Origin of the sequence: Desulfosporosinus sp. HMP52, from assembly GCF_000765145.1 — a bacterium.
In the GTDB taxonomy this organism is placed as follows: domain Bacteria; phylum Bacillota; class Desulfitobacteriia; order Desulfitobacteriales; family Desulfitobacteriaceae; genus Desulfosporosinus.
In genome coordinates this window covers 1-57597 of record NZ_JMGA01000007.1, presented here as the reverse complement: position 1 = coordinate 57597, position 57597 = coordinate 1, and the positions used below count along the sequence as shown (strand labels likewise).

Genomic DNA, 57597 nt, shown 5'->3' with positions numbered 1-57597 from the left:
AAAGGCTCTTTTTTTAAGTTGTAGTGAATTTACCTTCGTACCGAATGGAGTCTATCTCTTTAAGAACTAATTCTTTCAAGCGAGGAAATAGTGCCTCAATATCAGCACTTATTTCTAATCCCCACTCCAAACTTTTTGGTTGGATACCAAAAATTAAGGTTTGTGGGGCATTCCCCAAGATTTTAGCCATAGTGAGTACTTCGACAATGCCAATTTGATGAAAGGATACCTCATATTGTTCGGGGATCACTTGAAGATCACCAGGCTGAAAACGGAACAATGCCCCAGGTTCAGCATTAGCATTTATGGCATCTATGATAATGAGAAAATCTACATCCTGAATTAAGTGAACTAGTTCAAGTCCCGCTGTGCCCCCTTCAAGCAGTTCTACATTGTCGGGAAATGTGTCTTTTGCAAATATGTCTAAAAACCGAACTCCTAAACCTTCATCAGATAAGAGGATATTTCCTACTCCCATCACCATGATTTTTGGCGATTGCATAGCTATGCGTTTTTCTCCTTTCGTTTCTTGCCAAAAAACATAAACAGAAATTGCTCATAGGCGGATGTAAAAACTAGATAAAGATGAACAGCGATTACAGCCATGAATAGCCACATGAAGAGGTAATGAATTCCACGCACGGCTGCCAAACCTCCAAAATAGCCTGCTACATTAGCTAATTCCACGGGCTTGTAAAGGATAAACCCTGTAACTGCTTGAACCACAGCCATGATAGGCAAGGCAATATAGGCCATTTTTTGGAGAGGGTTATATTTTCCGGTTTCAGGGTGTTTGCCAATAAATAAATAGTACTTTATTTGTGGCCAAAATGTTTTAATGTCCTGTAAGTTGATGAGAAATGTATCATAGTCTTTATTTTTGCCAAAAAAGGAGTAATAGAAACGGACAATTCCATTAATAATTAATAGATACATAAAGATGAAGTGTAAATTCCGCATGAGGTTCATAGGCATCCCTGGATAAGGGGAATGAATGAACCAACCTGAAATAGTTAGTATAAAGAAATTAATTAAATTGATCCAGTGGCTAACGCGTTGAAACAATGGGTGGTCTAAGTCTAATTGGTGGCTAGACATGTCCTTCCCTCCTTTATTACCAGCCGATCTGGAATTTTTTGATGTTGTTTGTTTCCGGATGGATGAGATGGATCGCACAAGCCAGACAAGGGTCATAGGAGCGGACTACCCGGACAATGTTAACTGGATTCTCAAGGTCAGGAACCGGGACGCCGATTAGTGCTTCCTCCACTGGACCGCGTACCCCTTTATCATCTCTCGGTGAAAAATTCCAAGTAGTCGGAACGACCATTTGGTAGTTCTCAATCTTATGATCCCCTACTTTGATAAAGTGACCCAGAGAACCGCGAGGGACTTCTGTCATACCTGCACCTTGTCCTGTGGCCGGAGCCTCCCAATGATCCGTATCATGAATGCGGAAATCTTTAGAGCCCATTTCCTTCTCTAAAGCGTCTAACCAATTGAACATATCTTTAGCCATCAGGAGAGTCTCATAGGCTCGGGCAGCATGGCGTGCGACAGCACCGGGCTTAATACCGTACTTAGCGATAATATCCATGAGACCTTTTGGCTGCATTACAAGCATACGAGCGAGAGGGCCAACCTCAATAGGTTTACCATCATAGCGGGGAGCTTTAACAAAGGTATAAGCTCCTTTTTTATCAAGATCCGGTATTGTATCTTCGGTGTAGGGAGTTTTGCCCTTAGCGCTTGCCTTATACCAAGAATACTGAACGTCTTCTGTAATTTTAGATTCATCCACAGGAATGATTTTGCTTAAATTACCATCCATAATCACTCCGGCTTTGAAGAACATATCCTTACCGGCATCGTCACGGGCAAATCCGCCATAAGACAGATAGTTTGGACTTCCTCCTCCGACACCTGCCTGCGCTAAGGGCAGAAGTGGGCCGGTACCAAATGTTAATACGTCTTGTAAATAGGTTTTTTCAATAAAATCAAGCTGCTCATAAAGCATGGAGCGGAACTGCTCTACCACTTGAATACTTGGAAGCATTGTTACCCCACCGACGACAATAGAAGATTGATGGGGTTGTTTTCCAGCAAACAGTGCCGACATCTTCTTAGCCTTTGCTTGCATCTCAAGGGCTTTAAGGTAGTGGGCAACAGCCATGGTCACTAACTCTGGATCATTAACGCTAAAATCATCTGGTTTATAGCGTGGAGTGAGGGGGGCAGTATCTCCGGCATTAACTAGTTTGATAATTTTGTCTTTAACTGCCAAAAGACCTGGATCTTTACCCTGGTATTGAGCGACTGCCATGACATCTAAGTAGTCCAGAGCACTTAGATGATAGAAATGCAGAGGATGGTCATGGAGGTACATGGCTCCAATGATTAAATTTCGGATAAGCCGACCTCCGGCGGGGACATTTGCCCCGTAAGCTTTGTCTAGGGCCAGCGAAGATGCCCAACCATGAGAGCCGGCACAAACTCCACACACACGCTCGGTAACAAATGTGGCATCACGGGGGTCACGGCCACGGAGCATTGCCTCAATTCCACGGTACATTGTTCCTATGATATGAGCGTCAACAACTTTTCCATTTTCAACCTCAACTTCAACTCTTAAATGTCCTTCAATACGTGTTAAAGGATCGATTACTACTTTCGCCATTACATGTCCTCCTTATGATCCTTGTTACCCAATCTTCCGCTTGCTGCTGTAGCAATTAAATGTGCTCCCAGTCCTATTGCCGCGGCCCCTCCAACAACGAACCCTACAGTATCAGCGTCAACATGGCCAATTCCCGGCAGCTTAAAGATCTCTTGTTTAGCATATAAAGGACTAAATCCGTTATAAAAGTCTTTTTCTGAACATCCGGAACATGGAGATCCTGCATTAATGCAGAAGTTGGCATTGTCATTCCACCAGACTTGTGCACAGTCAGTGTATGTTTTTGGACCTTTGCAGCCCTTTAAGATCAGGCAATATTCCTTTTGAACCGGATCATTCCAGTCTGTAAGGTAGTTTCCGTTTTCAAAGTGACCACGTCGCGGACAGTTGTCATGCAGTAAAGAGCCATAGTAAGCTATCGGACGATTTTGGGAATCCAGGGCTGGTGCCTTTTGATAGGTTAGGTAATATAGAATAGTGCCAATTAAAGTTGTAGGTTTAACTGGGCAACAGGGAAGATTTATGACCGGCTTGTTAATTCCCTCATTTCTGAGAAGCTCTGCTACCCCTACAGCACCTGTGGCACAGGCTCCTGGGATTCCGGCACCTTCAGAAGCGCAGCTTCCAATAGCTATAATCACTTGAGCTTTTTGAGCAGCTTCAATAAGTATTTTGCGGAATGGTCTTCCACCAACCATACAGAACCGGTCTTCTTTAGCAGGACAGGATCCCTCTACAACTAATACAAAATTTTCTTTTAAGGTTGCCTGGTATGCTTCCTCAGATGTATGACCTGATGCAGCCATAATAGTTTCATGATAGCGTATGGAAAGCATGTCTAGAATGAGTTCAGCGGGTGAAGGATTTAGGGTAGAAATTGCCGATTCCGTACAACCGGTACAATCCATCCCTTCCAACCAGATAACCGGCGGCTTCTTTAGTGCTTGTTCTAACGCACTGGCTGCTTTAGGGACGATAAGTTCGGGTAGGCCTAGGGCTGCTGTGGTTGCTGCAATTAATTTCATGAAATCACGCCGAGAAACCCCTTTGACTTTGAGTAAATCAAAATTACCCATATTTTGCAGAACACCTCCTGATTTTAATTCCTAACGGGATGATTACATAATATTTTTAATATTTTTACTATATATGTAAGGTATATTCGAGGGAAGATCTAAGTTTCCTCTATATATAGAGAATATTTTGAAGATTATTAATATTATTTTATTATTTTCTAATCAGAAATTTTTATGATTAGTAATTGTCAAGAGAGAGCCAGTCGCTGCATTTATTTGTATTATTGTTGGTTATATGCAGTACTCGCCTTAATAGGGGCCTGAAATGACTAAATATTTAACTAATTACTTGAAGTATAGAGAGTCTGGCGTGTACAATAAGACTATTACTATTAAAAATTGTAATTATTACCACGAAAGTTGGTTTAACCAAAAATGAAAATTGAAGCGAAAACTATTTTTATTAATGGTATAGTTCAAGGGGTAGGTTTTCGACCGTTTGTTTATAAACTTGCTGAAGAGATGGGGATCAACGGGTGGGTAAATAACTCAAGTCATGGTGTAACAATCCATGCTGAAGGGAATAAGCTTGACTTGTTTTATAATCGTTTGCTTAAAGAAGTTCCCCCATTAGCCAAGATTGTTACTTCACAAGCCATTGATGTTGAGCCAAAGTATTATAGGTCATTTAAAATTGTTGAGAGTAAAGCTGAGTCTAAGGCGGATGTATTAATTTCCCCGGACGTAGCAACTTGCCGAGATTGTCTTGCGGATATGGCTGATTCTAAGAGTCGGTTTTACCAATTCCCATTTACTAACTGCACAAATTGTGGGCCCCGTTATACAATCATTCATGACGTGCCTTATGATAGGGCCTTAACAACTATGTCAGAATTTCAAATGTGCAAATCTTGTGAAGAAGACTATGTGAATCCAAGAAATCGGCGGTTTCATGCTCAGCCCATTGCCTGCAAAAACTGTGGGCCGAAGTTTCAACTGACGGATGGAAGTGGTCGATCCCTCCCGGGTCTTGGTGTTGATCAATTGTCCCAAGGCGGAATTCTTGCGGTAAAAGGGCTGGGAGGATTTCATCTGGTTTGCGATGCACGAAACGATGAAGCTGTACGCCGCCTGCGAGAGAGAAAGGAACGCGGCTCCAAGCCTTTTGCGGTTATGGCTAGGTCTATAGCAGCTGCTCGCGGGCAGGTAAATATTCTTGTTAAAGAAGAGGAGCTTTTAACCAGCTCATCAGCCCCTATCGTAATCCTAGAACGAAAACTTGCTTCAAGAGAGGGACTATCAGAGGATATTGCACCTGGTATACAGACTCTGGGCATCCTACTCCCTTATGCCCCAATACATCATCTATTATTTGAGGGGCCATACGATTTTTTAATTATGACGAGTGCTAACCTCAGTGGACGGCCATTGATTTATTCCAATGATGAAGCGTTAGCTGAGTTACAGGGAATTGCGGATTATTTTTTAATCCACAATCGGGATATTTATCATCCTTGTGATGATTCAGTTGTTCAATTGATTGGCGATGAAATTGTCTTTCACCGCAGGGCACGGGGCTATGTCCCTTTACCAATTTTGATGAGCAATTATCAAGTAGAGACTCCCCTCCTTGGTGTGGGGGGCGAACTGAAAAATTCATTTTGCCTTGTTGCAGGGCAGCGGGCTTTTGTGAGTCAATACATTGGGGATATGGAAGGATATGAAAATCTCCAGCGTTTTCATCAGGAATTAGAATCCTTTCAACGAGTCGTTAACATTGTACCTAGTGCAATAGCTCATGATAAACACCCAAACTATCAACTTACTAATTTTGCTTTGGAACAGCCTTGGCCAAAGTGTGCTGTACAGCACCATCACGCACATTTGGTCAGTGTCTTGGGAGAATGGGACAGAATTGAACCTACTCTAGGAGTTATCTGTGACGGGACTGGCTACGGGGATGATCATTGTATTTGGGGATTTGAATTTCTCTATGGGAACTCAGCCGATTATGAACGCAAGGCACATCTGGAGTACTTAGGGTTGCCTGGGGGAGATGCCGGTGCGAAATATCCTTTGCGAATTGCCTATGCCTATGTTAAAACTCTTTTGAGGGGTGAAGCCTGGGAAAAGACTAAATCTTTGTGGAGGTCTCTTTCCGGCATGGAACGCCAGATTCTTGATCGCCAAGTTGACACGGGGGTTCAACTCTTTCAAACCTCAAGTGCAGGAAGACTGTTTGATGCGGTCAGTGCCCTAATAGGTGTGTGTATAAAGGTAACTTATGAAGGACAAGCGGCGATTGAACTGGAAGGCGTTGGAACTAGGTTTTTGCAGGATCATCTTGAAGATAATGAATTCAGTCCGGATAACTCTAGATTACTTTATTCTTTTGAAATAAGAGCAGAGGATGGGGTGCTAATACTGGGAGTAAGAGCACTTTTTGAAGATCTTATTCAAGATGTTTTACGCGGTGTGAGTAAAGAAGAAATTTCCTATCGGTTTCATATGACGATTGCCCAAGCTATTGTAGATATTGCTTTGCAGCTGGAGGTAGGGGATGGCCCCATGGTTTTAAGCGGAGGGGTGTTTCAGAATAGGCTTTTAACAGAAGCAGTTCTGGGAAACTGTCAGAGACATGGTATAAAGGTCTTGCGTTCTCGAAGCCTTCCTCCGGGAGACGGGGGATTAGCCTTCGGACAGGTATTAATTGCGAATGAGGTGTTATAAATGTGTTTAGCCATTCCTGCTAAAGTAATTATGATTGAGGGATCAATTGCCAAGGTAGATATGATGGGTAATGAACGAGTTGTCAGTATCGACTTGGTTCCAGAGGTTGGAATTGGCGAATACGTGTTAGTTCATGCCGGGTTTGCCATCAGCGTTATTGATGATGAAAGTGCCAAAGAAACGGAAGAACTGCTGCTGGAGGTGGCTAATGCTTATGAAGAAGGGGAGTAAGGAGTCAGCGGCAAAGGCAGGTATACTTCTTGCGGAGATTGAGTCATTAGCACAAAGTCCATTTACCATCATGGAAGTATGCGGAACACATACTGTTGCCATAGCTAAAAATGCCATACGTGAGTTGTTGCCCAAAAGTATTCGATTGGTTTCGGGGCCGGGATGTCCGGTTTGTGTCACTTCCAACGGAGATATTGATCGCTATTTGTACTTGGCATCTCGAAAAAACGTAATAACGGCAACCTTCGGAGATATGATTCGAGTACCGGGCACAGAGAAGAATCTGCAAGAGTTAAGAGCTGAAGGAGCAGATATTCGAGTTGTTTATTCTACTCAAGATGCCTTAGAGTTAGCTCGTCAAAATCCCGACAGAGAAGTTGTCTTTCTGGGAATTGGCTTTGAAACCACGGTTCCGACAGTAGCGGTGAGTTTAGAAATTGCTAAACGTGAAGCAATAAAAAATTATAGTGTGTTGTCTATGCACAAAGTAGTGCCTCCTGTTTTAAGATTATTAGCAGAAGACGAACAACTATTGGTGGATGCTTTTCTTGATCCGGGGCACGTCTGCTCGATTATCGGAATAGAGCCTATAAGATTTATGGCTGAGGATTATGGTAAGCCCGGTGTTGTTACAGGATTTGAAGCCTTAGATATCTTAGAGGGGATAGCCATGCTCCTGCGGCAACGTGCTGAAGGTCGCTCAGACATTGAAATCCAATATCTGCGCGTGGCTAAGCCGGAGGGTAACCCACAGGCCAAGATGTTTATCGAGCGGGTTTTTGAGAGGATTGATGCATCTTGGCGGGGAATAGGAATTATCCCACAAAGTGGTTTGGGTATACGGGCAGACTATAGTCCATGGGATGCTGCTCGGAAATTTTCCTTACCCGTTTTTCAATCTCGGGAAACACCCGGCTGCCGTTGTGGAGATGTCTTAAGAGGGGTAATCTATCCCACCCAGTGTCCTTTATTTGCTAAGCATTGTACGCCAATGAAGCCTATTGGGCCATGTATGGTGTCTACAGAAGGGTCGTGTGCGGCTTATCACCGCTACGCCCAAAGGAGTGTGGATTAGTTGGAACGCATTATGTTAGCACACGGAAGCGGTGGTCGGCTAAGTCATGAATTAATTCTCAACCTTTTTCAGAGACACCTGGGAAATGCTCACTTGAATCAAATGAATGATGCAGTGCTCTTACCGGGAATGAAGCGGATTGCAGTGTCAACAGACTCTTTTGTAGTATCGCCGTTATTTTTTCGGGGCGGAAATATAGGTAAACTTGCGGTCTGTGGAACTGTCAATGATTTAGCGGTAAGTGGGGCAATTCCGAAGTTTATAACCCTGGCCCTTATTTTAGAAGAGGGCTTACCTATAGAAGAATTAGAACAGATCATTAAAAGTGTTGCGGCGACCGCTGCTGAAGCAGGTGTATTAATTGTTTGTGGGGATACAAAAGTCGTAGAACGCGGAAGTGCGGATAGGATTTTTATCAACACAACTGGGATAGGATACGTTACCGATCGTTTAGTGGAACCTAAGCGAATCCAGCCCGGTGATGAGATTCTTATTACCGGAACAATCGGGGATCATGGGATTGCAATTTTGTCTGAGCGAGAAGGGCTGGAATTTCAAACTCCTGTGCTAAGTGACTGTGCTCCATTGAATAAACTAATTGATACTTTTTATCTGCCCGGAGTTAAGTGCATGCGAGATCCTACCCGTGGTGGTGTAGCGACAACACTTAATGAATTAGCACAACAAGCCGGAGTGAGTATGCTCTTAAAAGAGGAGCGCCTGCCTTTATTGCCAAGTGTTGAAAGTGCCTGTGAGATGTTAGGTCTAGACCCTTTATATTTGGCAAACGAAGGAAAAGCTTTAGTTATTGTAGCTCCTGAAGTTGCGGACGAAGTACTTTTGAAGATGCAATCTCATCCTTTGGGAAAAAATGCAACTCGTATTGGGATAGTTCAAGAAGGAAAGTCGGGGCTCGTGCTTTTGGAAACTTTCCTTGGGGGGAAACGCATCGTCGGTATGCTTGAGGGCGAACACCTTCCCCGGATATGTTGAGAAAGTATGAGGCGGTATTATGCGGATAGCAGTCATCGATGGCCAAGGTGGCGGTATTGGTAAACACATTGTAGAGCAATTACGCAAAAAGATTCCGGATCTGAATATTCTTGCCCTTGGGACAAATGCCTTGGCAACCGGTGCCATGCTACGGGCAGGTGCCACAGAGGGGGCATCTGGGGAGTCAGCGATATGTTATAACGTGGAGCGAGTGGATATAATTGTTGGTTCAGTGGCGATTATGATGGTTTATGGCCTATTGGGAGAGATTACAGCAACTATGGCTACAGCAATTTCTGCCAGCAAAGCAGAGAAATTACTGCTGCCTATTCAACGTGGAAATGTTCAGCTTATAGGTGTCCAGCGCATTCCTCTGCCTCACCAGATTGAAGCTTTGGTAGAGGTAGTAGAGGAACGCCTGAAGGGTTAAACAGGGGACGGTTTACTTGTTAGCTTAAGACGAGTAACCGTCCCCCTGTGGTCTCTGTTCGGGGTGACTTTCCGACATCTTTTTTACTTAAAAGGGTATACTTGACAAAGGTAATATTGATTGCTATTATCAAAGCATAGTAAATTGATATGAAATGGGGTAATTGATATGAGAGTTGTTGACAATATTACAGATTTAATCGGAAAAACCCCTTTGGTTCGTCTGCAGCGGATAGTTAAGCCAGGTATGGCTAATGTCTATGTTAAGGTAGAGTTCTTTAATCCGGGCGGAAGTGTCAAAGATCGGATTGCCTGGGGAATGATTAAGGATGCCGAGGAGCGAGGGATACTTCGCCCCGGCGGCACTATAATTGAGCCGACAAGTGGGAATACAGGGATCGGACTAGCTATGATCGCGGCTGCTCGAGGTTACCGCTTGATTGTGGTTATGCCCGATTCTCTAAGTGTTGAGCGACGGATGCTGATGGCTGCCTATGGAGCGGAGTTTATCTTGACTCCCGGAGCAGAAGGAATGAATGGAGCTATTGCCGAAGCCAAGCGGCTACTCAACGAAAATCCCGATTATTTTATGCCTCAGCAATTTGAGAATCCTGCTAACCCGGAAGCTCATCGAAAGACAACGGCTTTAGAACTTCTTGAGCAATTGCAGGAAATTGATGCCTTTGTTGCCGGAATTGGTACCGGGGGTACAATAACCGGAGTTGGAGAGGTATTAAAAGCTCGTCTGCCGGAAATACAGATCATTGGGGCTGAACCGGCTTCTTCTCCGGTCATCTCGGGTGGGAAACCTGGTCCGCATAAAATTCAAGGCATTGGTGCTGGGTTTATACCGGAAGTATTGAACAAGTCGATCCTGGATCAAGTTATTCAGGTCAGCAATGAGGACGCCATGGAAACAGCACGGCGTATGGCTCGCGAAGAAGGTCTGCTGGTGGGCATTTCCTGTGGAGCGGCAGTCAGTGCAGCCCTTCAGGTAGCTGCTACGTTAGGTGAGGGGAAAAACCTCGTTGTCTTAGCACCGGATACTGGGGAACGTTATTTGAGCACGGAACTATTTAGTCGGTAGAATAGCAAAAGTGTCCCCTCGTCCAATTCGGAACGAGAGGACACTTTAAAATTCCCTCCAGAATCACTTTGGGTCGGTGGCTAGTGGAGCAGTACTTAAAAGTTGTAAGACGGAATCGGGTATGATATCATCACAACATAACATATTTTGGTAAGTGGTGGGGGAGTGGATTATGGGAAATATTTTGGCGTATGGGTCACTTTACACTTATCAAGACTACTTAGGATGGCCACCTGATGAGCGATGGGAAATCATTGACGGTATTGCCTACAATATGACGCCTGCTCCATCGTCGAATCATCAGAGGGTTATTCGAGAACTAGCCACAGCCTTTAATGTATTCCTAAAAGGAAAAAGCTGCGAGATTTTTCCAGCGCCCTTTGATGTACGTCTCTGCGATCAAGAAGAGGATGAACAAAACGTAATGACCGTTGTTCAACCCGATCTATCTCTTATCTGTAATAAGCACTTGATTGATCAACATGGCTGTAAAGGCAGCCCTGACTTAGTCATTGAAGTTACCTCGCCCTCTACAATGCAAGTAGATTTAAAGGTGAAATTTCGTCGTTATGAAATAGCAGGTGTTAAGGAATATTGGATCGTCCATCCGGAAGGGAAAACCATTGTTGTATATGGTCTTGGTTCAGACGGGACATACGGACGACCTAATGTCTATACTGCTGATGACCAGCTTTCTGTAAACGTTCTTCCTGGCTTAATCATAAATCTAGTCGATATTTTTTCGGTTCTAACGGATTAGGTGCATTTATGGTCTGCCATGCATTTAAGCTTCGGCAGGCCTTTGCTGTAATTTAAAGAGTGATCTGTATACTGACAAGATTTAATATACCTTTACAAGAGAAATTACCCTATGCTAAACTATCTGATAGTGACTAGCATAAGGAGGATTAACAGAATGTCAGGACATTCAAAGTGGTCAAACATTAAACATAAAAAAGGTAAGGTTGATGCTCAAAAGGGAAAAATATTCACTAAGTTGGGCCGTGAATTGTTAATTGCTGCCCGGGCTTGCGGAGGAGACGTCAATGACTTCCGTCTCAAGATTGCCATAGAAAATGCTAAAGCACAAAACCTTCCTAATGAAAACATTCAACGAGCTATTCAAAAAGGGGCCGGCGGAACAGAAGGTGCAACTTATGAAGAGCTGCGTTATGAAGGGTACGGTCCCGGTGGAGTAGCGATTATGATCGATATCCTAACAGATAACCGCAATCGAACTGCAGGTGAAGTGCGGCATATATTCTCCAAGAATGGTGGAAATATGGGTGAGACCGGCTGTGTAGGCTGGATGTTTGAAGACAAAGGACAGCTTAGAATCCTGCGTGAGGGGTTAAAGATAACTGAAGATGATTTAATGATGATAGCTTTAGATGCCGGAGCTGAGGATTTTGAATCCGACGAGGAAGGGTTTGTTGTGTTAACTTCACCCCCAGACATGGAGGCGGTTCGACAAACTCTTATTGATCAAAAAATTCCTATTGAAGAGTCAGTGCTTAACCCTATTCCCCAGAACTCTATTGAAATTACAGACCCAGATCAAGCCCGTAAGATTGTTAATTTGATGAATAAGTTGGAAGACCATGATGATATTCAAGGGGTTTATTCTAACTTTGAATTAGCAGAAGGGCTTAACTGGTGAACTGGTAGTTGAACGAGTTCACTTTTTTATGACGTTAATTTATTAAATTAAGCCCTCTTGGTAAGACTATAGTTATTTAAATTATAGTCAGGAGGGTTTTTTTCATTATGTCTAAGTGGAAAATCATCAGTTTAGTTCTTATTATTGGCTTGGCAATTGGCGGCACAGTACCTGCTGCAACTTTTTGGTGGTCCAACAAAGATCAAGCCCATTCAGTGTTGAATACTTTTGATTCGGAACAAAAATTGTCAAATGAACCTTCCGAAAGAGAAAGTTATCATTTTGGCGTGGAGCAGGGGGTTCTTTCTGTGATCGAAGGAAAACCCGGCGAGAATGGGAATGTTGTCATCTCAGGTCTATGTGTGGAATCTTGGCCTGAGGAGATTGTAGAAATGGCCCATAAAGTTGAGTTCTATTCCCTAGATGAAGTTCAGTCATTTATTGACACGGCAACGGAATCATTATGGCTTGAGTAAAACAGAATAGAGAAGAGACAAAGGAATTGGCCGTCTTCTGTCGAAATCTATATGGATGGAAAGGAAGACGTAAATGATTATTTTAGGAATTGACCCAGGAACTGCAATTATGGGGTATGGATTAATTGAGCAAAAGGGTAATGACTTAAGGCCAATCGACTATTCTTGCTGGCGAACTCCTGCTCACACGCCTTTGGCAGAACGGTTGTTAATGTTGTACGAGCAGATTGACCCTTATCTACGTGTACACACACCTGATCATATTGCCGTAGAAGAGTTGTTTTTTAACAGCAATACTACAACCGCCTTATCTGTTGGGCATGCTCGGGGTGTTGTCTTGTTGACAGGAGCACAACACAGCATACCAATTTATGAATATACTCCTCTGCAGGTTAAACAGGCTGTAGTTGGGTATGGAAGAGCCGAAAAAGCTCAAGTTCAACAAATGGTTAGAGGATTATTAAGACTCAAAGACATTCCGAAACCGGATGATACTGCAGATGCCCTAGCGCTGGCAATATGTCATGCGCACAGCTTTTCTTTGAACCAGAAGATTGGAGAATTTAGATGATTGGAATGTTGCGGGGCAAGGTTTGGGAAATCCAAGGTGAGCGTTTAGTGATGGATGTACAGGGCACTGGGTACCTGCTGACGGTTCCCTATGGACTTTTAGCAAAGATACACCCCGGGCAAGAACTTGTCGTCTACACTCACGTGGTCATGCGTGAAGACGATTTATCTCTTTACGGTTTTTCTTCCTTTGAAGAAAAACAGCTCTTTCTCCAAATGTTAAGTGTTTCAGGAATTGGCCCCAAAGCAGCTATATCAATACTTTCAACCTTTGGAGCGATACAGATTGAAAGCGCCATTGCAAGTGAAAATCTTAACTTATTAACCAAGGTTCCTGGTATCGGAAAAAAGACAGCCCAGCGGCTAATCTTAGAACTTAAAGAGAAATTTAAAGGGCATAATTTAGTCTCTAATGAAAGCGGTTCGTTTTCTGAACCCTTGTCTAAGCCTCATTCGGAAGCTTTGGAAACTTTGCTGGCTTTAGGATTTGGTTTAGAGGAAGCACGGCAGGCTCTGAGCCGGGCCTTAAAAGACGGCGGGGAATTGACGACAGAGGAGCAAGTAAAGAAGGCGCTGCGTTTTCTCGCCTCTGGGCACTAATAGGTGCTTCCCTTATTGCGGTTGAAAACCTTATATTTTTAAAACGTACAACTAATAGAGCTGCCCAATGAGGGTAGCTTTATTAGTTGTAGTAAGTCTCAGAAGACCTTAAATCATTTAATTATGCCTGAAAGCAGGAGATTTAGGGAATATGAAAGAATTAATATAGTTTGAGCAGTGGAGGATTTGCAAAGAACTCAGCTCTGTATTATATTAAATTTTGATGGTTGCGAGAGGGGGTTAGAATATGGAAGAACGTCTGGTTGCGCCGCAGGAACAGCCTGCAGATCGCGAAGGAGAGGGATTGCGTCCTCAGCGCCTTAATGACTACATAGGCCAGAGAAAAGTTAAAGAAAATTTAAGCGTTTTTATCCAAGCCGCATCCACTCGCGGGGAAGCACTGGATCACGTTTTATTGTATGGGCCGCCCGGTCTGGGGAAAACAACTCTCGCGAATATTATTGCTGCGGAGATGGGGGTAAGTGTTCGTACCACCTCTGGCCCGGCGATTGAACGTCCTGGTGATTTAGCTGCGATTCTAACCGCTTTAGAACCCCGTGATGTGCTTTTTATTGATGAAATACACCGCTTAAGCAGTGCAACAGAAGAGATTTTGTATTCTGCCATGGAAGATGCATGTCTGGATATTGTCATCGGAAAAGGACCCAGCGCTCGCTCAATCCGCTTGTCCCTTCCACCCTTTACCTTAGTAGGAGCAACGACCCGTGCGGGACAATTAACCTCTCCTTTACGTGACCGTTTTGGGGTTATTAGTCGGTTGGAATTCTATGAAGTTGAAGATTTAAAGGAAATTATTCTCAGGGCAGCAAGTATCCTGCACTTAAGAATTACCACTGACGGGGCTGAGGAAATTGCCCGCCGTTCACGAGGTACACCTAGAGTGGGGAATCGCTTGTTAAAGAGAGTTAGAGATTTTGCTTTGGTTTGGGAAGACGGAACTGTTACCAAGTCTATTGCCAAGGAAGCCCTTAATCGCTTAGATGTTGACCCAGAGGGCTTGGATCAGATTGACCAAAAAGCCCTAAAGACAATTATTAAGACATTTGCTGGTGGACCTGTCGGACTGGATACCCTTTCGGCGACAATTGGAGAAGAGTCGGTTACCTTGGAAGATGTGGTTGAACCATTTTTGTTGCAAATGGGCTTCTTACAGCGTACCCCGCGTGGGCGAGTGGCTACAGCAAGGGCTTATCAGCATCTAGGGTATCCGATGCCTCAGAGTCGTGCCGAAACCGAGCTTTTCCCAGAGTAGTTCAATATGTCATTGACTTGCGAGCATATATGATGAGGAAAAAGGGCAATCTGAGCATAAAAGCAAACTTAAGGGTGTGAAAGCATGTTCCAGATGATGTATCGGTTGCTCTGTTTATGGATAGTATCCTTCTTAATCGTGCTGGCGCAGCCCGCACCTTGCACCGCAAAGATGATTTCAGTTGAACTTGTCTGGAATCTTAGCCAAGCGGGGTGGATCCAGGTAGACATTGATAAAGGGGATTATCTGCTTAAATTAGGAAATGAATCTTATAAGTTTCCCTCTGGCTCGACTCTTCAGGTTGGTTGGGGAGGATGGACTCCCGTCTTGAGGATAAACCATGAAGAGTTTAGAGTAGTTGATGGTTCTTTGTTAGATATTATCGCCCTTAACTCAGGGAGTCTGAGGATTAAAACTCCTGAGGGCAAAGCGGCAAGTTATCGTGGGGGATTACAACTTAACTGGCAAGATGGTCATTGGCGTCTGATTAATCAAGTTGACAGTGAAGACTACTTAAAAGGGGTAGTGCCAATTGAGATGAGCAACGAGTGGGCTAATGGAGGCCTTGAGGCACTTAAGGCTCAGGCTGTAGCTGCCAGAACTTATCTTGTTAGACAGTTAAGTAATGGCAAGCTAATCACAGATTCGCCGGATATCCATCAAGCCTATTCAGGTTTAAGTGTAGAAGGAGAGGCCTCAAAGGCAATCGAAGCAACGCGAGGGGAAATCCTTGTAGATGCCCAGACTAAGCAACCCATCGATGCCCTCTACTCATCACATAGTGGAGGGCATACTGAGGATGCGAAAAATGTTTGGGGAAATGCAGATCTCCATAATATATCCCATCCTGACCCTTATTCGAAAGGAGTCGGAGGTGCGGTGAATCATTGGAGATTTATCGTATCTGCGCCTCTCCTGGGTTCAACATTTGGGCTAGGCCCTGTACGAGAAATAGAACTTGATAAGTTCCCCTCAGGAAGGGTAAAAAGTGTAAAGCTGGAAGATGAATTTGGTCAGACAAGGATTGTCAAAGGCAGAGCTTTTGTCCAAGCTTTCTATCCTTTTGGTCAACCGATCCGAAAAGAAGCTTTTTTAGGAAGTTTATTTGAGGCTAAGACTGTTGCTTCAAACCTTAGATTATCGGGAAAAGCTATGTCTGATGAGCCTTTTGAATCTACTGGATATTCTGGATTTCTGGATTTGACAAAGCAGCCTGAGCAGGGTCAGGGGCCATTACTTTCTAAAATCCTTAGTTCATCTTTAGGAACTAACGCTAGCCCTCAGCCCTATGCAGTCTTTATATTTGAGGGGCAAGGGTGGGGACATGGGGTAGGAATGTCACAATGGGGTGCTTATCATATGGCCCAATTAGGTTTTAAATATCAGGAGATATTGACCTATTATTATAACAATGTTCTTATATCCAAAGTATAGTTGACTGTATCAGTAAGTCATAATGAAGGAGCAAGAAAGATTGAATGTCTCAGATTTTGATTTTGAATTACCAGAGGACTTAATTGCCCAACATCCGGTAGAGCCTCGGGATACTTCCAGGTTAATGGTTGTTAATCGCAGAAGTGGAGAAATAGCACACCACACTTTTAGAGATTTGAGTTCACTATTAATCAAAGGCGATGTCCTTGTATTAAACAATACCCGGGTTATTCCTGCGCGGTTGATTGGGGAAAAAGAAGGAACTGAAGTAAAAATTGAAGTTCTTTTGCTTAAGAGACTTGAACTTGATGTATGGGAGGCTTTGGTTAAACCCGGAAAGCGTCTTAAGATTGGGCAAAAAGTATGCTTTGGAAACGGAATATTAGTCGGAGAACTCCAGGAAATTTTAGAAAATGGGAACAGAAGGATTCGTTTCAGTTATTCAGGAATGTTCGAAACTATACTCGATGAGCTTGGGCAAATGCCCCTTCCACCTTACATAACTGCACAATTAGAAGACCGAGAGCGCTATCAGACGGTATATGCCAAAGAGAGAGGATCTGTTGCAGCCCCCACAGCAGGGCTGCATTTCACCCCGGAGCTCTTAGATGAACTTCGGATGAAGGGCATAGAAATTGTTGAGATTCTCCTTCATGTTGGCTTAGGGACTTTCCGCCCGGTTAAAGTGGAGGATATCAGTGAACATGCCATGCATTCGGAGTACTATCGTGTTGAAGCTGAAGCAGCGGAGCGAATTAACCGAGCCAAGTTAGAGGGACGTCGTGTCATTGCCGTTGGGACAACAGCAGCACGAACCTTAGAATCCGTGGGACAGAAGGGGCAGGTCATACCCGGTGAAGGGTGGACGGATATTTTTATTTATCCCGGTTATTTGTTTCAAATTGTAGATGTCCTTCTAACCAATTTTCATTTTCCAAAGTCTACTTTGGTCATGTTGGTTAGTGCATTGGCAGGGAGAGAACTAATATTAAAAGCCTATGAGAACGCTGTTCAGGAGAGGTACAGATTCTATAGCTTTGGAGATTCTATGCTTATATTATAAAGCTCAATGTGATTGGCCAGAGGTTGGGAATGCTTTTTAAATTTAAGAAGGAAGTGAATAGGTTTGGCTGCCGTATATTTGGAAATACTTAAGGAAGATTCTCGAACGAAGGCTCGTTTAGGTAAACTCCATACACCTCATGGAACTGTAGATACCCCTGTATTCATGCCGGTTGGAACCCAAGGGACCGTGAAAACTATGACCCCGGAAGAGATCAAAGAAATTGGGGCCGGAATGATCTTAAGTAACACTTATCATTTGTTCTTGCGCCCAGGGCATGAATTGGTTCGAGAGGCAGGGGGGCTTCATCGCTTTATGAACTGGGATGGGGCAATTCTTACCGACAGTGGTGGGTTTCAAGTATTTAGCTTAGGAGATATGCGTACTATACGAGAAGAAGGGGTTGAATTCAGATCACACATCGATGGATCTCGTCAATTCCTAAGTCCGGAACTATCAATGCAGGTTCAAATGTCTCTGGGCTCTGATGTAGTTATGGCCTTTGATGAGTGCGCACCTTATCCCTGTACTCATACATATGCTAAAGATTCGTTGGAGAGGACCACGCGCTGGCTTAAGCGTTGTAAAGAAACTCTAACTACTACGGATACCCAATCCTTGTTTGGGATTGTTCAAGGAGGTATGTTCGAAGATCTGCGACGACAAAGTGCGGCAGAGATCACGGAATTAGATTTGCCAGGCTATGCTATTGGGGGCTTAAGCGTAGGAGAACCTAAAGATATTATGTATGAAGTGTTGGACTATACCGTTCCTTTACTCCCGAGAGAAAAACCCCGCTATCTAATGGGTGTAGGATCACCGGATGCACTGATTGAAGGTGTTATGAGGGGAATCGATATGTTTGACTGTGTACTGCCAACTAGGATTGCCCGGAATGGGACAGCACTGACTCGTTTTGGCAAAGTAATTGTTCGTAATGCAGGGTCTGCTCGGGATTTTGGGCCCATTGACCCATCCTGTGATTGTTATACCTGTCGTAATTATTCTCGTGCTTATATTAGACATCTGCTCAAAGCAGAAGAAATATTAGGCCTTCGATTAATGAGCATTCATAATCTGCGCTACCTCCAGATCCTAATGCATGAAATTAGGGAAGCGATTAAGGAAGACCGTCTGCCGGAATACCGGGAAAAGTGTTTTTCCGATTATGGGTACGAATAACCCAGATATCAGAGAAACATAAGCCAGAGGCCGGATTATCAAAGAAGAAGTGTGCAAAAGCGACTTATATTTTTGGTAATTCGGAAGGATTTTTGCTATGGTATGGTGAAGTAGTTTAGGAGATAAATAAAGGAGGAATATAAGTTGAATCAATCTACCTTAACTTTAGTCCTGTATTTTGTGGTCTTTTTTGGAATAATGTACTTTCTCATGATTAGACCTCAACAAAAACAAGCTAAAAAGCGTCAGGAATTAATGAATAATCTTCGCACCAGAGATCAGGTAATTACAACCGGTGGGATCTATGGTAAAATCACAAAAGTCAAAGAAGACTCTGTAATGTTGCTTATTGCTGAAAAAGTAGAGATAGAGCTGGCTAAAAGTGGCATAGTAAGTGTAGAGAACCGTGATATTGAGTTAGAAAAGGATAAGTAGTTCATTCATTAGTAGATTTAAACATAGGTAAAAGCAAGTGGCAAGTCCACTTGCTTTTTAAACTTATACTGTACATAACTGTAAACGAGGTGAACACTGTGCCCTTCTATAAAGATTCCCAAAATAATGAAGAAATGTATGAAGAGCATGTGCGAGCAGATTTAGATCGATGGACTAGGAAATTGTTGCAAAGGCCGGGCTTGGTGGAACGAACCTCAAAAGTCATTCAAACCAAGGTGAATGACAAAATCATACCTCAAAAGGTTCATACTGTAATTACCGCGACTGTTAAAGGATTGATTAAATCCGTGGTCTTTGGACTTGAGTATGTACCTAATAGTCCCACAATTTATGGAATAAGCTTACGAGAACGGGACTTGAGGGCCCAGAGCCTCTTAACCAAATATCGAAAAATTGCTGCAGCAGAAGGAGCCGGAACCGGTGCAGGAGGCTTTACATTGGCGGTAGCGGACTTTCCGGCGCTTATCGTAATCAAAATGAAATTTCTTTTTGAGTTAGCGCATATTTATGGGTTTTCTACCGAAGATTATCGAGAGCGTCTATTCTTGTTATATGTTTTTCAACTGGCATTCTCAAGTCAAGAAAAACGACCCGAACTTTATAATGTCATTCTAAATTGGGATAAGAACATAGGGAATTGGCCGGTGGAGAAAGAAAGTTTGCAGCAAGTTAATTGGGAACAATTTCAACGGGAGTATCGTGATGCCATAGATTTCCGAAAAACACTTCAGCTCATACCTGGTTTGGGTATGATAGTGGGGGCCTGGGCAAATTATGGGCTATTAGACGATTTGGGAATTGTAGGTATCAATTGTTATAGAATGAGAATTTTGGGAGGGGTTAAACTTTGACAAAGGTCACTTTGCAAGAAATTAAAGCGGATCCTTATGTACAAGCTCTTATTGATGCCGGGAACCGCCATCTTGCAGCCATAGGCTATACAGAGCATGGCCTAAGGCATGCCGGCTTGGTCTCTCATATTGCGTCAAATATTCTAGAGAAAATGGAGCATTCCGATAGGGAGTGTGAACTGGCTGCTATTGCCGGCTATCTACACGATATTGGAAATGCCGTGAACCGTGTGGATCATGCTCACTCCGGGGCAATTCTTGCGGCAGGAATATTGGAACGCCATAAGATGAATCCCGAGGAAATCGCAATCATTATTGGGGCAATTGGCAATCATGATGAGCAAGATGGTAACCCTGTTAATGTTATTTCAGCGGCTTTGATTTTAGCTGATAAATCAGATGTTCACAGATCCAGAGTTAGAAATTCCGACTTGGTAAAGTTTGATATACATGATCGAGTGAATTATGCAGTTAAACGGTCTTTCTTGCGCGTCTATCCCAAAGAACGAATTGCTTTAGAACTAACAATTGATATGGAAATTTGTCCAGTTATGGAATACTTCGAGATATTTCTGGCCCGGATGCTTCTTTCCCGCAAAGCTGCTATTTTTTTGGGGACAAAATTTGAATTAAAGATTAACGAGGTAAAGCTACTCTAATAGTGAATTTCCTGAAGTATTCCCTAATTTTCTCAGATTACTAGTTATCCAAGATTGACATTGCAAACTTGAAGGTTCTATAATGGAGTTTGGCATGGGCAAGTCCCATAACAATAAAAGGGAGGAAGGCAGATGAGACGGGGAAACATCATCAAACTCATAGTGCTGGTGCTTCTTGTAGCGGTAGCTACAGGGTTATCGATTAAGCCCCTTGTGGATCCAGTAAAAGGAATTCCGTTGGGACTTGATCTACGCGGCGGGGTGCATTTGGTACTTCAGGCAGAGCAGGATAAAGAAGGCAATCAAATTACTAATGACGATATTGACAAAGCGAAAGCGATTATTGAGAACAGGGTTAACGATATGGGAGTTTCCGAACCGATCGTTCAGGCAGACTATGGTAAGAAAAGGATTGTTGTTGATTTAGCAGGTGTTACAGATCCGGATAAGGCAGTTAATATCCTCAAAACAACCGCTAAATTAACCTTTAGAGATGCTCAAGGAAAGATTCTTTTGCAAGGGGACGATTTAAAAGATGCCAAGGGCGGACAAAGTCAAGGCGGCCAAGGGTATGTCATAAATTTAACGTTTTCCTCTGAAGGGGCGAAAAAGTTTGGTGATATAACAACTTCGTTAGTGGGTCAGAGACTAGGGGTATATCTTGATGAGGAACTCTTGACCAATCCAACCGTTAACACACCGATTCTTAACGGTCAAGCAGAAATTACCGGCTATGCTACTTTAGAGGAGGCAGCTGCAGATGCAGTTCTCATGCGTTCAGGATCGTTGCCGGTAAGCTTAAGTATTGCTGAGAAACGCCAAGTGGGAGCATCTTTAGGTGTAGACTCTTTAAACAAAAGTATTCATGCAGGTATTTACAGTTTGATTTTTATATTTCTCTTTATGTTGATTTACTATCGCTTACCCGGCGTTGTGGCAAATTTTTCGCTAGTTGTTTACGGACTTATTGTCTTATGGGCCTTTTGGGGCTTCAACGTAGTATTAACACTTCCGGGTATTGCGGGTTTTATTCTCTCTATTGGGATGGCTGTAGACTTTAATATCATTATATATGAGCGGGTAAAAGAAGAAATTCGGGCAGGGAAATCAATTCGAGCCGGTGTAGAGTCTGGGTTTAGCCGAGCTTTTATAACGGTCATTGATGCCCACGTGACAACTCTTATCGCAGCATTTACTCTTTATCTCCTCGGGAGCGGTTCTGTTAAAGGATTCGCCTTGACATTAGGTATTGGGATTATTGTAAGTCTATTTACTGCGATTACGTTTACTAGGCAGGTATTGCGCTGGGTAGTAGGAATTAGCCCTAAGATGAAAACATTCTGGTTTGGCGTTAGGGGGGATGTGTAATGACGAAGACTGGACATTCAGCAACCTATGAAGAGGTTCAGAAATTACATCCACTTTATTTTAATATTGTAAGAAGACGGCTTTGGTGGTTTGCAATCTCTCTCTTAATTATAATCCCGGGGATTATTTCCTTGTTCCTCCAAGGGCTGAATTTGGGGATCGATTATACTGGTGGAACGATGCTTGATATAACCTTTAATAAGGCCGTGACGCAAAGCGCGATATCAGATACTATGAAATCAGTTGGACTAGAAGGGCCCGTACAGTTGTCCAATGGTGATACAGCTGCCTTGATCAGAACTGAAGCCCTCGAGGAAGAGAAACGAAGTGAATTGCTAAACGCCTTAGAGACTAAGGTTGGGGCTTTTGACAAAGCGTCCTTAAAAGAGGATAAAGTAGGCCCGGCTATGGGACAAGAATTGACCAGAAATGCTATATATGCTTTGATTGTTGCTATGGGAATGATGATCCTATATATTACTATTAGATTCCAGTTTGTCTATGCTATCTCAGCAATATTAGCTTTGTTACACGACGTTTTTGTAGTTGTCGGGATTTTCTCCTTGTTTCGCTGGGAAATTGATGCAACCTTTGTGGCAGCAATTTTGACAATTGTCGGTTACTCCATTAATGATACTGTGATTATCTTTGACAGGATTCGGGAGAATGAACCCAAGATGAGGCGAGGAGACAGTTATGAGGATATGGTGGACAAATCTGTTTGGCAGACTATGCGTCGGTCAGTTAATACGGTCATAACTGTATTAATTTCTCTGTTTGCGGTATTTATCCTGGGTGGAGAATCGACAAGAATGTTTTCTTTAGCCATGTTGATAGGGGTGTTTTGTGGAGCCTACTCCTCAATTTTCATTGCTAGTCAAATACTTGTTGAGATAAAACGACACATGAAGAAAAAGCCTCGCTCAGGTGGTAAGGTGGCTCAAGCCACTACAAAATAATTGTTCGTATTTTTAAAGAGATCTCAAGCTAAGCTTTGGGATCTCTTTTTGATAGAAATAGTTTTAGAAAAGGATATAAGACTGATGAAATTAAGAATATATGTTAGAATAATGGCGACAAGTAATTTTGTTATAAATATTTCAGGCAAAGGGAGCAAGCGCTGTGAGCAAAATTATGAAAAAGCTACTATTGGTTGTCCTTTTTCTGATTGGACTTGGGATTAGTGGTTGTAGTGATGAGAAAGCTTCAAATGTCACTTCTCAGTCTACACTATCCTTGGATGAATCTAGTTTGGCTAAGAGTGAGTCATCTAATATTACCGACAAAGTACAAGATCTTCAGGAAGTTCGACAAATACCGGTTCTTTATTACCATTCAATTATGTTGGAGGAAGGTAATGAAGTAAGAATGCCTCCCGAACAGTTTGAAGCACAGATGTCCTACATGCGAGATAAAGGCTATGAGAGTGTTAGTCTGAATGAACTATATAATGCCGTTTATAACAATGAAATTCTTCCTCCTAAACCTTTTGTGATTACCTTTGATGATGGATATGAAGATAATTATATAAATGCGTTTCCTATTGTGAAAAAGTATGGGTTTACAGCTACAGTGTTTATGGTGTCAAGTTATATTGATGGAGAGGGTTTTTTATCCTGGACACAGCTTAGAGAATTAGTGGCAAATGAATGGGAAGTTGCCGGACATACTGTAAGTCATCCCTACTTATCTCAATGTGATAGAAAAGTGTTATACAATGAACTTTTAAGTTCCAAGGAGGCCCTCGAAAAAGGTCTTGGCCTGCCGGTAAGATTTTTTGCTTACCCTTACGGAGATGTCACTGGGGATGTGGCGCAGGCGGTTAAGGATACAGGTTATGTGATGGCTTTTACTACAAAACGGGGTTGGTTTGACCCCAGCTTTGATAAATGGCACCAGAAACGTGTTTATTGCTTTGCTAATATGGGGCTAAACGAGTTTTCTCGACGACTTCAGGATTCAAACTACTAAGTGCTTTGCAGTTTAAGTAAACATGGGAACCCTGCTTACAAGAGATGGGAGTTTTAGCTTTGATGAAACCAAGCATAAGTTAGAGATAACGCTCCCATTAATTTGGAGAGGGTTTTTTTTAATTTATTTTGGAAAATATTAACACATTATCCGTTTTTTACATATCTTACTGTGAGCCCAAGAAAATAGAGTATATTGGAATAAGGAGGTAACTAATATGGCATATGGTATTGGAGCAGTTGAAGGTGTTGAAGGTGTTGGATGTGGACCTAATTTCTTACCGGGGATTGCAGTAGTTGTAGTAATTATCCTCTTGTTAATTGCAATGGGTATAGTTTTCTAATAAAGATCTTCTAACTTCTAAAAAATGAACTATAAGGAGGAAATACAATGTACGGATATGGAGCAGGAGCAGGATTTGGTGGAGCAGGATTTGGTGGAGCGGGATATGGTGGAGCAGGATATGGTGGAGCATGCTGCCCAGTCACCCCAGTCGCCCCGGTTGCCCCGGTAGGTAATGGAATCGGAGCAGGAATTATCGCAATCGCTATTCTCATCTTAATTGCTTTAGGCGTTATTTTTTAATAGCTAACCCTTAGGGAGTTGTTGAGCAAAAAACTTTAAGCTTCGGTGGCGAAACCCCCGATGGCAAAAGTCTGAGGATGGGTTTCGCTGAGTGGGAGTTTTAAAACGGATAAGGGAGGTCATAAGTATGTTTGGAGCAGGCGCAGGTGGATTAGGTGCAGGGATTGCTGCAGTTGTAGTTATTATTCTTTTGCTTATCGCAATGGGAATCGTATTTTAGTAATTAAATAAGAGGAGGAGATATTATGTACGGATATGGATATGGTGCTGGAGCTGCAGGTTATGGAGCGGGGGTTTGTTGTCCGCAGTCTGCCCCAGTTGGTAGTGGAATTGGAGCAGGAATTATCGCAATCGCTATTCTAATCCTAATTGCCTTAGGAGTTATATTCTAAACAAAATAGTAATTAAAAGGAGGTCAATAATATGTTTGGAGCAGGTGGAGTTGGCACTGGATTAGGTGCAGGAATCGCAATCGTTGTTGTAATCATTCTTTTGCTTATCGCAATGGGAATCGTATTCTAAGTTTGTATCACATTTAAGTTGACAAATGGAGGTGAAGTTCATGTACGGATATGGTGCTTGTGCCGGTGCCGGTGGGTATGCTGGGGCTGGAATTATAGCTATTGCCGTTTTGATTCTGATCGCTTTGGGAGTTATATTTTAAGTTAGATTAGAGTGTTTAAGGCCCCTTGGCAACGAGGGGCCTTTTTTCGGCTATGGAAGAAGATCCCTTCACACACTTTTACATAGTTATAGACTTGAGGTAGTAGAGGGTAGGGGGCTTAAGTTGTTGAGTAAGTAAGGAAATAGATAATGGCACCGGCATATTGCTGCAGCGCCATTATCTATAAATTTAAAAAGAGTCATAATTATAGAAGGCTAGAATGAGATTAATATATCAATATAAGATTAAAGTTTAAACATCAGGATTATCCTAGAGTTTACGGCCTACCACCACCAGCGGCGAAAGCCCCACCAAGGACCGAAACCAAACCAAGGACCGAAGCCCAACCAAGGGAAACCCCAACCCCAACGACGTCCCCACCACATAGCAAAAACCTCCTTTTCAATATAGAAATAATTCTTGGTAAAGGTTTGAATTACATCTACCTTGATACAGAGTATGTGGAATAATATAACTATGTTAACAAATAAAGGATTGTATGCCAAATTACAAAGTAATTTTTCTGTTGGATTAGACTGGTAATTGGTGGGATATACTAACACGAAGAAACAATGGGGGGAAAGGGTACTTGGGATTTATACAACTAGTTCTATTAGAGGGTATACTTCTTATTTGCGCAGGAATGATTTTCTTTGGAGGAATCTGGGGAACCTTTGCTGCAATAGTGGCTTTAAGCGGAATAAACCTTCTTGCTTATGATGCACCACAGTTTTGGTATTGGGAAATTCCACTAATAGTTGGTGGACTTCTGGGGATTTTACTTCTGTTTACGGTTGGAAAGAGAGCAAATAAAACTCAAATTGTAGGAGGGCTTGTAGGAGGGCTGACAAGCTTAGTTATGTTTGGTGCCTTTGCAACACCTATTATTGCTATACTGCTATGGGCTTTAGTTTTCGGCACTGGGCTTATTCCCAAGAGTAAGAAGAGTCAGGTATTATGGAGCTTTGCTCCGACAATTTTAAGAATAATGTTAGGAATATGTGGGATTATTTACGGAAACATTCTCACTGCCTAAGGGAAACATACACTATTTTAATGAAATAGTGAGCCTAAACAAAACCTTGCTATTATGTATATTTTTTGTTATCTTATACATAACTTATTATGTCAGGCATATAGCTGGGCTTCAGCTTTGGGGCAGCAGAGTAATCTGCGGGACTACCTTATTATAAGGGGTCCTATTTTTATGTAGTTAGATTCTTTTAGCAGCGCTTTACTGAAAGAATTGGTGAGGAGAGTTGTCATGAATGAGAAGACAAAAGTCGCCACATTATCAGTCGTTTCAAATATAATATTGACATTATCTAAGGTTGTAATCGGCTTTCTTAGTGGTTCCGTTAGTATCTTGTCAGAAGGAATTCATTCGGGTATTGATTTAATAGCGGCCATTATTGCTCTTTTTGCCGTAAAGGAATCCGGCAAGCCTGCAGATTCATGCCATGCTTATGGACATGGAAAAATTGAAAATGTTTCGGGTACGATTGAAGCTGCGCTAATATTTGTGGCAGCACTGATGATAATCGTTGAAGCGATTCAGAAAATCAGAGAAATCCTTAGCGGCAGTGGAGGCCATGTTTCGGATTTAGGGCTGGGATTAGGTCTGCTAATTATGGCCGTCTCGGCGGTTATGAATTTCATTGTATCTACACGTCTGATGAAAGTTGCGATAAAGACCGATTCTGTAGCTCTTGAAGCAGATGCCTTACATTTGCGGACAGATATCTATACATCTCTAGGGGTTTTATTCGGATTACTAATTATAAAATTTACCGGGTGGATTATAATTGACCCCGTTATTGCACTTGGGGTTGCCTTTATGATCATACGAGCGGCGATTGACCTTTCCAAAAAGGCCTTTGCACCGCTAGTTGATGTTAGCTTGCCTGATGAAGAGCGAAGGATTATTGCTGAAGTGCTCCAACTATATGAGGAAGAATTTGTTGAATTTCATAAACTACGGACCCGTAAAGCCGGAGCAGAACGGCATGTTGATTTGCATTTAGTTGTTGCCAAATTTACCCCTGTGGTTGACGTTCATGAACTCTGTGATAGGATTGAACAAGAGATTAATGAGAAATTATCTATAACTTATGTCTTGATTCATGCGGAACCATGTAGCACCAGAGAGGAAGAATGCCCTGTGGAGAATGGGGTGACTTCTACCTGTCAGCGCTGTGGTTATAGACCCCGAAGGAGTAATCTGAGGTCAGAAGTTCGAGATAAAGAGAGATAAGTGAGGCATAATTGAGTGAGAGTTGGTTCGGCCATTGATAATGGTTGCTGCAATTTTTGCGCTGTTCTATAATGAAAGTCTGGAGGAGATATTTGTGAAACGCATATGGTCGGTACCGAAATCTTCCGGACGTAGGTCGGAAACACTGGGAAATTTATTAGGGATTTCGCCGATTGTCTCAGAGATACTGGTTCAAAGAGGGTATGAAAAGCCGGAAGAGGCTATTGAATTTTTGCATCCGACCCTCTTAAATCTAAATTCTCCCTTCTGTTTTTGTGATATGAGGAAAACCATAGAAAGATTAACTTTAGCCCTAAAGCGTCAGGAAAAGATACTTATTTACGGAGACTATGATGTTGATGGAGTGACAAGTACCACTTTATTATATAAAGTACTTATAGATCTGGGTTTTCAAGCGGTAGCCTATATCCCTCACCGCCAAGATGAAGGTTATGGTCTCCATGCTGAGGCTGTTGAGCGTGCGGCTAAGGCGGGAGTGCGCGTAATAATTACCGTTGACTGTGGAATTACAGCAGCCGCCGAAGTTATCCAAGCAAAAACCAGTAATATTGATATTATCATTACTGACCACCATGAACCCGGTCAAGTGTTGCCGGAGGCCTTTGCTATTATCAATCCGAAGCTTGAAAATTCAGGTTACCCATTTCGTGATTTAGCCGGAGTTGGGGTAGCGTTTAAATTGGCTCAGGCCTTGTTACAATCTCTGGGAAACCTTGAAGTAGGCATTCAAGCGGAAATGTATCTTTTAGATTTAGTTGCTTTAGGGACTATTGCAGACCTTGTCCCGGTAGTTGGGGAAAACCGGATTCTGGTTCATTATGGTCTTCGCCAAATGGAAGAAACCAATCACCCTGGCCTAGCTGCTCTTCTTGAGGAGTGTGGTTTAAAGGATAAACCACTTAAAGCTGGACAAATCGGCTTTATGGTTGCTCCGAGAATCAACGCTGCCGGGCGGATGGATAGCGCCCGAGCGGGGTTGGAACTTCTCTTATCCGAGGATCCCGAACGAGCTGGTGAACTTGCACGGCAGTTAACCAAAGAAAACCAAATGCGTCAGGAAACAGAAAAGGAGATCCTTGCAGAAGCCGTTTCCTTATTAGAGGGTAAACCGCTGCCCAGAGTTATCGTTCTTTCAGCAGAAAATTGGCATCATGGGGTTGTGGGGATTGTGGCCTCCCGCTTAGTAGAACGGTATTATCGACCGGTTTTTATGATCTCGGAAGATGGGGATGAGGCTAAGGGATCAGCTCGTGGAATTCTGGGGTATCCGGTTTTAGAACAATTAAGCCAACAGGCCCATCTTCTAACAAAGTTTGGTGGACATAGACAGGCTGCTGGCTTTTCTCTCCTTACAAAAGATATTGAAAAACTCAGAGAGGGCCTTAATACGCAAGCATTAGCCTTTGATGAAGCTCTGTTTCAAGAAGTCTTACGAGTTGATTCCTTAGTTACTCTGAATATGGTCTCTCCAGACTTACTTCGTCAACTTGAGCAAATGGCCCCCTTTGGACTTGGAAATCCCGGCCCAATTCTAGCTTGTAAGGGAATTCCTGTGCATTCCTTGGGCGCTGTTGGGAAAGAACAAAGTCATATTAAATTCCGCTTTGGATCTAAAGGAGAACAAGAAGGGATTGCTTTCAGAATAGGAGAACGTTTACAAGCTCTTCAGGATAAACAAACCTTGGATGCCGCTTTTGCTCTAGATTGGAATACTTTTCGGGGGCGGGAGGATGTTCAATTAATGATTAAGGATGTCCAGCCTAAGGCAGATTGGACAGATCCTTTCAGCAAAGACACTCAAGCTGATACATATCAGGAAATAGCTGCTACACTTGAGGAACCGGAAATAGAATGGTTAGATTGGAGATATATGCCGAGGTCTGAATGGGCATTACAAAAAAATGAAGGTTTATGGGTTTGGGACAATACAGGGAGTATGCCGACTCTACGACTTGGGAATGATTTCCCTAATAGCGATAATTCCCCTAGAAGTCTCATGCCGGACAAGCATCTAGATGGCAATGAACAAGCAATAGTTAAGCAAGATTTTGGCATGATACTCGGCCTGCCGCTAACAGGCGAGGATTTCAAGGAGGGTGTCGAAAAATTACGGGGATTAGGTATATTTCGTATTGCACTAGCAGGATTTGAAAGCCCTCTTGAGGAAAGAGTTCGTCACCGTTGTTGTTTTATATCTCGCGATGAGCTCGTTGAATTATATCGGGAACTCCAGACCAAATCGAAAACGGCTAACCCCTTTCTTTGGGGTGTGAATCAAACAGTATCCCAAACCCAAAAAGCTGCCTTGAAGATATTTGAAGAGTTAGGACTTATCCAATGTCTTGGGGGATCGGAGGAGTTCTTTCTAAAATGGATTCCCGCGAAAAGCAAATTAGAGTTGGAGTCCTCTTCGCGCTATCGCTTAACCAAAGAACGGTTTGATCAGGCATTAAAGTTTCACAAAGAACTGTTAAATTCAGTGCTTAAAGTCCATTAAGAATTACTCTCTTAATAAAGGTTGCTGTCACTCAATTTGAAGTATGCTTAAAGAAAGGCGGCTTAAAGACATGGATTTTAGAAATCATATTCGCGTCATATCTGATTTTCCCAAGGAGGGAATTTCCTATAAGGACATTACTACTCTGCTTAAAGAGGGTGAAGTATATCACCAAGCTATCGATGCTTTTGTAGAAAAGATAAAACCTTGGAAGCCTGATGTCATTGTGGGGCCTGAAGCCCGGGGTTTCTTATTTGGTGCCCCGGTGGCCTATGCCTTAGGTGTAGGATTTGTTCCAGTTCGCAAGCCTGGCAAATTGCCTTCAAAAACGATTTCTGAGACTTATGCTTTAGAATATGGATTCGATACATTAGAAGTACATGCAGATGCTATAAAGCCCGGAGAACGAGTAGTTATGGTTGATGATCTGTTAGCAACTGGCGGAACAATGTTGGCAACAGCAAATTTAATCCGAAAGATTGGGGCAGACGTAGTTGGCATGGGCTTTCTAATTGAATTGGCATTCTTAAATGGCCGTGAGAAGCTGATTGATTATCCGGTTTTTTCTCTCGTAGAGTACTAGATCTGCAGCTATCTGAGTGGTAAATCAAGTGTTATTGCAAGGATGAGAGGAGTTCACCTATGTCCTTCCCAGAATTATTAGTAAAAATGAAAAAGAAGTTTCCGCAATCACGGTTAGCAATTGTGGATAAGGCCTATCACTTTGCTGAAATAGCGCATAGGAACCAACTTCGCAATTCAGGGGAAGATTATATCTTACACCCCTTAGAAGTTGCCCAGATCTTGGTTGAACTTGAAATGGATGAGGCTACAATTGCAGCCTCCTTGCTGCATGATGTAGTGGAGGACACTGAATTCACTATTGCTGATATAGAAAAGGAATTTGGATCTGAGATTGCTCTGCTTGTTGACGGTGTTACAAAACTCGGCCGAATCGAGTATAAGAGTAAAGTTGAACAACAAGTGGAAAATTTACGAAAAATGTTTTTAGCAATGGCTAAAGACATTCGAGTCATTCTCATCAAACTAGCTGATCGTCTTCATAACATGCGCACTTTAAAATATCACTCAGAGCAAAAACAAAAGGAAATTGCTCAAGAAACTCTAGAAATATTTGCTCCTTTAGCTAACCGTTTAGGTATTTTTAGAATTAAATGGGAGTTGGAGGATCTTTCCTTTCGATATTTAAAGCCCCAGGAATACTATGACCTTGTTGAAGGAATAGCACTCAAACGGCGAGAGCGTGAAGCCTATATCAATGAAGTTATTGTGCAAATGCGGGAACGTCTGGATGAAGTTGAGATTTATGCCGATATTGCCGGTCGTCCTAAACATTTTTACAGCATCTATCGTAAAATGACCACCCAGAACAAAGACCTGAGTGAAATCTACGACTTAATGGCAATTCGAGTTATTGTGGACTCTGTCAACGATTGCTACGGTGCCTTAGGAATCATTCATACTATGTGGAAGCCCATACCCGGTCGGTTTAAAGATTATATTGCCATGCCTAAGCCAAATATGTATCAATCTCTGCATACAACCCTGATTGGACTGCATGGGGAACCTTTTGAAATCCAAATCCGAACCTGTGAGATGCACCGAACTTCGGAATACGGGATTGCCGCCCACTGGAAGTACAAGGAAGGAAGTAACAAAGAGTGCGCTACCAAGGGGGCTAATGGCAAAGACTGTGGTAACAAAACAACGAGTGTGAATTTCGAGCAAAAACTCTCCTGGCTGCGTCAACTGTTGGAATGGCAGCATGATTCACGGGACGCCGGGGAATTTATGGAGTCCTTAAAAATTGACTTGTTTGCCGATACGGTTTTTGTATTTACGCCTAAGGGAGATGTGGTTGAATTACCTGCAGACTCCTGTCCGATAGACTTTGCTTATCGGGTTCATACGGATGTAGGTCATCGCTGTGTGGGTGCCAAGATCAATGGGCGAATTGTTCCGCTTGAGACAAAATTAAATAACGGAGATATTTTGGAAATCCTTACCTCGAAGCAAGGGAGCGGCCCCAGCCGAGATTGGCTGTCTTTTGTTAAAACATCACAAGCTAAAAATCGAATTCGTCAATGGTTTAAGAAAGAACAGCGTGAAGATAATATCATACGCGGGCGTGAAAACCTGGAGCGTGAGGTGCGTAAGTTAGGCCTTGATCCCGCAGATGTCCTTAAGCCGGAAAGTCTTATGGTTATCGGGAGAAATTACAACTTTGTTGGATTGGATGATCTATACGCTTCTATAGGGGACGGAGTACTTACAACCAATAAAGTTTTAATGCGCTTGCGTGAGGATCTTACCAAAGAAGAACGAGAGAAGATGCAGCTCGCCGCCCTTCAACAGGGGGAAGGTAAAGCACCGGCTCAGATTTCATACGGCAAAGCATCCCATGGGGTTAGGGTTAAAGGTGTCGATAATGTACTGATACGTTTTGCTCAGTGTTGTAATCCTCTGCCTGGAGATTTGATCATGGGTTACATTACCCGTGGGCGAGGAGTTTCTATTCATCGTGAGGATTGTAGTAATGTCCTTAGTCACTCAGATGAAGAGAGTAATCGGATCGTTGAGGTTATGTGGGCAGAACAAGCAGACTCCACTTACCCTGTCGATATCCAAATCTACGGCATGGATAAGCCACGTCTGGTCACAGAGGTTATGAATACAGTTTTAGATACCCGCACACATATTCTGGGGATCAATGCTCGAGTTGGTAAAGGGGATGTGGCTCATATCCAGTTACGAATTGAGATTAGGAATCTAGAACACCTTAAAATGGTTATGCAAAAAATACGTAAGGTTAAAGACATCACTGAGGTCAAACGAATCCATTCGGGAGGAACCTAAGATGCGCAGTGTCATTCAGCGTGTAAAAAGCGCTTCTGTAACCGTGAACGGCGAAAGGGTGGGCAATATAGCTGAGGGTCTGTTGGTGCTGCTGGCTGTCGGTCAGGACGACGGAACAGAGGATTTAAACTGGATGATCGACAAACTGGTAGGACTACGAATTTTCGAAGACCAAGAGGCAAAAATGAATCGCTCTGTTCAGGACGTGGGGGGAGAAATTCTTATGGTATCCCAATTTACTCTTTATGGTGATTGCCGTAAGGGGAAACGTCCCAGCTTTTCAACGGCTGCGCCACCGGATCAGGCTAAGGCTTTGTTCAATCAAGGCGTAGAGAGAGCTCGAAGTTATGGCCTAAAGGTTGAGACTGGGGTCTTCCAAGCAGAGATGGACGTTGAACTGGTTAATAATGGACCTGTGACGATACTCTTAGATAGTAAAAAGAATTTCTAAGGAGGTTTATTGAATGCTTGAAGGGCGAGCTATGGGTGCAATGGGGGCAAATTGTTATTTATTCTCTTGTGCAGAAAGTAAGAATGCTGTGGTTATCGACCCGGGTGCTGACGGGAAACGGATTTATCGCTGGATATTGGAGAAGGGTCTCAAAGTTGAATATATCCTGCTGACTCATGGGCATATTGATCACATTGGTGCAGTGGATGAACTGCGAGAGTTATTAGGGGATGTTAAAGTAGGAATTCACGAGGGCGACGCAGGAATGCTTACTGATGGGAAAAAGAATCTGTCCAGTTATTTTGGACCGGGGTTGGCCCTTCAGAAGGCAGATCTCTTGCTTAGTGACGGGCAAGAACTTATGATTGGAAAAGAACAACTAAAAGTTATAGCCACGCCGGGTCATTCCCCGGGTAGTGTTTGTTTTCTATGTTCTGACGGGTTGATTAGCGGGGACACTCTGTTTGCCGGTTCCATTGGCAGAACTGATTTTCCGGGAGGGTCAATGGATCAACTTTTGAGTGGGGTCAAGAATAAGCTTTTGCTGCTTCCTGAAAATACTCGAGTTTTCCCAGGCCATGGAGAGGAAACCAGTATCGGGGAAGAAAAGCGGGATAATCCGTTCTTGGTGTAGCCCTCCAGCTGCTGCTAAGGCGGCATCAGAAGATGATGAAAATAGGGTCGCTCGGGGCAGGGCGGCTTCGCCCACATCCGTGCAAGAAAGCTAATTCGTGCGAAGACAGTGTCTTCGTACCCAGCACTCCGAGGCTCGCCTACTCGCTTGGGCGGGAGCTATCTTCAGCGGATAAGCATTCTTTGGAGATAGCCGCTTCAGCGAAAATGTCCACCGGACACTTTCGTGCCAAACCTCCGGGTAATACCTGAGGTGAACCTGTGGCTCCGCTTCCCACCCAAGCTTTATAGGCTTTACTGCCTCTCCATGCAATGGGTTCACTTCTGTGGATCGAAGCCGCCCTGTCTTTCGGGTCTATTATTCTTAAGGATTTTTTGGGGTTTTTTTCTGCCGCAGCCGCAGCGGCGCTATCAGATGATGAAAAATGCCTAACACGCGTAAGATTCCCGCGAAACCTAACCGGATTACTCCCATAGTTCTGCTTACACTCCCAACAAACTGGCTGGAGGAGCGCTTTTCTGCAAAGCGGATGCGTCAGTGGAGCCGCGCTAAGGCGAGGGTCGACGGTTTGCGTCCCCGTAGCGCGCCGCAGGTTCACATGCAGGAATACCCAGAGGTTCGGACGCGCTCGCGAACCGTCCAGCGAAGCCAGCGGCGGAACTCGCAGACGCGTGCAGACAAGCGCTCCGCCTCAGAGCCAGACAGAAGAAACGATCCACCTGTACTGATATAACCTAATTTTTATTGACAAACCCTCATGCTATTTGATAAAATATATCGATCAAGGGTAAAAGTTTCGATTAACATATCAATGTAAAAGGCTCAAAACACAAAACCTATTGGAAAATTCCGCGTTAACCTTTCTCCAGGGAGGGCTTGCATGACTGGAACCAGCCTGAAAGACGCACGGTAGGACAGCCAATAAGGGGGCTTTTTTACAATCGGATAGTCTCGTTAACGACTGTAAAGTGGGCGGAGTAATTCCGTCAATTAGGGTGGCACCACGAGAAGCTCTCGTCCCTTGCGCAAAGCAAGGAACGAGGGCTTTTTTTATACTATTAGCTTAAGGGGGAATATGTTATGGCAATTCAGCGTCCCAAAGGGACTCAAGATTTATTGCCGGGGATAATTGAACAATGGCAATATCTTGAAGAGACCATTCGCTCAGTTTGCCGAGAATATGGGTATGAAGAAATACGGACACCGATGTTCGAAGCAACAGAACTTTTTCAAAGAGGGGTCGGTCAGACTACTGACATTGTAAAAAAAGAGATGTATACTTTCCAGGACAAAGGGGATCGATCAATGACCCTGCGTCCGGAGCTGACGGCTTCAGTTTGCCGTGCTTATGTAGAGGACAAGCTCTATGGCCAGCCTCAACCTGTAAAATTGTACTACATTGGTCCTATGTTTCGCTATGAGCGGCCTCAAAGCGGACGTTTTCGCCAGTTCCATCAATTTGGAGTAGAGGTATTGGGTGCTGACCAGCCGATTGTGGATGCAGAAGTAATCAGTTTAGTTTGGAATTTGTATAAACGCCTTGGATTAAGCGGCTTAGAAGTTCATGTGAATTCTGTGGGATGTCCGGTTTGTCGGGCCAGGCATCGTGAGCAGCTTCAGGAGTTTCTGATCTCTCGCAAGAAAGATTTGTGTAATGATTGCCAGGAGCGTTTTGATCGTAACCCTCTGCGTATCTTAGACTGTAAGAACCCTTCCTGCCAAGAGGTGACTGTAGGTGCACCAACTACCAGGGATACTCTTTGTGAGGATTGTAGTACTCACTTTGAGAAGGTTCTGGCCATTTTAGGCAGGGCTGGAGTGGTGTATCGAGTTAATCCTCGTTTGGTAAGAGGCTTGGATTACTATACAAAAACTGCCTTTGAAGTTATGGTCGAAGAAATCGGAGCTCAGAGTGCTATTTGTGGGGGAGGCAGGTACGATAAGCTGGTTGAAGAAATTGGCGGACCTGCTACTCCCGGTATTGGATTTGCCATGGGCATTGAAAGGGTTTTAGCGGCCCTTCAGGTTCAAAATAAGCTGCCCGAAGAAAAACCGAAGCAATTTGCCATGCTCATCGCACTTGGCGAGAAAGCCCAGATTGAGGGGTTTGCCCTGCTGACTGCCCTGCGGAGCAAAGGCATGCCTGTTGCAATGGATTTGCTTGGGCGTAGTTTAAAAAACCAATTAAAATCAGCTAATCGCCAAGGAGCTTCCTTAGCCTTTATCCTGGGAGAAGAAGAGCTGGATCGAAATGTCCTGGTTATACGAGACTTAACATCAGGAGAGCAGATGGAAGTTCCGCTAAATGATGCAGTCGAGGAAATATTCAAGAAGTATCAGAGAGGTGTTTGACATGACATTATTTTCAGAACGTATACAAAATGGTGAATTAGGATTAGAAAAAGTGGGAGAAACCGTTCGTTTGTTAGGATGGGTTCAGCGCCGTCGTGACCATGGGGGTTTAATCTTTGTTGATTTAAGAGATCGCTCCGGTATTGTCCAAGTGGTTTTTGACCCGGAGAGAATGGGTACTGAATTTTCAATAGCAGAAAGCTTACGGTCAGAATTCGTTGTCTCGATTCAAGGACAAGTAATTGCTCGTCCTGAGGGTATGATTAATCCCAACCTTGTCACCGGAAAAATTGAAATAGTTGCATATTCGTTAGAAGTTCTCAACGGTGCCAAAACTCCTCCCTACTATCTGGTGGATCAAGTGGATGTTGATGAAACCGTGAGATTAAAATATCGCTATTTAGATTTGCGTCGCCCGGAGATGCAGAATGTGTTTAAAATTAGACATAGAGTTACTCAAATTATGCGTAATTTCTTTGACAGTCAAGATTTTTATGAAATCGAGACTCCAATGCTCAACAAATCTACCCCTGAAGGGGCACGGGATTATCTGGTTCCAAGTCGCGTACACCCTGGGGAGTTTTATGCTTTACCACAGTCCCCGCAATTATATAAGCAACTCCTTATGGTAGGTGGGATGGAGAAGTATTTTCAAATTGCTCGTTGTTTCCGAGATGAGGATCTAAGAGCTGACCGACAGCCTGAATTTACTCAATTGGATGTGGAAATGTCCTTCGTTGAAGTGGAAGATATACTTCCCATGATGGAAAAATTAATGGTTAAGATTTTTGCAGAGGCTGTGGGAAAAGAGGTTTCTATACCTTTCCCCCGTTTAACGTATAAAGAGGCTATGGATCGTTACGGGTCGGATAAACCGGATACTCGGTTTGGGATGGAATTAATTGATGTGGGGGATCTGGTTGGAAAATCAGGATTTAAAGTATTCGCTAATGTTGTTGCCGGCGGCGGGAGTGTCAAATGCATCTGTGCAAAAGGGTGTGCCGGGATGCCTCGTCGAGAAATTGATGATTTAGCTAAATTTGTGAGTACCTATAGAGCTAAGGGCTTGGCCTGGATCGTCATGGCTGAGGAAGGGATTAAGTCCCCCATTGCCAAGTTTTTCACTGAAGAAGAGATGGCCGCCCTAATTGATCTTACCCGAGCTGAGACGGGGGATATCTTGTTCTTTGTTGCAGATACCTATGCCGTTGTTTCTGATGCTTTAGGACATTTGCGTTTGGAATTAGCAAAACGCTTAGGGTTAATTGAAGAAGGATCCCTTGAATTCTTATGGGTCACGGAATTCCCGCTCTTAGAATATGATGATGAACAAAAACGCCATATTGCGATTCATCATCCATTTACTGCACCAATGGATGAAGACTTACAGCTTCTTGAGAGCGAGCCCCTAAAGGTTCGAGCAAAGGCCTATGATATGGTTCTTAATGGAACTGAGCTGGGAGGCGGAAGTATCAGGATTCATCGTCGTGAAGTTCAAGAACAGTTATTTAAGTTGCTTGGATTTTCTGAGGAGGAAGCAGTGGCTCAATTCGGATTTCTCATGGAAGCATTTGAATATGGCACCCCTCCCCATGGAGGAATTGCCTTCGGTCTAGATCGAATGATTATGCTCCTAACTGGAAAAGATAATATTCGAGACGTGATTGCCTTCCCGAAAACTCAAAGTGCCTCTGATTTAATGGCTCATGCTCCTTCGCCGGTTGCGGATAAGCAAATTAAAGAATTGCATATACGAACGAATATTGAGGAGTCTGTTGCTGACAAAAAATAGTGTGGAATTAAAGGTAGAAAATAGGACCTTTTATTCCAAAATAACTCTTTGTAGTGATATGAAGAATGTTCTGAAGTTATTGACGTTTATTGGTCAGTGAAGAGTTGACACGGAAGGAAGCATTGGCTATAATATTAATTGTAGCTACCCCCTTAGGGTATCGGAGGATGCATAGCATGACGAATTCAACCCCCTATTCAGAATCCAAAGATGATATTGTACGTAGGCTTAAGAAAATTGAAGGCCAAGTAAAAGGGATTCAACGTATGGTCGAGAGTGACAAGTATTGTGTAGATGTCTTGATTCAGGTTGCTGCAGTTCGAGCTGCCTTGAATAGAGTTGGCACAATTGTCTTTGAACACCATTCACGGGGATGTATGCGCAATGCCGTGGAAAACAATAATCAAGAAGCTGCAATTGAGGAGCTTATTGGGGTGCTCGCTAAATTTATTAAATAAATCATAACTGATTAGGAGGAATTACAAATGGCAGGTGCGAATGTAAAAACATTTAATACAGCAAATTTCGAAGCAGATGTTTTAAAATCTGAGCAAGCAGTTTTGGTAGATTTTTGGGCTCCCTGGTGTAGTCCATGTCGTATGGTTGCTCCTGTTATTGATGAACTTGCCGATGAATATCTCGGTAAAATTGTCATCGGTAAAGTTAATGTCGACGAGAATGGTCCTATTTCCAGTCAATATGGAGTTATGAGCATACCAACCTTGGCGATTTTCAAAGGCGGCAAAATGGTTGATAAAATTACTGGCTTCCGTGGGAAAGCAGATTTAGTAAAAATGCTTGATTCCCATATCTAATTTCCCATAATCCCGTCTTTAATTAGAGAAGGATTAGCCTCAATCAACTACTCAAGTGAACAATGTCAATAGGAATAAAAGCGACGCCCGATAAAAATTTGGGCATCGCTTTTATTTTACTTATGAAGTATAAACCAAGGTTATAGACAGTAAGTAGGCTAATGGGTGAGAAGATAGTCTCTTCATCTGAAGCGTAAGGTCAACTAAGCTGACGGGATTTTCTTATTTATTTAGATGCTTGGGATTTAGAAAACGATCTTTTCCTATTTCCGAGGGAACGTAAAAGGTTTCTCCTTGAACGGATGAGGGGAGGTAAGTTTGGTCAACCCAGTGATTAGGGTAGGCATGGGGATAAAGATACCCTTTTCCGTTCCCTAATTTGTCTGCACCTGGGTAGTGAGCATCTTTAAGCTGGGCGGGTACTTCTCCGGTAGGGTGTTTTTTTACATAATTCATGGCTTTATCGATGCTTGTGACAACACTATTGCTTTTCGGAGCTGTTGTGATTGCCAGAACTGCCTGAGCTATAGGAATTCTTGCTTCAGGTAAACCTAACCACTCAAGTGCATTGGCAGCGGCATGTGCTTGAAGCATGACCATTGGATCAGCAAGACCAACGTCTTCTGAGGCGTGGACTATAATTCGGCGAATGATAAAACGTGGATCTTCACCTGCTTCTAATAAAACTGCTAACCAATAGAGTGCCGCATCTGGATCTGAACCCCGCATACTTTTAATAAATGCGGAAATGATGTCATAATGATTATCTCCTGATTTATCAAATCGGATAGCCCGTTGTTGAATGGATTCTTCAGCGATTTCCAGATTAATTCGGCGGATTCCGTTTTCCGGTGGAGTTGTCAGAACCGCCAATTCTAAGGCATTAAGAGCGCGACGTAAATCTCCATTGGCAAAGTTGAGCCAATGCTCCCAGGCATCAGAGGATATTTCCACCTGATATTGGCCTAACCCTCGCTCTGTATCCTTTAAGGCCTGCTCCAGTCCAAGGCGAATTTCTGATGGTTCAAGTAGTTCAAGTTTAAAAATCGTGGAGCGGCTGAGGAGTGCGGAGTTTAGTTCAAAGAATGGGTTTTCTGTTGTTGCTCCAATGAAGGTGATGGTTCCGTTTTCGACGGCAGGCAAGAGAGCATCTTGCTGACCTTTATTGAAGCGATGAACTTCATCGCAGAATACTAAAGTTCGTTTTCCGTATAGATGTAGTTCCTCTCCCGCCTGGGTAATAATTTCGCGGATGTCTTTAACACCGGAAGTAACCGCATTGATACGAACAAAACGAGAGGTTGCTTTAGCAGCAATCACTTGTGCTAAAGAAGTCTTTCCTGTTCCCGGTGGTCCATAAAGGATTAAGGATGAAACCCGGTCTGCCTCAATAGCTCTACGCAGGAGTTTTCCGGGTCCTAATATTTGAGTTTGACCAATATATTCGTCAAGTGTTCGGGGACGCATTCGCTCTGCAAGGGGAGCAACTTGGTGTTGATTAAATGTAGCTGAAAAAAGATCCATGATTACTGTTCCTTTCAATACTCTAATCTTTCCGGGCTTTTTGAAGAATTATATCATGTGGATCTGACAAATGCTTATTGTAAGTGGATTTGCGTTGAAAATTGTTACTCAGATCACAGTAAAGAGCTCAATTTTAGGCTAATATACTAAGTGGATAACTTCTGAAGCATAGTGAACATCAGACTTGACAAATCCCGAGTATTTTAATAAGATATAAACGAATATAGAATATAAAAAGAATAAGGTTCAGATCGCGGAAAAGAGGTGAGGGTGTTTGAAACTCTCGACCAAAGGTCGATATGGCGTAAAAGCCATGTTTGATTTAGCTCAACATATGGGTGAAGGTCCGATTTCTTTGAAAAGCATTGCAGAGAGGCAGGGTATATCGGAACATTATTTGGAGCAGCTTGTTTCCGGTTTGCGTAAAGCTGGGCTGGTTAAAAGTGTTCGAGGTGCTCAAGGTGGTTACTTATTGGGAAAAGAACCGGATAAGATCAAAATTGGTGATATCATCCGTGTATTAGAAGGGCCAATTGCCCCGGCTGATTGTGTGTCAGAGGAGGATCCGGAAATTTGCTCCAAAGCTGAGTTTTGTGTCACTCGGACAATTTGGGAGAAAGTTAGGGATTCCATCGCGGAGGTTCTTGATTCAATTACACTTGAAACAATGCTGGAAGATGCCAAAAAGATTGAATCGGATCGAAGCTTATATATGTACTACATTTAGACTATTTGCATCAAAGTTAATTACAAGGGAGTGAGCCCAATGCGGAGAGTATATTTAGATCATAGTGCAACAACCCCGGTTGACCCTGAAGTGGCTTCAGTTATGATGACGTATTACACGGAAAAGTACGGAAATCCCTCCAGTGTCCACGGTTTTGGCAGGGAAGCTAAACAAGCTTTAGAGCAAGCCCGTACTCAGGTGGCCGAATTAATCGGAGCTAATCCTAAGGAAATTACATTTACCAGCGGAGGAACTGAGGCAGATAATTTGGCGATTCTTGGAACTGCTGAAGCGCTGCGCACCAAGGGTAAGCATATTATTACTTCGTGTATTGAGCATCACGCTGTTCTGGAAACTTGTGAGCATTTAGAAAAAAACGGATTTGATTTAACAGTTATACCTGTCGACGAAGAGGGAGTAATATCCGTTGATGCCGTTCAGAAGGCTATCAGGCCGGACACAATTTTAATTACTGTCATGCATGCCAATAACGAGGTTGGATCGATTCAACCTATTGCAGAAATAGGCAAGTTGGCCAAGGAACATGGAATCGTATTTCATGTTGATGCGGTTCAGTCTCTGGGAAAGATTCCGGTTAATGTTGATGAAATGAATGTAGACTTACTGACTGTATCGAGTCATAAGATCTATGGCCCTAAAGGAGTAGGTGCCCTCTATATTCGCAAAGGAGTACGAATTGTACCATTGGTTTATGGAGGCGGACAAGAACGAAAGCGCCGCTCGGGAACTGAGAATACTCCGGGAATCATTGGGTTTGGCAAGGCCTGTGAGTTAGCAGGGCAACGAATGGCTGAAGATGCTCAAAAACAAATAAAACTCCGTGACAAATTAATGAATGGGATCTTAGACCGTATTGAATTTGTAAAGGTTAATGGACCTTTAGGGGAAAAGCGTTTACCCAATAATGTGAATGTCAGTATTCGTTATGTTGAAGGGGAGTCCTTGTTGCTCTCTCTGGATATGTTGGGTATAGCGGCTTCGAGTGGTTCGGCATGTACCTCAGGTTCCCTTGATCCTTCCCATGTTTTACTGGGTATGGGGTTGATTCACGAGATCGCCCATGGTTCACTGCGTTTTTCCCTCGGGCGTCAAAATACTGAAGAAGAAATTGATTATGTCCTTGAACAATTACCTAAGATTGTGGAGCGGTTGCGAATGATGTCTCCCCTATATGATCAGGTTGTTCGTTCAAACCATGTATAATAAGGAGTGAGGAAGAAATGTATACAGAAAAAGTAATGGATCATTTTACAAATCCCAGGAATGTAGGGGAGTTAGAAAATGCGGACGGTGTGGGCGAAGTAGGAAACGCTAAGTGCGGGGACATTATGCGTATATATTTAGATATCGAAGGGGACATTATTAAAGACGTAAAATTTAAAACCTTTGGCTGTGGAGCTGCAGTTGCAACCAGCAGCATGGTGACTGAAATGGTTAAGGGAAAAACCATCGATGAAGCACTGGAAATCTCCAATAAGGCTGTAGCAGAAGCTCTGGGAGGACTTCCGGAGTCGAAAATGCATTGCTCTAATTTAGCTGCGGATGCCCTGCATAAAGCCATCGAAAATTATCGCGATAATCAGCAGAAAAAGGAATAGATGAAGAATGACTCTGGCTACAAAACCTAAAGTTGTTGTGGGTATGAGTGGCGGTGTGGATAGTTCCATGGCCGCCGCTTTGCTCAAAGAAGAAGGTTATGAAGTGATTGGGGTGACTTTACAGATCTGGGATCCAACAGGTCCGGAAGTCGAAGGGGGTTGTTGCTCTAACTCGGCTATCGATGATGCCAGAAGAGTTGCTTTTATACTTGGAATTCCCCATTACGTCATGAACTTTCGTTCTTATTTTAAGGAGACTGTGGTAGATTATTTCACACAGTCTTATTTGTATGGAGAAACCCCAAATCCTTGCTTGGCCTGTAATAGGCATGTTAAATTTGGAGAGATGCTGAGAAAAGCTCGTGGATTAGGAGCTGAGTTTATAGCAACCGGTCATTATGCACAGGTGCTTAGGGATCCGAGCAGTGAACGCTTTCTGTTAAGTAGAAGCGCAGATCAACGTAAGGATCAGACCTATGCTCTGTACATGTTGACCCAAGATCAGCTTAAACACACCTTATTCCCTCTAGCGGAGTACAAAAAGGAGCATATTAGGGAAATGGCTAGAGAACGTGGCCTTGGTGTGGGTGATAAACCTGAAAGCCAAGAGATCTGTTTTATCCCTGACGATGATTATGCTTCTTTTCTAAAGGAGCGCTCGGAGGTTCCTATTAAGCCCGGTGATTTTGTAGATCTGGCAGGAAAAAAGCTGGGTCGGCACGAAGGTATAATCCATTTCACCGTTGGACAAAGAAAAGGTCTAGGGGTCACCTTTGGTAAGCCAATGTTTGTCGTCGGACTAAATCCTGAGCGTAATGAGGTGGTCTTAGGTGAAGATAAGGATGTCTTCACAGATACCCTTTGGGCTGAAGATCTTAATTGGATATCTATACCTGAGTTAACTGAACCTATAAAAGTCCATGCAAAAATTCGTTATAACTCATCCGGTGCGACCGCTACAATTATTCCGGGAGAAATCGGATCAGGGTATGGAGTAATGGTTCAATTCGATGAACCTCAGCGTGCAGTGACTCCGGGGCAGGCAGTTGTCTTTTATCAAGGAAACCTGGTGGTTGGCGGGGGGAAGATTATCTCTGATCCTCGGGGCCGAGATCGTGGTTCTAAGTCCGTGGTTCGTGGTTAGACTTAGGTATGAATAAAGTTTGATGAAGTAGGGCAGAGTATAGATAGAAATTATTTTTAGCGAGGTGGAAGAAGGATGAGACGCTCTCGTGAAATTGTCGGATTACCAGTCTTGGATTTAAAGAGTGGAAATTCTATTGGTTGGGTACATGATCTGGTTCTTGACAATGATAGAGATGAGGTAGTCGGAGTTCTCCTGGAAGGTGGGCACTTTTTCCACTCTGCGAAAGGTATTCCTCGGAAGGCTATTGTGACTGTTGGCAAGGACGCCCTTACTGTTAATGAAAAAACTATAGAAGAACTTAAGGGGACACGGTGGTCTGATAAAGTAGGTAATGAAGTCTATACTCAAGGTGGAGACGCAAGAGGTACAATTGAAGATGTTTTTCTCGATGATTCCATAGAAAAAATGGTTGGATTCGAGGTTTCCGACGGTCTTTTCTCTGACCTGCTTCATGGGCGGGGAACGATTCTGAAGCCGCATGTTATGATCGATGGAAAAGATATCTTAATTGTTGATAACCAAGTATCCCCCTTGGATCAAGCAAATGAAGGGGGAATGCGATCATGAATTGTCCGGTTTGCGGTGGAAGAGCTATAGGAAAAGTTGGCGTTGAGCAGTTTTATTGTTGGGACTGCTGTGTTGAGTTTGCTACCCAAACAGATAAAGTGGTTATATATGATTTGGCTGAGGACGGTTCTCTAGTTGCCTGGGATGATCCAAGCCTTAATCCAAATGTTTCTTGTGCTGCTATTGAGTAACTTGTTTATATTTTGATAAAAGCGCGCATCGCGCGCTTTTTGATTTTCTTAAGCTCTAATTATGTTCAGCCAGGCCTTCAGGACCTTTGTCTCCCATAGTTTGTAGGGTCTGAGTTTTTCTTAGGACTTTGAAAGGAAGTGTGCTCTCTTGGCTTATGAAATCTAACAATTATAAGTGGATTTTTGTAGGAATATGTTCGCTGCTGGGGATACTAATTCTTTTCAGGGTAAGAGCAATTCTCGGTCCGTTTTTCTTGGCTTTTGTGCTTGCTTATTTGTTAAATCCATTAGTGGATGTTCTTGAAGGTTATAATATAAGCCGAAATAAAGCTATTGCCCTTGTTTTTATCTTAATCATTACCTGCTGTGCTACGGCTGTTTTTTTGGTGATTCCTATAATATATAATGAGCTTAATAAATTAGTGGTAATATTGCCTCAGACTATTCAGTCGGTTGCGGATACGATAGATGAATTTCGAAACCAATTTAAGGCTACAGGCCTACCAAGTCGGGTTGCCCTTGTTTTAGATGAACATTTGGTTGAAGGCGAGAGTATTTTGGCTGACCGACTTAACCTTTTTTTGGATAACTTGCCCAAAGCACTATCCTCAGTGACTCTTTACATGCTATCACCGGTGATTGCCATCTATTTTTTGGCCGACTGGAAGGACTTAAGAGAAGGGTTTTTCCGGATTATCCCCCAACGCTGGAGGATGGAATGGAGACGGTTATGGCAAGATATCAACCATGTTGTTAGGCAATACTTAAGAGGAGATCTATTTGTTGCCATAATCGTGGGAACACTTATAGGCATAGGTGTAAGGTTGGTTGGAATGGATTATGCCCTCTTAATCGGACTTATCTGTGGAGTTTTTGACCTCATTCCTTATTTTGGGCCGGCTATTGGGGCGGTTCCTGCTGTACTATTGGCCTTAACCCATTCCCCAGTTATGGCTTTAAAGGTAGGTTTGATAATTTTCTTTGTCCAGCAACTGGAGGGAAATGTAATATCACCAAAGCTTATGGGTGATAGTGTCGGTCTTCATCCTCTCTGGATTGTGTTTGCCCTCTTAGCTTTTGGAGAAATCGCCGGTTTTTGGGGCTTGTTTTTAGCGGTTCCTTTGGCTGCGGTTATTCGAGTTGTTTTTAAACATATTTATTTTCGGCTGGTTTCTACAAAAGTTTAATCTAGTTGACAAATAAGACATCCACTGTATATACTTGATAAACAATGGAAATTTTATAGTTTAAGTGAGAAAGTTAAAAGTATCGATAGCCCGAAAGATAGCAGGGTGATCCCGAAAAAATCTCGTCCCTGATTAAAAGGGAGAGATTATTTTTTTTATTGAATTTAAAGGGGTGTTCATAATTGTATTCTGGTAATGAATTAAGGGACATGTTTCTTAAGTACTTCGAGGCGAAAGGACACACAATCTTACCTAGTGCATCACTTATTCCCAAAGATGATCCGACCTTGTTGTTAACAGTTGCAGGCATGGTTCCTTTTAAACCATATTTTCAACGCCAAGTTGAACCACCCATTCCAAGAGCAACGACTGCTCAGAAGTGCGTTCGTACTCCGGATCTCGAAGAAGTAGGTAAAACTGCTCGCCATCATACATACTTTGAAATGTTGGGCAATTTCTCCTTCGGCGATTACTTTAAAAAGGAAGCGATTCCTTGGGCTTGGGAGTATATAACCACTGTCTTAAAAATCCCTGTCGAAAAACTATGGATCACAATTTACCCCGAAGACACTGAAGCAAGAGAGATCTGGGAAAAAGCAGGTGTTAAATCTGATCGCATCGTTGGTGACCCGGAGAACTTTTGGGCCGCCGGGCCGACGGGACCCTGTGGCCCTTGTTCGGAGATTTATGTCGATCTCGGTGTAGCCAGAGGGTGTGGCAAACCAGGTTGTGCTATAGGGTGTGATTGTGATCGTTTCCTGGAAATCTGGAATCTAGTCTTTATGCAGTATAACCGCGATGAAGCAGGGGTGTTGACTCCCCTCCCTAAGCAAAATATTGATACCGGGATGGGCTTAGAGCGAATTGCTTCTGTGATGCAGGGTGTGGAAACAAATTTCGATACGGATTTATTCCGGCCGATTATTGATCATGTTGCTGCCTTGGCAGGGGTTAAATATAAAGAGAATGCTAAGAATGACTTAGCACTTAAAGTTGTATCTGACCATGTCAGAGCGGTATCCTTTATGCTTTCAGACGGGATCCGTCCAAATAATGAAGGTAGAGGGTATGTGCTGCGTCGTATCTTACGCCGTGCTGTCCGCTTTGCTAAGCTCTTAGGAATTGATAAACCATTCTTGGAATCGGCCTTTAGAATTATTCAAAGAGACTATGCTCATGCTTATCCGGAACTTAAAGAGAATGAAAATTTCATTTTAAGCCACTTAAATCTAGAAGAGAAGAATTTCCAAGCAACCTTAGAGCAAGGCACTCAGTTATTACAGGAGAAGGTCAGAGGGCTTGTTGAAAAAGGAGAAAACGTATTATCCGGAACTGATGCTTTTTATTTATATGAAACATACGGCTTCCCCGTGGAATTAACCGAGGAAATGCTGGTAGAACAAGGTTTGTCTGTCGACATGGTAACTTTCGAAACTGCTGCTGAGGAACATCGCCTGCGGGCTAAGGAACAGTCCCAACAGATGCGTGCAGTAGTTGAGAGCACAGAGGTTGTAGAAAAGGCAAAATCTCTGGGGGCGACACCTTTTGTTGGCTATGATAAAGTAGCTTCATCTACACAAATAGAGGGCCTTTTTGTCAATGGCAAGGAGGTACAGGATGCTGGTGAGGGCGAAGAAGTGCTGGTTTTCCTTACAGAGACTCCATTTTATGCAGAAAGCGGCGGTCAGGTTTCTGACGTAGGTGTAATTCGAACCTCCCGGGCAGAAGCACGTGTCCTCGACGTTAAAAAGGGAGTGACAGGAACTTTATATCATCGAGCCGAGGTTAAGACTGGGGTATTTCATGTTGGCGAACCTGTAGAAGTGGAAATTGATAATACGGATCGCTTAGCTACCACCAGACATCACAGTGCGACACACCTTCTGCAGACGGCTTTACGTTCAGTATTAGGGGAACACGTTCAGCAGGCAGGGTCATTAGTAAGCCCGGAACGATTGCGGTTTGACTTCACCCACTTTTCTCCTCTGACCTCGGATAGCCTAAGGGCAGTTGAAGGGCTGATTAACGAAGCAGTTCTAAAGAATATGCCTGTTAAGGCAACGGAAATGTCCTTGAAAGAGGCCAAAGAAAGCGGGGCTACAGCACTTTTCGGAGAGAAATACGGAGAGAGTGTGCGAGTAGTGAGCATGGGATCCTTCAGCAAAGAACTGTGCGGAGGAACACATGTAAGCAATACAGGGGAAATAGGACTTGTGAAAATCCTCAGCGAAGGTGGAATTGGAGCCGGCCTGCGCCGGATTGAGGCTGTTGCAGGATTAGAGGCCTTGACATATTTGCGTTCTCTTGATGAGCAGGTAAGCGAAGTTGCCCAATCTCTAAAAGCACAGCCCTTAGAAATTGGAAAAAGGGTTAACACTTTAATGACTCAAATGAAGGAGCTTGAACGAGAAATTAGTCAACTGCAAGCAAAGTTGGCTAAGAATGAAGTTGATGGGTTGTTAAATAAAGCGACTGAGATTGATGGAATTACAGTTATTGCAGCTCAAGTGCATGCTCCTGACATGGAAGGTCTTCGTCAAATGGCGGACTTATTACGCGATAAAATGAAATCGGGAGTTATCGTCTTAGGGGCAGCCAGTGAAGGAAAGGTAAACTTTGTAACGACTGTGAGCCCAACAGGTTTAAGCGGGCTCCATGCCGGACAGATTATAAAGGAAGTAGCTAAAATAACCGGTGGGGGCGGCGGCGGGAAGCCGGATATGGCTCAAGCCGGTGGTAAAGATCCTAGTAAATTAGGAGAAGCTATCGATAAAGTTCCAAGTCTTCTCCGGGGTTTTCTTAATAAATAGAGGAGAATCTTCTCGATTGACAGAATATCTAAAGTTAATAGGAAAAGTCAGGACGAAAGGCGAAAGGGGGACAGGAAATGGATCGAATGGAAGAAACCATGATGTTTAAGGCTGTGGTGGAAGAAGAGATTTCTGCCCGGGATATACTACAGAAGGTGTACGCTGCGTTACAGGAGAAAGGGTATGACCCAATTAATCAAATGGTTGGTTATCTCATGTCTGGCGACCCTGTGTATATTACCAGCCACAATCAGGCGAGATCGATGATTCGTAAACTTGAACGCTTTGAGCTGATCGAAGAACTGGTAAGGACCTATTTGCAAGAAAAATAGCGCTGGAGTTAGAACCCTCACTCAATTGTGGTGAGGGTTTAAACTTTACGAAGCATTGAAGTGCGATGTGCCCCGCACCAAAGGAGGCTATATGCGTCAAGTTAAGTTAGGGTTATGGGGAGCAGATGTCTCAGAGGTGTGTTTTGGAAGTTTAGCTGTTTCTCCCTTACAAGGCCGTCTAACCGCAGAGGAGGGAGTTTCAGTTCTGCGGTATGCCTTTGAACAAGGGATTAATTGGATTGATACTGCCGAAATATATGATAACTATGAACAAATAGCCGCAGCGATTAAGAATCAGCCTGAGGTACGGATTGTCAGTAAATCCTATTCTGTTACGGCTGAGGAAATGAACTTAAGTTTAGAGAAGGCACGAACTGCTCTTAATAGGGATACTCTTGATTTTTTTTTGCTGCATGAACAGGAAAGTGCTTTAACCTTAAAGGGGCACTCGGGGGCTTGGGAAGAACTCCTCCGTGCGAAGGAAAAAGGAATTGTACGCTGGATCGGCATTTCCACTCACGCGGTAGAGGGGGTTCGGGCTGGCGCCTTATTGCCTGGTCTGGATGTAATTCACCCAATCTTAAATTATCAGGGTCTGGGAATTATTGATGGGACGTTGAGTGAAATGTTGGACGCCATTGCCTTTGCCTCAGATTTGGGCATTGGGATATATGCAATGAAGATTTTTGGCGGCGGGCATTTAACGAGGGATCCTAAAAAAGCCATCGACTTTATAAAAAGTATTGCGGGTGTTCACGGAATTGCTTTAGGAATGTCCAGTCAGGCAGAAGTGGACTATAATTTGCTTTTAATAGAAGGGCAAGAAGTCCCTGAAAGTTTGCAAAAAAAGGTCAGACATAGACCGCGAAAACTCTATATTGCTGATTGGTGTCAAAGCTGTGGATTGTGCGTTGAGGCATGTCCCCAAGGCGCTTTGAGTCTAGAAGAGACGGCAGTGGTTAACCCTGAAGCATGTGTACTGTGTGGGTATTGCGGGAGGGCATGTCCGCATTTTTGCCTAAAAATTGTTTAGATTAATTTAGGAGGGAATCCTGTGCGGATTATGGGATTGGATTTTGGGTCTAAGACAATAGGTGTGGCTATTAGTGACGCATTATTTTGGACGGCCCAAGGGATTAAAACAATTAGGCGATCCAAGAAGGAACTTGATGAGTTAGAAGAACTGATTCGGGAATATGAGGTTATGGAGATTGTCCTTGGCTATCCAAAGAACATGAATGGAACCATAGGACCTCGATGTACTTTGACCGAGGAGTTTGCAGAGGTTCTACGGGGGAAGTTTGGACTTGAAGTAAAGCTATGGGATGAACGTTTAAGTACGGTTGCTGCTCAGAGAACCTTGTTGGAAGCCGATATGTCTCGCTCCAAACGTAAGAACGTGATAGACAAAATGGCGGCGGTGTTTATTCTTCAAGGGTACCTGGACAGTCGGCAAATGAAGAAAACTTAGGCCGATATTTGACAATCATTACCTACAATAGTACAATGACCATATTCTTTAATTAAGAGGTGAATCATATGACTGACCATCCACATGACCATGAGCATGATGCTGAAGAGTTTGACACTGTCATTCTCACAGATGATGAAGGAAAAGACCATGAGTTTCTTCATCTAGACACATTGGAACTAGAAGGCTCTACATACTTTGTTTTAATGCCTATTTCAGAGGATGAATCCGAGGAAGATGAGGCAATTATCCTTAAACTTGGTAAAGATGCTGAAGGTGGAGAAATGCTGCTTGACATCGAAGACGACGAAGAGTGGGAAAAAGTAGCTGACGCCTGGGAAAACCTAGTCGAATCAGAAGAAGATTAATTTTGCGCTTATTTATTAATCTTAAATGAACTAAAACAAAGAACTCGTTGAGTATAACTCAGCGAGTTCTTTGTTTTTTCTTGATAAGAAAACTCGGCAGTATTTAATTGCCTCTTCCTTAAACAATCAGCAAAGGATTAATAAAACTCTGTTTCCAATACTTTCACAAGTCAAAAGCTGTTAGTTCTACGAGATTTTTAGATAAACAAAAAACTCAAAGGAAAGACTAATTAAAAAGAGGGGGTGAAGAAAATAAAGTGTTTTAGAAATAGGAGATTAAGTTATCTGTTCTTTTTAAGCATTCTTTTTACTTCATTGTTCAGTGGTTGTAATTCATTAGATCATGTACCTGATTATTCTTCGTCTCCGATACCTGATAAACAAATTTCTCAAGATAATCAACAGGCTAAAGCTAAAACACTAAATTCAGTTATACCAGAGGGGAGTAAAATTGACGATTTAGATTTAAGTGGGACTCCCTTAGTTGAGGCATCTACTAAGATTGAGAATTGGGCAAAGGACAAGCTGGAAGAAACCCGTGTACTGTTGTACAATAATACAGAGATTCCTTTGACTTTAACTGACATAGGGTTTGAGGTCGATACTGAAAAGACTATTGATCAAACCCAGACTAACCCAGGAACTATTCAGCCCAGCGTCTTTAAAGTAAATTCAGAAGTTGCCAGTCAAAAACTTCAAGAAAAGCTTACGAAATTTAATACGCCGGCCAAAGATGCTGCCTATAAGATTGAGAAGGATAAGGTAGTTATACAGCCATCAGAAACTGGTCGAAGGGCTGATGTTGAACAATTAATAAGTAAGATTGAAAATCTAACACTTAGTGAAGTTCCAACACGGATTGAAATTCCCATGGCTCAAGTACCCCCAGCGGTCACAACAGAGTCTATAAAAGATTTAGCCTTTGATTCTATCATTGGTGAATTTTCAACAAATTTTCTAGTTAAGGAGAAGAACCGTTCGGCCAACTTGACTGCGGCTGCTAAAGCCTTGGATGGTAAATTGCTTCAGCCCGGTGAGACTCTTTCCTTTAATCAGGTTGTCGGTCCTCGGGAACCGGGAACCGGGTATAAAGAAGCTTATGTATTGATAAATGGAGAATACGTCAAAGGGACCGGCGGAGGTATTTGCCAAGTGTCTTCCACACTATACAATGCAGTATTACTAAGTAATTTAGAAATTGTTGAACGTATGCCTCATGCTGTTGTTGTAGGTTATGTGCCTCCCGGACAAGATGCAACCGTTAATTATCCTAATATTGATTTCAAATTTAAAAATAACTCCCAGAGTTTAGCATATCTACGAACTGAAGTAAAATCTGGAGTCTTAACAGTTAGGATTTGGGGTAAGAAAACTGGTAATACTGTTCGAATTGAACGGCAAGTAGAGAGAGAAATCCCTTATACAACAAAAAGGCGACCCGATCCAAAGCTTCCCAAAGGTCGAGTCGTTCGAGACCAGGGTGGTGTTAAAGGGGTTGTAGTAAATACGTGGCAGGTTATTCGAGATGAGAGTGGCAGTGAAACCAAGAAATTTCTTGGTCGTGATTCATATGCTCCCACAAATCGCATTTTCCGCGTAGGAACATAGGGTTCGAATAGAGAAAGAGAGAGTGAGAAATGGCCAGAAAAAAGAAGACCATGGGAGTATTTACGTGGATTATTCTTCTTTCCGTGGTCGGGGGCTTTGGATTCTTATCTTGGTGGAGTTGGGCAACAAAGCCTTTCTCCACCTCGGGGAACAGTGTGAAAATTACCATATCTCCGGGAACAACTGCGGCGCAATTAGCTGAGGAATTACAAGAGCGTCAGCTCATCCGCAGTGCGGGGATGTTCCAACTTTTGGCCCGTGAACGTCGAGATAATTTTAAACTATATGTAGGGGATTATCAGATAGCCCCCACAATGTCTCCTAAGGAAATGATAGAGCACTTAATTAGTGGTTCTACTTCTTTGGATACCAATATGGTGACAATTCCTGAAGGGTATACTACTGAACAGATTATTGAGCTTTTGGTGCAAAAAGGAATAGGGAGTAAAGGGGGGTTAACTAAAGTTGTTACGGAAGATTCGTTTCCTTATGAATTTCTAAAGGATGCGCCTCAAGGAATCCACCGCTTAGAAGGATATTTATTTCCGAATACCTATGACATCCCAGTTGAAACTTCTCCTCATGAAGCTATTGATTTGCTTCTGCGGCAATTTGCCAAAGAACTAACTCCAGAGGTTCAGAAGCAGCTTGTTTCTATGAAGTTGTCTGTTGCTCAATGGGTTATCCTGGGTTCTCTAATTGAAAAGGAAGCTGTAAGAGAATCGGATCGGGCCTTAATTGCTTCAGTTTTGTTTAACCGCTTAAAGATTAACCAGCCTCTTCAGATAGATGCGACTATTCAGTTTTTGCTGGGTACACCTAAGCCCAAACTCACGTACCAAGATTTACAGATTCCGTCACCCTATAACACTTATCTGCATGCCGGTTACCCGCCTGGACCCATCGCCAGCCCGGGACATGCCTCGCTGCAAGCTGTATTAAACCCTGCTCAGACAGATTTTCGCTATTATGTGGCCAAAAAGGATGGTTACCATGTGTTTGCGAAGACTTATGCTGAGCATTTGAAGAATGTTGAGTTGTATCAGTGAAGGTGAAAGCGAGATGGTGGCAAGGGTGAGAAAGCGAGATGGTATGACAAGGATGAGAAAGCGAGATGACTTTTGCACGTTCACCCGAAACTCCGTTGCTACTCACTGGATGTTAAAACGAAAACGCTAAACCCTTCTGCTTTCTGCAAGTCCGCCGCTCCTTGCCATCCTTGGCACCGCGGCATCAGTCCGTCCTTGGACAAGTCCCACTAGCGTTTTCATGTTTTAACATCGGCGTTCGCCGGGACGCAACTCCGTTTAACGGGATTCACTTAGCAAAAGTCATCTCTGCTTTGTGGGGAAGGTAAGCTTGAAGGAAGCTCTTGGGGAGAACCTCTTAGGAGGAACCTCTGTAACCCAGCGCTCTTTGACCATCTTGAACGGCTAGGTGGTTTGGGCTTAATTACCTCTCGAGTCAAGTTTATACTGACTTAAGCGATCCGCCTTGTTGGACTGGATCTTATAGGGGCACTAGTGGGATCGGTTTACAAATTAGAAGGTTACTCAGATTTATGGGTTAGTTGATAGATTTGTTCTACGTCTTTATCACCGCGACCGGAGATATTGACGATGATAATTTGGTCGGAGTTCATGGTTGGAGCAAGTTTAAGAGCGTAGGCTACTGCATGGGCGCTTTCTAGGGCAGGAATGATACCTTCTGTTCGGGAAAGCCGATGGAAGGCTTCCAGGGATTCGGTGTCAGTGATGCTTACGTACTCTGCACGGCCACTGTCCTTTAGATAACTATGCTCCGGGCCGACGCCGGGATAGTCCAGGCCGGCGGATATGGAGTGGGTGGCCAGAGGTTCTCCGTTTTCGTCTGCCATAACGTAGCATTTAAAGCCGTGAACAATTCCGGGAGCTCCGGCGGAGAGGGGAGCAGCGTGTTTACCGGTTTCCAGACCCAAACCCGCCGGTTCAACTCCTATGAGATTAACAGAGGAGTCCTCTAAGAAGTTGGCGAACATACCGATGGCGTTGCTGCCACCGCCGACACAGGCCATAACTATGTCAGGAAGTTTTCCTTCGGCCTCGAGTATTTGCTGGCGTGCTTCCCGGGAAATAACTGCTTGGAAGTGTTTGACGAGTGAAGGAAAAGGATGGGGGCCTACTGCCGAACCTAGCATGTAAAAGGTGTTCTCATAATTTACGGCAAAGTCCTCTAAGGCGGCATCCACTGCATCTTTCAACGTACGTGTTCCGGATGTGACCGGGACAACTTTGGCCCCTAGGAGTTCCATGCGGAAGACATTAAGGGATTGGCGCTTTGTATCTTCTTCTCCCATATATATAATGCATTCCATGTCAAAGAGGGCGCATGCCGTTGCGGTGGCTACGCCGTGTTGTCCGGCACCGGTTTCAGCAATGATACGTTTAGCTCCCATACGTTTCGCCAGTAATGCTTGACCAAGAACGTTATTAATCTTGTGGGCCCCGGTATGGTTAAGGTCTTCCCGTTTAAGGTATATTTTAGCACCACCTAATTGCTGGGAAAGCTTTTTGGCAAAGTAGAGGGGGTTGGGGCGACCTACATATTGTCGTAAATAGTAGTCAAGCTCCTGATTAAAATCCGGATCATCCTTATAGGTTTCGAAAGCATTGTCTAATTGAGCTAAGGCATTCTCTAATTGGGGGGGAACAAAACTACCGCCAAATTCTCCGAAATATCCTTTTTCCATGGTTGATTCCTCCATCTTCTTTTAAAACTAAAAAACTTTCCGTCCTTCAAAGGACAGAAAGTTAATTTCTATTATGCCACCTTTTTCTATGGGATTTACAAACACGTTTATATTACCCATATCCAGAGTCTTAGATACGGAGTAGGTTCTCAGCAGCAAATAAGCAGATGCAGAGAGTAGCCTCTCGATATCCGTGTCTCTGTAACGGGAAACCCCCGGTATCACCTACTTACTCAAAGCGTGTTCGGATTACGACTCCGAGATCCATTCAGTCTACGGGACATGTATCAGACTCCCACCTGCTCTGACTCGCTAAAACAATCCTCAAAAACTTACTAATTCTCTTCATTGTCTTGCATGTTAATTTTCTGTATTGTAATATGTCAGAAGGCACTTCGTCAAGGGGTGTTATGTAAAAGATTTTTATGTTTGATCTTATTACTTCGAACAGGTTGAATAAGGTACTATCCATTTATGTTAAACTATACAAATAGCAAAACGATTAAAGCTTAAAGTTAGTTAGGGGAATATAGATGAAAAAACCAGAACTATTGGCTCCTGCAGGAGATATGGAAAAGTTAAAATATGCGCTAGCCTATGGAGCTGACGCAGTATATATGGGGGGGCAGGCCTTTGGTCTGCGAGCCTATGCCGGAAACTTTGATTGGGCGGAAATGGAGCAAGCGGTTAGCTGGACCCATGATCTGGGGAAAAAGCTGTATGTAACGGTCAATATTTTTGCCCATGAGCCGGATTTTGCAGAGCTTCCGACCTACCTCAAACACTTAGAGGAATTGAAAGTAGACGCTGCCATTGTTTCTGATCCGGGAGTTATCATGTTGGCTAAGGAAGTGGCTCCTCGTCTGCCCTTACATTTAAGTACCCAGGCCAATAACACAAACTCGTATTCCGTCCGCTTCTGGATGAATCAAGGGATAGAGAGAGTGGTTTTGGCCCGGGAATTAACTCTTCAGGAGATGAATGATTTACGCCCTAAAGTGGATGGTGGCTTAGAAATCTTTATCCATGGCGCAATGTGTATGTCTTATTCCGGGCGCTGCCTACTAAGCAACTACTTAACAGGCAGGGACGCTAATCGCGGAGAATGTACTCAGCCCTGCCGTTGGGGCTACGCACTTGTCGAGGAAAAACGTCCGGGGATTGCTTTCCCCATTGAAGAGGACGAACGGGGAACCTATGTGTTTAATTCCCACGATTTATGCCTTTTACCCCATCTTCCTTTGTTAAAGCCAATTGATATTGACAGCTACAAAATTGAAGGACGAATGAAAAGTGTTCAGTATGTAGCCAGTACAGTTAAGGTTTATCGGGAGGCTATCGATACTTTATGGGAGCAAGGGGAAGAAGCCTTTCAAGAAAAACTTCCACGATGGTTGGAGGAAATGGATAAGGTTAGCCACAGAGACTATTCGCCAGGCTTCCTTTTTGGAAAGCCGGGTGCCAGTTCACATAATCTGGTTTCTTCTCATTATGTTCGAGATTATGATTTCGTTGGAGTCCACTTAACTGAAGAGAAAATGGCAGATCAAATCCTTAAGACATCTGATGAGAACATCTCATGGGTTGAGCAAAGAAATAATTTTAAGATTGGTGAAGTCTTAGAAGTCTTAACTCCCCAAGGAGAATGTTGGTCTTTCGAAGTTAAAGAAATGTGGGATATTGAAGGGGTACCGATGGAGGTAGCTCGTCATGCTCAGCAAAAGATAAAGATGACTGTACCAAGGGAAATCCTGCCTTACAGTATTTTGCGACGGGCAAAAAGCGAGAAAAAGTAGATTAAGGAGACAGGCGATGAATTTTGATGGTATTGAGCACTCAAGTCCTCCTTTTTTGGATCTGGATGTTGTTGTTAAAGCCCGTTTAGAAAGGGTGGAAATGCAGATGTTAGATAAGCTTGTCGAAGGCCTGGGACATCTGGGAATTGTTACAACAACTGATCGAGCATTAGGGGAAGTCATGATTCAAACAACTAAACAGTGTTGGCCGGAGTTAAAGAAGGCTATAGAACAAATGCCCTTTGAGATAGAGTTCATCTAGATTCTGCTTAATATCAGAGAGAAAAAATTATGGAAACAGGAGATAAGTAAATGAATTTTTCCGAACCCCAAGTAGTCCAACTTTCAGATCTTGACCTGATCATAAAAGCGCGCATAGATCGGTCCCAAATCCAATTGCTTTGTAAGCTTGTCGAGGGCTTAGGTCATCTGGGCGTTGTAACTACAACGAATAAGGCATTAGGGGAAGTCATGATTCAAACTACAAGGCATTGTTGGCCTGAGTTAAAAGAAATTGTGAAAGAAATGCCTTTAGAGATTGAATTTGTGTGAAGTAGCAGGGGGCGGTTTAGCGTTAACTAAACCGTCCCCTTTTTCGTGCGCCACGCATGGTGATTAACTTGACGGTGAAAGTCCGTTATGGGGGTATGTAGCGACCAACCATTAGCTTAAGGCAAGGGTGTCCACCGCGAGGGGAATCCAGAGGAAGCCGGCGGCAAAGTTCCGACCCGAGGAACACGAACAGTATCAGGCGCTTTATGTGGGGTGAGACTGCGTAA

59 protein-coding genes are annotated in these 57597 nt (G+C 43.3%); 52 read left to right on the top strand and 7 right to left on the bottom strand.

All coding sequences use genetic code 11. The annotated features are described in order from the left end of the window. Window positions 1-13 precede the first annotated feature (13 nt). From DP73_RS02635 to DP73_RS02620, 4 genes are read right to left on the bottom strand one after another with little or no spacing between them, the layout of a single operon-like run. Window positions 14-502 (bottom strand): HyaD/HybD family hydrogenase maturation endopeptidase, encoded by a 489-nt coding sequence (locus tag DP73_RS02635; protein WP_034597236.1) that lies wholly within the window; start codon window positions 500-502, stop codon window positions 14-16. A 2-nt stretch (window positions 503-504) separates the two neighbouring features. Further along, window positions 505-1098, bottom strand: coding sequence for a Ni/Fe-hydrogenase, b-type cytochrome subunit (cybH, locus tag DP73_RS02630; RefSeq protein ID WP_034597235.1), 594 nt, complete (start codon window positions 1096-1098; stop codon window positions 505-507). Between the two features lie 16 nt (window positions 1099-1114). After that, window positions 1115-2677 carry a nickel-dependent hydrogenase large subunit gene (locus tag DP73_RS02625; protein WP_034597234.1) on the bottom strand — a complete coding sequence of 521 codons (1563 nt, stop codon included), beginning with the start codon at window positions 2675-2677 and terminating at the stop codon, window positions 1115-1117. Continuing rightward, the gene (locus DP73_RS02620) at window positions 2677-3753 is read right to left on the bottom strand and encodes a hydrogenase small subunit (RefSeq protein WP_034597233.1); all 1077 of its coding nucleotides are present in this window, start codon (window positions 3751-3753) and stop codon (window positions 2677-2679) included. The genes DP73_RS02625 and DP73_RS02620 overlap by 1 nt, the downstream gene beginning before the upstream one ends. 375 nt (window positions 3754-4128) lie before the next feature. On the opposite strand from DP73_RS02620, the gene hypF reads away from it, so the two are divergent. From hypF to DP73_RS02470, 31 genes are all read left to right on the top strand, one after another. Next, window positions 4129-6423, top strand: a complete 2295-nt coding sequence (gene hypF, locus DP73_RS02615) for a carbamoyltransferase HypF (protein WP_034597232.1) — start codon at window positions 4129-4131, stop codon at window positions 6421-6423. After that, a complete protein-coding gene (locus DP73_RS02610) occupies window positions 6424-6654 on the top strand; it encodes a HypC/HybG/HupF family hydrogenase formation chaperone (protein ID WP_014901859.1) in 231 nt (76 codons plus the stop codon). It begins immediately after the preceding gene. After that, window positions 6632-7729 (top strand): hydrogenase formation protein HypD, encoded by a 1098-nt coding sequence (gene hypD, locus DP73_RS02605; RefSeq protein ID WP_034597231.1) that lies wholly within the window; start codon window positions 6632-6634, stop codon window positions 7727-7729. Before DP73_RS02610 ends, hypD begins: the two co-directional genes overlap by 23 nt. Further along, the gene (gene hypE, locus DP73_RS02600; RefSeq protein ID WP_034597230.1) at window positions 7730-8722 is read left to right on the top strand and encodes a hydrogenase expression/formation protein HypE; all 993 of its coding nucleotides are present in this window, start codon (window positions 7730-7732) and stop codon (window positions 8720-8722) included. It begins immediately after the preceding gene. 19 nt (window positions 8723-8741) lie between these two features. Beyond that, entirely contained in the window at window positions 8742-9152 is a 411-nt protein-coding gene (locus tag DP73_RS02595) for a DUF3842 family protein (RefSeq protein WP_034597229.1), read from the top strand. Between the two features lie 168 nt (window positions 9153-9320). Further along, entirely contained in the window at window positions 9321-10238 is a 918-nt protein-coding gene (gene cysK / locus DP73_RS02590) for a cysteine synthase A (RefSeq protein ID WP_034597228.1), read from the top strand. 172 nt (window positions 10239-10410) lie between these two features. After that, complete coding sequence (locus DP73_RS02585) at window positions 10411-10998, top strand: Uma2 family endonuclease (RefSeq protein ID WP_034597227.1); 588 nt, start codon at window positions 10411-10413, stop codon at window positions 10996-10998. Between the two features lie 156 nt (window positions 10999-11154). Continuing rightward, a complete protein-coding gene (locus DP73_RS02580; protein WP_034597226.1) occupies window positions 11155-11898 on the top strand; it encodes a YebC/PmpR family DNA-binding transcriptional regulator in 744 nt (247 codons plus the stop codon). A 107-nt stretch (window positions 11899-12005) separates the two neighbouring features. After that, window positions 12006-12374, top strand: a complete 369-nt coding sequence (locus tag DP73_RS02575; RefSeq protein WP_034597225.1) for a hypothetical protein — start codon at window positions 12006-12008, stop codon at window positions 12372-12374. A 73-nt stretch (window positions 12375-12447) separates the two neighbouring features. After that, window positions 12448-12945, top strand: coding sequence for a crossover junction endodeoxyribonuclease RuvC (gene ruvC / locus DP73_RS02570; protein ID WP_034597224.1), 498 nt, complete (start codon window positions 12448-12450; stop codon window positions 12943-12945). Beyond that, window positions 12942-13544 carry a Holliday junction branch migration protein RuvA gene (gene ruvA, locus DP73_RS02565; protein WP_034597223.1) on the top strand — a complete coding sequence of 201 codons (603 nt, stop codon included), beginning with the start codon at window positions 12942-12944 and terminating at the stop codon, window positions 13542-13544. The genes ruvC and ruvA overlap by 4 nt, the downstream gene beginning before the upstream one ends. Window positions 13545-13791: 247 nt before the next feature. Beyond that, window positions 13792-14817: a Holliday junction branch migration DNA helicase RuvB gene (gene ruvB, locus DP73_RS02560; RefSeq protein ID WP_034597222.1), complete on the top strand. Its 1026-nt coding sequence runs from the start codon at window positions 13792-13794 to the stop codon at window positions 14815-14817. A gap of 84 nt (window positions 14818-14901) precedes the next feature. Further along, on the top strand, window positions 14902-16251 hold the full coding sequence (locus DP73_RS02555; protein ID WP_034597221.1) for a SpoIID/LytB domain-containing protein: 1350 nt from the start codon (window positions 14902-14904) through the stop codon (window positions 16249-16251). 40 nt (window positions 16252-16291) lie between these two features. After that, on the top strand, window positions 16292-17314 hold the full coding sequence (gene queA / locus DP73_RS02550) for a tRNA preQ1(34) S-adenosylmethionine ribosyltransferase-isomerase QueA (protein ID WP_034597220.1): 1023 nt from the start codon (window positions 16292-16294) through the stop codon (window positions 17312-17314). Between the two features lie 63 nt (window positions 17315-17377). Then, entirely contained in the window at window positions 17378-18496 is a 1119-nt protein-coding gene (gene tgt / locus DP73_RS02545) for a tRNA guanosine(34) transglycosylase Tgt (RefSeq protein WP_034597219.1), read from the top strand. A 144-nt stretch (window positions 18497-18640) separates the two neighbouring features. Next, entirely contained in the window at window positions 18641-18931 is a 291-nt protein-coding gene (gene yajC / locus DP73_RS02540; RefSeq protein ID WP_014901874.1) for a preprotein translocase subunit YajC, read from the top strand. 98 nt (window positions 18932-19029) lie between these two features. Then, window positions 19030-19803 (top strand): EcsC family protein, encoded by a 774-nt coding sequence (locus DP73_RS02535; protein ID WP_205623351.1) that lies wholly within the window; start codon window positions 19030-19032, stop codon window positions 19801-19803. Then, window positions 19800-20462 carry an HD domain-containing protein gene (locus DP73_RS02530; RefSeq protein WP_034597218.1) on the top strand — a complete coding sequence of 221 codons (663 nt, stop codon included), beginning with the start codon at window positions 19800-19802 and terminating at the stop codon, window positions 20460-20462. Before DP73_RS02535 ends, DP73_RS02530 begins: the two co-directional genes overlap by 4 nt. 132 nt (window positions 20463-20594) lie before the next feature. Continuing rightward, the gene (gene secD / locus DP73_RS02525; RefSeq protein WP_034597217.1) at window positions 20595-21830 is read left to right on the top strand and encodes a protein translocase subunit SecD; all 1236 of its coding nucleotides are present in this window, start codon (window positions 20595-20597) and stop codon (window positions 21828-21830) included. Next, window positions 21830-22789: a protein translocase subunit SecF gene (gene secF / locus DP73_RS02520; RefSeq protein ID WP_034597216.1), complete on the top strand. Its 960-nt coding sequence runs from the start codon at window positions 21830-21832 to the stop codon at window positions 22787-22789. Before secD ends, secF begins: the two co-directional genes overlap by 1 nt. A 163-nt stretch (window positions 22790-22952) precedes the next feature. Then, window positions 22953-23801 carry a polysaccharide deacetylase family protein gene (locus DP73_RS02515; protein WP_081962917.1) on the top strand — a complete coding sequence of 283 codons (849 nt, stop codon included), beginning with the start codon at window positions 22953-22955 and terminating at the stop codon, window positions 23799-23801. 217 nt (window positions 23802-24018) lie between these two features. Continuing rightward, window positions 24019-24144: a hypothetical protein gene (locus DP73_RS24120; protein ID WP_034597215.1), complete on the top strand. Its 126-nt coding sequence runs from the start codon at window positions 24019-24021 to the stop codon at window positions 24142-24144. Between the two features lie 47 nt (window positions 24145-24191). Continuing rightward, entirely contained in the window at window positions 24192-24386 is a 195-nt protein-coding gene (locus DP73_RS02505; protein ID WP_034597214.1) for a hypothetical protein, read from the top strand. 245 nt (window positions 24387-24631) lie between these two features. Further along, complete coding sequence (locus DP73_RS23280) at window positions 24632-24778, top strand: hypothetical protein (protein ID WP_165574368.1); 147 nt, start codon at window positions 24632-24634, stop codon at window positions 24776-24778. Between the two features lie 861 nt (window positions 24779-25639). Further along, on the top strand, window positions 25640-26086 hold the full coding sequence (locus DP73_RS02500; RefSeq protein ID WP_034597213.1) for a hypothetical protein: 447 nt from the start codon (window positions 25640-25642) through the stop codon (window positions 26084-26086). 228 nt (window positions 26087-26314) lie between these two features. Then, the gene (locus DP73_RS02495; RefSeq protein ID WP_034597212.1) at window positions 26315-27304 is read left to right on the top strand and encodes a cation diffusion facilitator family transporter; all 990 of its coding nucleotides are present in this window, start codon (window positions 26315-26317) and stop codon (window positions 27302-27304) included. A 94-nt stretch (window positions 27305-27398) separates the two neighbouring features. Further along, entirely contained in the window at window positions 27399-29822 is a 2424-nt protein-coding gene (recJ, locus tag DP73_RS02490; protein WP_034597211.1) for a single-stranded-DNA-specific exonuclease RecJ, read from the top strand. A gap of 70 nt (window positions 29823-29892) precedes the next feature. Further along, window positions 29893-30405, top strand: coding sequence for an adenine phosphoribosyltransferase (locus DP73_RS02485; protein WP_034597210.1), 513 nt, complete (start codon window positions 29893-29895; stop codon window positions 30403-30405). Window positions 30406-30464: 59 nt separating this feature from the next. Further along, window positions 30465-32699, top strand: a complete 2235-nt coding sequence (locus DP73_RS02480) for a bifunctional (p)ppGpp synthetase/guanosine-3',5'-bis(diphosphate) 3'-pyrophosphohydrolase (protein WP_034597209.1) — start codon at window positions 30465-30467, stop codon at window positions 32697-32699. 1 nt (window position 32700) lies between these two features. Then, window positions 32701-33150, top strand: coding sequence for a D-aminoacyl-tRNA deacylase (gene dtd / locus DP73_RS02475; RefSeq protein WP_034597208.1), 450 nt, complete (start codon window positions 32701-32703; stop codon window positions 33148-33150). 13 nt (window positions 33151-33163) lie between these two features. Beyond that, the gene (locus DP73_RS02470) at window positions 33164-33784 is read left to right on the top strand and encodes an MBL fold metallo-hydrolase (protein ID WP_034597207.1); all 621 of its coding nucleotides are present in this window, start codon (window positions 33164-33166) and stop codon (window positions 33782-33784) included. Between the two features lie 139 nt (window positions 33785-33923). On the opposite strand, the gene DP73_RS02465 is transcribed toward DP73_RS02470, so the two are convergent. Further along, window positions 33924-34382 (bottom strand): hypothetical protein, encoded by a 459-nt coding sequence (locus DP73_RS02465; protein WP_034597206.1) that lies wholly within the window; start codon window positions 34380-34382, stop codon window positions 33924-33926. Between the two features lie 482 nt (window positions 34383-34864). Here DP73_RS02465 and hisS point away from each other — a divergent pair, with 482 nt between their 5' ends. From hisS to trxA, 4 genes are all read left to right on the top strand, one after another. Then, window positions 34865-36136: a histidine--tRNA ligase gene (hisS, locus tag DP73_RS02460; RefSeq protein ID WP_034597205.1), complete on the top strand. Its 1272-nt coding sequence runs from the start codon at window positions 34865-34867 to the stop codon at window positions 36134-36136. 1 nt (window position 36137) lies between these two features. Next, window positions 36138-37928, top strand: a complete 1791-nt coding sequence (gene aspS, locus DP73_RS02455) for an aspartate--tRNA ligase (protein ID WP_034597204.1) — start codon at window positions 36138-36140, stop codon at window positions 37926-37928. 176 nt (window positions 37929-38104) lie between these two features. Then, window positions 38105-38386: a metal-sensitive transcriptional regulator gene (locus DP73_RS02450; RefSeq protein ID WP_014901895.1), complete on the top strand. Its 282-nt coding sequence runs from the start codon at window positions 38105-38107 to the stop codon at window positions 38384-38386. A 27-nt stretch (window positions 38387-38413) separates the two neighbouring features. Next, on the top strand, window positions 38414-38743 hold the full coding sequence (trxA, locus tag DP73_RS02445; protein WP_034597203.1) for a thioredoxin: 330 nt from the start codon (window positions 38414-38416) through the stop codon (window positions 38741-38743). 222 nt (window positions 38744-38965) lie between these two features. Here the strand turns inward: trxA and DP73_RS02440 are convergent, their stop codons facing one another. After that, complete coding sequence (locus DP73_RS02440; RefSeq protein WP_034597202.1) at window positions 38966-40267, bottom strand: replication-associated recombination protein A; 1302 nt, start codon at window positions 40265-40267, stop codon at window positions 38966-38968. Between the two features lie 274 nt (window positions 40268-40541). Here DP73_RS02440 and DP73_RS02435 point away from each other — a divergent pair, with 274 nt between their 5' ends. The 14 genes from DP73_RS02435 to mltG all read left to right on the top strand — a co-directional run bounded on the left by DP73_RS02435 (window position 40542) and on the right by mltG (window position 53343). After that, window positions 40542-40994 carry an Rrf2 family transcriptional regulator gene (locus DP73_RS02435; RefSeq protein WP_034597201.1) on the top strand — a complete coding sequence of 151 codons (453 nt, stop codon included), beginning with the start codon at window positions 40542-40544 and terminating at the stop codon, window positions 40992-40994. A 39-nt stretch (window positions 40995-41033) separates the two neighbouring features. After that, the gene (nifS, locus tag DP73_RS02430; RefSeq protein WP_034597200.1) at window positions 41034-42218 is read left to right on the top strand and encodes a cysteine desulfurase NifS; all 1185 of its coding nucleotides are present in this window, start codon (window positions 41034-41036) and stop codon (window positions 42216-42218) included. 17 nt (window positions 42219-42235) lie between these two features. After that, on the top strand, window positions 42236-42613 hold the full coding sequence (gene nifU / locus DP73_RS02425; protein ID WP_034597199.1) for a Fe-S cluster assembly scaffold protein NifU: 378 nt from the start codon (window positions 42236-42238) through the stop codon (window positions 42611-42613). 7 nt (window positions 42614-42620) lie between these two features. Next, window positions 42621-43757: a tRNA 2-thiouridine(34) synthase MnmA gene (mnmA, locus tag DP73_RS02420; protein WP_034597198.1), complete on the top strand. Its 1137-nt coding sequence runs from the start codon at window positions 42621-42623 to the stop codon at window positions 43755-43757. Between the two features lie 75 nt (window positions 43758-43832). Beyond that, window positions 43833-44327, top strand: a complete 495-nt coding sequence (locus DP73_RS02415) for a PRC-barrel domain-containing protein (protein WP_034597197.1) — start codon at window positions 43833-43835, stop codon at window positions 44325-44327. Continuing rightward, window positions 44324-44518: a hypothetical protein gene (locus tag DP73_RS02410; protein ID WP_014901903.1), complete on the top strand. Its 195-nt coding sequence runs from the start codon at window positions 44324-44326 to the stop codon at window positions 44516-44518. The genes DP73_RS02415 and DP73_RS02410 overlap by 4 nt, the downstream gene beginning before the upstream one ends. 155 nt (window positions 44519-44673) lie before the next feature. Beyond that, on the top strand, window positions 44674-45705 hold the full coding sequence (locus DP73_RS02405) for an AI-2E family transporter (protein WP_034597196.1): 1032 nt from the start codon (window positions 44674-44676) through the stop codon (window positions 45703-45705). Window positions 45706-45887: 182 nt separating this feature from the next. Further along, window positions 45888-48515: an alanine--tRNA ligase gene (gene alaS / locus DP73_RS02400; protein ID WP_034597195.1), complete on the top strand. Its 2628-nt coding sequence runs from the start codon at window positions 45888-45890 to the stop codon at window positions 48513-48515. A 77-nt stretch (window positions 48516-48592) separates the two neighbouring features. Further along, on the top strand, window positions 48593-48847 hold the full coding sequence (locus tag DP73_RS02395) for an IreB family regulatory phosphoprotein (RefSeq protein WP_014901906.1): 255 nt from the start codon (window positions 48593-48595) through the stop codon (window positions 48845-48847). Between the two features lie 91 nt (window positions 48848-48938). Continuing rightward, a complete protein-coding gene (locus DP73_RS02390; RefSeq protein ID WP_034597194.1) occupies window positions 48939-49880 on the top strand; it encodes an aldo/keto reductase in 942 nt (313 codons plus the stop codon). 21 nt (window positions 49881-49901) lie between these two features. Then, window positions 49902-50318, top strand: a complete 417-nt coding sequence (gene ruvX / locus DP73_RS02385) for a Holliday junction resolvase RuvX (RefSeq protein ID WP_034597193.1) — start codon at window positions 49902-49904, stop codon at window positions 50316-50318. 68 nt (window positions 50319-50386) lie between these two features. After that, a complete protein-coding gene (locus tag DP73_RS02380; protein ID WP_034597192.1) occupies window positions 50387-50686 on the top strand; it encodes a DUF1292 domain-containing protein in 300 nt (99 codons plus the stop codon). A 243-nt stretch (window positions 50687-50929) separates the two neighbouring features. Further along, a complete protein-coding gene (locus tag DP73_RS02375; RefSeq protein WP_034597191.1) occupies window positions 50930-52294 on the top strand; it encodes a VanW family protein in 1365 nt (454 codons plus the stop codon). Window positions 52295-52323: 29 nt separating this feature from the next. After that, window positions 52324-53343, top strand: a complete 1020-nt coding sequence (gene mltG, locus DP73_RS02370; RefSeq protein ID WP_034597190.1) for an endolytic transglycosylase MltG — start codon at window positions 52324-52326, stop codon at window positions 53341-53343. A gap of 500 nt (window positions 53344-53843) precedes the next feature. On the opposite strand, the gene trpB is transcribed toward mltG, so the two are convergent. After that, a complete protein-coding gene (gene trpB, locus DP73_RS02365; protein ID WP_128751366.1) occupies window positions 53844-55022 on the bottom strand; it encodes a tryptophan synthase subunit beta in 1179 nt (392 codons plus the stop codon). Between the two features lie 533 nt (window positions 55023-55555). Here trpB and DP73_RS02360 point away from each other — a divergent pair. Genes DP73_RS02360 through DP73_RS02350 form a run of 3 tightly spaced genes read left to right on the top strand, consistent with a single transcriptional unit; the run spans window position 55556 to window position 57370 of the window. Then, window positions 55556-56818 (top strand): U32 family peptidase, encoded by a 1263-nt coding sequence (locus DP73_RS02360; protein ID WP_034597188.1) that lies wholly within the window; start codon window positions 55556-55558, stop codon window positions 56816-56818. A gap of 16 nt (window positions 56819-56834) precedes the next feature. Continuing rightward, on the top strand, window positions 56835-57080 hold the full coding sequence (locus tag DP73_RS02355; RefSeq protein ID WP_034597187.1) for a DUF4911 domain-containing protein: 246 nt from the start codon (window positions 56835-56837) through the stop codon (window positions 57078-57080). Window positions 57081-57130: 50 nt separating this feature from the next. Beyond that, entirely contained in the window at window positions 57131-57370 is a 240-nt protein-coding gene (locus tag DP73_RS02350) for a DUF4911 domain-containing protein (protein WP_034597186.1), read from the top strand. Window positions 57371-57597: the final 227 nt, after the last annotated feature.

Excerpts from the sequence above, each read along its gene's own strand:
- DP73_RS02595 (WP_034597229.1), top strand. The coding sequence starts at position 8,742 with ATGCGGATAGCAGTCATCGATGGCCAAGGTGGCGGTATTGGTAAACAC.
- nifS (WP_034597200.1), top strand. The coding sequence starts at position 41,034 with ATGCGGAGAGTATATTTAGATCATAGTGCAACAACCCCGGTTGACCCT.
- DP73_RS02610 (WP_014901859.1), top strand. The coding sequence starts at position 6,424 with ATGTGTTTAGCCATTCCTGCTAAAGTAATTATGATTGAGGGATCAATT.
- DP73_RS24120 (WP_034597215.1), top strand. The coding sequence starts at position 24,019 with ATGGCATATGGTATTGGAGCAGTTGAAGGTGTTGAAGGTGTTGGATGT.
- DP73_RS02635 (WP_034597236.1), bottom strand. The coding sequence starts at position 502 with ATGCAATCGCCAAAAATCATGGTGATGGGAGTAGGAAATATCCTCTTA.
- cysK (WP_034597228.1), top strand. The coding sequence starts at position 9,321 with ATGAGAGTTGTTGACAATATTACAGATTTAATCGGAAAAACCCCTTTG.
- nifU (WP_034597199.1), top strand. The coding sequence starts at position 42,236 with ATGTATACAGAAAAAGTAATGGATCATTTTACAAATCCCAGGAATGTA.
- DP73_RS02440 (WP_034597202.1), bottom strand. The coding sequence starts at position 40,267 with ATGGATCTTTTTTCAGCTACATTTAATCAACACCAAGTTGCTCCCCTT.
- trpB (WP_128751366.1), bottom strand. The coding sequence starts at position 55,022 with ATGGAAAAAGGATATTTCGGAGAATTTGGCGGTAGTTTTGTTCCCCCC.
- DP73_RS02585 (WP_034597227.1), top strand. The coding sequence starts at position 10,411 with ATGGGAAATATTTTGGCGTATGGGTCACTTTACACTTATCAAGACTAC.
- DP73_RS02405 (WP_034597196.1), top strand. The coding sequence starts at position 44,674 with ATGAAATCTAACAATTATAAGTGGATTTTTGTAGGAATATGTTCGCTG.
- aspS (WP_034597204.1), top strand. The coding sequence starts at position 36,138 with ATGACATTATTTTCAGAACGTATACAAAATGGTGAATTAGGATTAGAA.
- DP73_RS02485 (WP_034597210.1), top strand. The coding sequence starts at position 29,893 with ATGGATTTTAGAAATCATATTCGCGTCATATCTGATTTTCCCAAGGAG.
- mltG (WP_034597190.1), top strand. The coding sequence starts at position 52,324 with ATGGCCAGAAAAAAGAAGACCATGGGAGTATTTACGTGGATTATTCTT.
- DP73_RS02505 (WP_034597214.1), top strand. The coding sequence starts at position 24,192 with ATGTACGGATATGGAGCAGGAGCAGGATTTGGTGGAGCAGGATTTGGT.
- DP73_RS02395 (WP_014901906.1), top strand. The coding sequence starts at position 48,593 with ATGGATCGAATGGAAGAAACCATGATGTTTAAGGCTGTGGTGGAAGAA.
- hypD (WP_034597231.1), top strand. The coding sequence starts at position 6,632 with ATGCTTATGAAGAAGGGGAGTAAGGAGTCAGCGGCAAAGGCAGGTATA.
- DP73_RS02480 (WP_034597209.1), top strand. The coding sequence starts at position 30,465 with ATGTCCTTCCCAGAATTATTAGTAAAAATGAAAAAGAAGTTTCCGCAA.
- DP73_RS02620 (WP_034597233.1), bottom strand. The coding sequence starts at position 3,753 with ATGGGTAATTTTGATTTACTCAAAGTCAAAGGGGTTTCTCGGCGTGAT.
- DP73_RS23280 (WP_165574368.1), top strand. The coding sequence starts at position 24,632 with ATGTACGGATATGGATATGGTGCTGGAGCTGCAGGTTATGGAGCGGGG.
- DP73_RS02625 (WP_034597234.1), bottom strand. The coding sequence starts at position 2,677 with ATGGCGAAAGTAGTAATCGATCCTTTAACACGTATTGAAGGACATTTA.
- ruvA (WP_034597223.1), top strand. The coding sequence starts at position 12,942 with ATGATTGGAATGTTGCGGGGCAAGGTTTGGGAAATCCAAGGTGAGCGT.
- hisS (WP_034597205.1), top strand. The coding sequence starts at position 34,865 with ATGGCAATTCAGCGTCCCAAAGGGACTCAAGATTTATTGCCGGGGATA.
- DP73_RS02380 (WP_034597192.1), top strand. The coding sequence starts at position 50,387 with ATGACTGACCATCCACATGACCATGAGCATGATGCTGAAGAGTTTGAC.
- DP73_RS02470 (WP_034597207.1), top strand. The coding sequence starts at position 33,164 with ATGCTTGAAGGGCGAGCTATGGGTGCAATGGGGGCAAATTGTTATTTA.
- DP73_RS02415 (WP_034597197.1), top strand. The coding sequence starts at position 43,833 with ATGAGACGCTCTCGTGAAATTGTCGGATTACCAGTCTTGGATTTAAAG.
- hypF (WP_034597232.1), top strand. The coding sequence starts at position 4,129 with ATGAAAATTGAAGCGAAAACTATTTTTATTAATGGTATAGTTCAAGGG.
- DP73_RS02575 (WP_034597225.1), top strand. The coding sequence starts at position 12,006 with ATGTCTAAGTGGAAAATCATCAGTTTAGTTCTTATTATTGGCTTGGCA.
- DP73_RS02355 (WP_034597187.1), top strand. The coding sequence starts at position 56,835 with ATGAATTTTGATGGTATTGAGCACTCAAGTCCTCCTTTTTTGGATCTG.
- DP73_RS02580 (WP_034597226.1), top strand. The coding sequence starts at position 11,155 with ATGTCAGGACATTCAAAGTGGTCAAACATTAAACATAAAAAAGGTAAG.
- secD (WP_034597217.1), top strand. The coding sequence starts at position 20,595 with ATGAGACGGGGAAACATCATCAAACTCATAGTGCTGGTGCTTCTTGTA.
- DP73_RS02360 (WP_034597188.1), top strand. The coding sequence starts at position 55,556 with ATGAAAAAACCAGAACTATTGGCTCCTGCAGGAGATATGGAAAAGTTA.
- mnmA (WP_034597198.1), top strand. The coding sequence starts at position 42,621 with ATGACTCTGGCTACAAAACCTAAAGTTGTTGTGGGTATGAGTGGCGGT.
- DP73_RS02390 (WP_034597194.1), top strand. The coding sequence starts at position 48,939 with ATGCGTCAAGTTAAGTTAGGGTTATGGGGAGCAGATGTCTCAGAGGTG.
- DP73_RS02350 (WP_034597186.1), top strand. The coding sequence starts at position 57,131 with ATGAATTTTTCCGAACCCCAAGTAGTCCAACTTTCAGATCTTGACCTG.
- dtd (WP_034597208.1), top strand. The coding sequence starts at position 32,701 with ATGCGCAGTGTCATTCAGCGTGTAAAAAGCGCTTCTGTAACCGTGAAC.
- secF (WP_034597216.1), top strand. The coding sequence starts at position 21,830 with ATGACGAAGACTGGACATTCAGCAACCTATGAAGAGGTTCAGAAATTA.
- trxA (WP_034597203.1), top strand. The coding sequence starts at position 38,414 with ATGGCAGGTGCGAATGTAAAAACATTTAATACAGCAAATTTCGAAGCA.
- DP73_RS02450 (WP_014901895.1), top strand. The coding sequence starts at position 38,105 with ATGACGAATTCAACCCCCTATTCAGAATCCAAAGATGATATTGTACGT.
- DP73_RS02495 (WP_034597212.1), top strand. The coding sequence starts at position 26,315 with ATGAATGAGAAGACAAAAGTCGCCACATTATCAGTCGTTTCAAATATA.
- DP73_RS02410 (WP_014901903.1), top strand. The coding sequence starts at position 44,324 with ATGAATTGTCCGGTTTGCGGTGGAAGAGCTATAGGAAAAGTTGGCGTT.
- cybH (WP_034597235.1), bottom strand. The coding sequence starts at position 1,098 with ATGTCTAGCCACCAATTAGACTTAGACCACCCATTGTTTCAACGCGTT.
- ruvB (WP_034597222.1), top strand. The coding sequence starts at position 13,792 with ATGGAAGAACGTCTGGTTGCGCCGCAGGAACAGCCTGCAGATCGCGAA.
- ruvC (WP_034597224.1), top strand. The coding sequence starts at position 12,448 with ATGATTATTTTAGGAATTGACCCAGGAACTGCAATTATGGGGTATGGA.
- DP73_RS02555 (WP_034597221.1), top strand. The coding sequence starts at position 14,902 with ATGTTCCAGATGATGTATCGGTTGCTCTGTTTATGGATAGTATCCTTC.